A 55,876-nucleotide genomic window follows, 5' to 3' on the forward strand; every position below is an offset into this window, starting at 1 on the left:
ACGCTTGATAAACCAACGCTGTCAGCTATGGTTTTTGAGCAATCCATTGTCTCTGAGCCTGCTATTCCACAGAGTCTCGATGGGTGTTCGCAGTTCCCTATCTGACGCAATCTGCAGGTAAAAGACTGTTATCTAACGTCCGACGCCACCAGGGGTTGACCGTCGGCACACGGCAGCAGTGCATGCACAATGATTTGCATGACTGCATATCCCTCTTCCCTCAGCCACGAGGCGCTGACCGCCGCTGCCCAGGACACCAGCCTGCCCGATCAAGTGCTGACCCAGTGGTTCGGCAGCGCCAGGCCCGGCAATGCCGATGCCCTCAAGCACAAGGCGCAGTGGTTCACCAAATCGGCGGCCTTCGACGAGGAATTGCGCCAGCGCTTTGGCACTGCGGTGCAAGCCGCTCTGGGCGGTGCGCTGCAGCACTGGAGCACACAGGGTCCGTGGCAGCAGTTGGCATTGGTGATCCTGCTGGACCAGTTCACACGCAATATCCACCGCAACACCCCCAAGAGCTTCGCAGGTGACGCGCAGGCGCTGGCCCTGGCTCTGCAGGCAATGGACTCCGGCAGCGACCGGCTGCTGCCCGAGGTGGCCCGCGTCTTTATGTATCTGCCGCTGGAGCATGCCGAAGACCCGGCCATGCAGCAACGCAGCGTAGCCGCCTTCGAGGCTTTGCTGCAGAGCGCCACGGACGCCGAGCTGCGCGAATATCTGGCCGGAACGCTGGACTACGCCCATCGCCATCAGGTGGTGATAGAGCGCTTTTGCCGCTTCCCACACCGCAACCACATTCTGGGCCGCACCAGCACCGCCGAAGAGGCCGAGTATCTGGCCCAGCCAGGGTCAGGCTTTTAGGGCAATCACGAGCCGCGCGTAGCCTCGCGCAGCGCGGGCTCCTGGCGCGCCTGATGCTGGCGCGCGGGCTTTTTGCCCGCCCCCAGGTCGCGGTGGCGCATGGCCCAGCGCTCCACCGTGTAGAACGACAGGGCCGACAGCGCGGTAGAGATCAGCAGGCCTGCGACCACGGTCACGGGCCAGGAGTAATCGGCGCGCAGATAGCGCACCACCGGGTAGTGCCAGAGGTAGATGCCATAGGACAGCTGGCCCAGCTTGATGAGCAGCGGTGCCGTCAGCATTTCATAGACCAGTCCCTCGGGCTTTTGCACGGACAGCAGCACGACCAGTGCCGCGCATTCCACCACCGTAATGCCCCAGACCATGGCGTGCTGGTTGTCCCACTCCAGCTCCATGATCAGCGGCACGGCCAGTACAAACCACATGGTGTAGGCGCGCAACGACTGCAGACGCTCTATCCATTGGGGACGCTCCATCATCAGCGCCGCCAGCAAGGCACCGGCCAGCAGACCCGAGGCCCGCGTATCGAAGCGGAAAAAGATTTCGTAGAACTGCTGGCCCTGCACCACCCAGAAGATGCGCCACAGCGTGCCCAGCAGCCACAGCGCCGCAAGCGGCGCCCAGACCCGGCCCGGAGTGGCCTTGCGCAGCAGCAGCACCAGCAGCGGCGGCCAGATCAGATAGAAATGCTCCTCCACCGACAGCGACCACATATGCAGCAGCGTGTCCGGACTGTCGAAGAAGGCAATGCCGTAATCGGCCAGGTAGAGGATGGAGACCAGGGCGTCCGAATAAATATCCGTAAGGTCTGGCCAGATAAAGGGGGCGAACAAGCAGTACGCGAGCAGGAACAGCGCCAGCGCAGGCATGAGCCGGAAGAAGCGGCGGCGGTAAAAACGCCAGTAATCAAGCTTGCCATGCTGCCGATACTCCATCAGCAGCAAGGAGGTGATCAGAAAGCCGCTGAGCACGAAGAACAGATCGACGCCGAAGAAGGCGCCTTCGAACATCGGGGCATGTGCGTGCGAGAGCAGCACCAGCACAATGGCTATGCCTCTCAATCCATCAAGCGCTGGGTTATAGCGCAGCTTGAACGCCGACTCCACCAAAACCGGACACCTTTCCTTTCGCCCAGGCACAGGCCGGGCTTGCAGACAAACAATCACAGCCATGTACAGGACATGGCTGACGCAGTATTCAGAATTTGAGCAAAGAGGCAGTAACAGCTCTTTGCAGCGACCCGGGGGTCGCAGAGCACATGAAAACGCGCTCGGGGGGGCCGGAACCTGGCAGGCGATTTGTCTGCTTCAGCTCACTGACGGTGAGACGGCAGATTGTTATGAATGCCCGCAGCCAGACGGCTTGGCGTCTGTTGACAGGTGAACAGACCGGGGCAATTTGAACAGATTTTTGCCGCCTGCCCAAGCCAGGCACAGAGCTTGCCGGGCTCTGGCAGGGTCTTGGCAGGCCGCGTTAACAATTGAGAACAAAAACAGCAGGCCGCGCTCCACCCATCGGCACCATCAGCTATCAAATTTGAAGCTTCAGGATGACTTGCGGCGGCCGCAGGCAGGTGCACTTTGGTGAACATCGCGCCACAGCAGCATCTCGGCCACGCGCTCGGACTTGTCGTCATCAAAGCCCAGCTTCTGCGCGCGCTCGACGGGATTGATCCAGGTGCCAAACAGCATGTCCCACAGCGGCAGACCGTAGTTCTGCGCATGGTGGCCATGCTGATGGTGCACGGTATGCATCTCCGGGCGCTGCAGCACATAGCCAAGCCAGCGCGGCGTGCGTATGTCGGCATGGGTGAACAGATCGAAGGCCGCCGTCAGCCCCAGGGCTACGGCCGCCGCCGCCGGGCTGGCGCCCAGCACCCAGTAGCTGGAGATCACGCTCAGCAGCATGGCAGCGCAGGAGTCCAGCGGGTGGGCGTAGAACGAGGTCAGCACCTCGATGCGGCGCGCGCTGTGATGCAGCTGGTGGAACACGCGCCACAGCAGGTCGGACGCATGGGTGGCACGGTGCCACCAGTAAAAGACAAAGCTGGTGATGAAAAAGCTCAGCAGCCCCACCAGCAGCGGACTCCAGCGTGCCCCCACATCGAAAAGCGCATTCTGGCGAATGCGCTCCTCCAGCAACCAACCCAGCGCCAGCGTGCAGGCCAGTGTCAGCGCGCCCAGGGCGCTGCTGTAGATCAGCCAGCGCCGGTCGCAGAGATTGCGCGAGGCGGGCGCAATCACCTCACGCGTGAAGACCACCACGAACAGCAGCGCAATCAGCGGATAGACCAGGTACTCCAGCACGGCAAACACTCCCCTTGCGGTTTGCCCTGCAGTCTATCGGCTGATGTGGCTTTGCCGCTTTATTGGGGCAATACGAACTGCTCCAGCGGCGTGTCGTTGGGCGCGGCCAGCTGCTTCTTGAGCACCTCGCCCATGGGCAGGTTCAGGTTCACGTTCTTGGGTGCAATGGGCTGCATGAACCATTTTTTGTAGAGCTTGTGCAGCTCGCCCGAACGGATCATCTGCAAAATGGCGCCGTCCACTGCCTTCTTGATCTGCGGGTCGTTCTTGCTGAACTGGATGGCAATCGGCTCGGCACCAATCACCTCGCCCACGATCTTGTAGCCCTTGGGATTCTTGCTCTGGCCGATCACGCCGGCCAGCATGTTGTCGTCCAGCACAAAGGCATCGACGCGACCCGACTCCAGCATCAGAAAGCTCTCGAACTGGTCCTTGCTCATCAGCGTCTTGAAGTTCAGCTCGTTGTCGCTGGCGTATTTGCGCAGAATCTGCACCGCCGTCGTCCCCGCGATCGCGCCCACATTGCGCCCCTGCAGCTGCTTGAAGGAGGTGATGCCCGAGTCGGCACGCACGGCCATGCGCACCTCGCTGACATAGGTGGTCAAACCAAACGCCACCTGCTTCTGGCGCGTGAGGTTGTTGGTCATGCTGGCGCAGTTGAAATCGGCCGTGCCGTTGTTGATCAGCGGCATGGTGTTCTGCGGCGTCAGCACCATGTACTTGATCTGCGCCCTGGGCGCAATCGCCTGCACCACGCGCTCGCAGAGGTCCATGTGATAGCCCACAAATTTTTCGTTCGCGCCGATCACATAGGACATGGGGACAGCGGCTTCGCGCACGCCCAGCACCACGGTGCCACCGGCCTGCCAGCGCTGCAGCGTGGGCGATGCCGACAGATCCACGGCCGTGTCGATATTGGCACCGATCGTGGAGCTCGCCGCTTCCGTCTTGCCCGCAGCCATGGCCGAACCCGCGCATACCAGCGCTGCTGCCAGCCCAACCCATTTCGACGACTTGTCCATCACCCACTCCAGAAAAATAAAAGCGCCGAGACCTCTGGTCATCGGCGCTCATCACCCACCCGATCCGGCACACACCTCATGCACTCATGAGGCCCTGGCCCGATTGTCCGTGTTCGTTTATTGCTTTGAGTGGAATGCTTATGCCTGCACGGCGCTTCATGCGTCGCGTTTGGCGGGGGGCGTCCCCATCAGTTCACACAGGCGCAGGTGGGCACTGCTGGCCTCATCGACCGGCTGCTGGTGCTTGGCCTGCAGATAGCGTTCGGTGAACACGCCCAGATAGCTCTCCAGCACGCGGCCGGCCTGCATATCGCCGGCATCGCCCACCAGTTCCAGACACAGGGCCGCCACCTCGCTGGTGCAGAAATGGTCGTCGCGCTTGGACCTGCGCAACTGATAGCGAGAGATCAGATCCGGATGCAGGCTGAGCACGGGAAAGCCATCGAGATACGGGCTTTTGCGAAACATCTTGCGCGCCTCGGACCAGGTCGCATCCAGCAGTATGAACAGCGGGCGCCTGCCGGGCTGCAGCGCACGGCTGTCGCCGCCGTCCAGCGTCTCCACCACACGCTCGGCGGGCTCGGCATATTCGCCGGGAAACACCACATAGGGCTGCCATTGCGGATCGGCCAGCAAGGCCCCGAGCTGCGGGTCCACCTCGGTACGCGCCCAGCCGAAAGCATGGGTGTCCTTCACCACATCGGCAATCAGCCAGCCCGTGTTGCTGGGCTTGAGCGGCTCGGCATCATGCATCAGCAGGCAGAAGGCCGCGCGCGTGGCCAGCTCGGGGCGCAACGCGCACATGCAGTGCGAGGGGCGCAAACGGCAGCCCTCGCAGCGCTCGCCCTTGGGGCCGCCGCGCGCCATAAACGGCCGCGTGCTGCGCGCCAGCCGCGCCAGGCGCAAGCGTGAGACGGCGTGCGGGGGCAGCGTGGAGGCAACGGTTTTCTGCGGGGTCAGAGCGGTGAGAGACAAAGGCGTGGAAGCGGGCAAGACGGACACCAGCGGGTTCGGACAGATGCCCGGATTGTCCCGCCTTTGCCAATTCCAGTGCTGACGCTCCCGGAGCGCCGCTCAGTCGCAGTCACCTTGCTCAAAGGTCGGACCACGGCCAAAACTGAACACCGTGGGCCTGGCATGCCTGAGTCCGGCGGCAATCACGTTCCTGAAGCGCTCCGGCTCGCAGTTGAATCGCGTGTCCAGCACATAGTCCTCGGACTCTGCCTTGGTCATGGCATCGCGCCAGGCGGCCGTCGCATCCAGCACCTTGCCGTCCACCATGGGGGCCTGCACCGAGTAATTGATGAAGTTGGTCAGACGCGAGCCCTTGGCCTCCAGATAGACCACGGGGTCGGCGGCATTGCCGCACAGCGTCAGGCAGTCGGCGTAATAGCGGCTGTCCAGCAAAGGCTCGAAGCTGCCAAAGGTCAGATCGCCGAGCTTGATGTCGGGCTGGCCCTCGGATACGTTCAGCACGCTCTTGAGCGAGAGATTGCAGCTGGGCGCGATATCGATCTCGACAGACTCGATCACCTTGTCGGCTTCGTCGCTGACCAGGGTGATATCGCAGCCGTCGGTGCGGAACTGGTGGCGGTGGAATTCCGAGCGCATGGCCGGGCCGGCAATCTTTTGCGCATAGGCCAGATTCATGCCTATGGTCTCGGTGCTGAACAACTGGTCGATCACACGCCTGGCCTGGGCGGCAGGCGCAGGGGCCGGTGCTGCGGCCGGAGCCGGTGCCGGGGGCGCTGTGGCTTCGGTCTTGGAATCCGAGCAGGCCAGCAGCAGGGCGGCGCCAGCCATGGCAACGCTCCAGACTCCGCAGCGTTTGATCCAGCAATGAAGCATCTGCATATCCTTGTGAGTTCGCAAGCCCCGCAATATAGGTGCAGGCCCCGAAATCACCAAGAACGAAAGGTTTCAGCCCCCAAGGCACTCCAGTTCGAACAGCGGCATATCCGCCTGACGGCTCAGCCATACGCCGCCGCCCAGCTCCTTGAAGTGAGGCTGCAGGCCGCGGCGGTACAGCTCGCCACGGTGCCGATACAGGCGCGGGTCGGTCAGATCTTCATCAATGATGTCGCGCTCGTAATCCTCACGTGCCACCGCCTCGATGTAGAGCCCGCCGCGCGACAGCCGGCCCAGATTGGCCAGTGCCTTTTTCAGATCGGCCGGGCTCAGATAGGGCAGCACGCCCTGGCAGATCACCAGATCGAAAGGCTGGCCATCTTTGGGCTGCCAATCCACCACCGAGCCCCGCTCCCAGCCATAGCGCTCGCACAGATAGGGGCTGAACTCCACGCCCTGATACTGCACGCCCGGGAAATGCCTCTGCACCGCCTCGCGCCACAGGCCTATGCCGCAGCCCACATCAAGCACCCGCTGCACTGGCACGCGCAGATACGCAAGATACGAGCAGACGAACGCACCCAGCCGACGCGCGTGCTCGGGGTCGATCACGCTGGTCTTTTTGTCAAAGTAAAAGCGCTGGTAATACGCCTCGTCAAACCACTCGTTGCTTGCTGATTGCACGCAGCCTCCTTCAAAAAACAAACGGCGCCCGAAGACGCCGAAACTTCAAAAACCGACGCTGACTCAGGAAAGAGGCAGCCAGCAAGGGCCCAGGCGGCCCCGCCGCCTCGCAGCGAGGCTGTCGCCTCCGCCAGGAGAAGGCGCGCAGCGCCCCAGGGGGTTAAATTCTGCCGACCACGGACCAGCCCTTGCGCTGGTCCTGCTTGTTGTTCTCGTAGTCCCACACCGTGCCGCAGCGCTCGCAGACATAACGGGTCACCGTCGCCGTGCTCGAGCCGCGCTCCTCCTTGCGGTTGCCGCGCTGCATCAGTTCGGCATGGCCGGGGGCTTTGCGCCAGTTGCGCTGAATGCCGGCACAGGCATCGCACAGATGGTCTTCGGCAGGGGTGGTGGTGTTGGTCATGAAAAAACTACTGAATGTGGTGCAGGTGCCGGACATACGCCCGCGCTGCAAAGCAGCCATTGTGCCGCCTGCCCCGGTTTTGCACCGGCAGCCGTCGCAGCATCACCGCTTGCAGGTAGGGCATGACCGACCGTGAAGCCGGCCCGGGACCGTCTTTTTCCAAGCTTCTTCGCCCATATTTGTTACCAAATGATTCGGAATCGCTATTCTTCGGACTTAAGCAAACGAACAACAAGGGAGCGGTTTGTGTACAAGAAAACGTAGCTGGCGGCCTTGGTGGGCACGGGGCTGAGCATGAATGCGCTGCAGATCGCGCAGACCCAGGGCACGACCCGAAATCGTGGCCCTGCTCAGGCTCAGGGCCAAGCCCGCAGCCGTGGAGGCACCTGCTTCGGTCGGCACAGCACCGGCGCTGCTGCAGCCCGCTTCGGCCGATGCCGCTCCTGTGGACTTCAGTAAGCTCCCGCCTGAGCTGCTGACCGAAATGGATGCCGAAGTGGCCAAGCTGCCTGTATCGGCGGAGCAAAAACAGCTGGCGCGCAACAATCTGGCGCGTCAGTACCTCAAGATCCGGGCCCTGGCCAACGCCCTCAAGTCCCAATAACGCGGGCTGACTCCTGCCATGTAAAAGGGCCGCTTGCGCAGCCCTGATTCATGCGGCGTGGATCACGCCTTGGCGGGGCGATAGGCCAGACAGATCTTGTTGCCGTCGGGGTCGCGCAGATAGGCCAGATACATGGAGTCGCCGCGCCAGCCCGGCGCGTCCTCGACCGACACACCACCCGCTGCCAGGCCAGCCGCATGGGCCGCGTTCACCTGATCGGTGGACTGGGCCAGAAAGCCCGTGGTCGCGCCATTGCCCGAGCTGGCCGACTCGCCGTTGATGGGCGTGGAGATGGCAAACACGCCAGTGGGGCTACGGTAGAAGAAGCGGTTCTTGTTGGCAACGCCGGGCGCAATGCCGAGCTGACCCAGCAGCGCGTCATAAAAGCGCTTGCTGGACTCCAGATCATTTACACCCAGCATGATGTGGCTAAACATGGTTGTCTCCTGGAAAAGCCCTGTTTCGGGCGAAGATGGGAAATCGGCAAGCCATCGTAACGGGAGCTTGCCGTCCTCTTCTGTCACCCATTTTCAGCCCACCATGCTGCCAGACCATTTCACCCCGGTTCCCCTGGACAAATCCTACCGCCTGCTCAATCACGGCCCCACGGTCATCGTCTCGGCCCTGCATGCGGGCGAGCGCAATGCCATGAGCGCGGCCTGGGCCTGCGCGCTCGATTTCGCACCGCCCAAGATCAGCGTGGTGCTCGACAAGGCCACGCGCACGCGTGCGCTGGTCGAGGGCAGCGGCTTCTTCGCCCTGCAGTTGCCCACCGTGCCCCAGGCCGCCCTGACGGTGGGCATAGGCACGGACAGTGCCGTGACCGAAACCCACAAACTCGCCAAGCATGGCGTGCAGCTGTTCGATGCACCGGGCTTCGATGTCCCGCTGGTGGCAGGCTGCGCCGCCTGGCTGGTCTGCAAGCTGATCCCCGAGCCCCATAACCAGCAAAGCTATGACCTGTTCATCGCCGAAGTCGTGGCGGCCTGGGCCGATGAGCGCGTGTTCCGCAATGGACACTGGGAGTTCGGCTCCGCGCCTGCCGAGCTGCGCACCCTGCACTATGTGGCGGGCGGGCAGTTCTTCGCGATTGGCGAATCGGTGCTCGTGAAATAGAAGCTCTCATGGCTGCATCGCTTATGTATCAAGCGCTGGCAGCTATCAAAATAATTCGCACTATGCCGTAACGGCCACTGACACCCTCAGGCGCCCTGGCCCGCAGCGCCTGCACACCCGGGTATTTGTAACCGCCTTCATTTAGACTGCATCACTGACCGAGATATCAAACAACCCATGACTGCAGGTGCCGTACCGCCGCACAAGGCAGCGATCTCTGCTATCAATCACCGTGAAGTGACAGGCAATGGCGCAAGAGTTTTTCGATCCCGTGCTGTTCATCAAAGAAGATGCGCCGGCGTCGGTCGATCTGTCCCAGACACCGTTTTTCTGCAATATCCACGGGTTCCCGCACTATTGCGCAGAGCCGCCCACAGGCTTGAAGCTGCTGGAGCCCGCCACCAGTGACCCCGAGGCCGTCATCGGCAACGCATACCGCGTCCTTTCTGCGACCACCACCCACCCCGACCCCAAGTACGGCAATCAGACCAGACTGGAGTTCCAGGCCGATCAGGTCGAGTACGAAGCCATTGCAGTCACGTATCAAACTGCAGCGGCGTTCGGCATGACGCTGATTGAGCCGGGCCAGGGAGTTCGCATCACCAGCCCCCAACCACATCTTTCGCTGGTCGACTATGAGTACGGCATGTTTGCCGGGCACCGCTCGCCCTATGAGGGAACCGGCTACCGCCTGCTGGGCAAGGTCTGTACCGACCTCGAACATCACGATTTCCCGCATGTCTTCACCTCTATCGACCCGCACCTGCCGCTGGTGATTTCGGTGGGAAAGTACTGGCCACAACAGCAGAAAATCTGTCTGGCCGACCTCTGGCTGCCTCGTGGCATGGCCTTGTATGTGCCTCCCCGGCCCAATCTGCCCGGGCAGACTTGCCTGGATCTGCACGGCAACCGCAATTCGGCCCTGGCCTGCTGGCGCGGGATAGAACGCTCCAGCGTCAAAACCCAGACCCTGCTACAGACCGAAGGCGGCTATTTCTACTGGTTCTGGAACGAGCTGCCCACCACCCACCCTCTTCTCGATCTGACAGGAGCGTCCCATGCTTGAAGCCCGCCCCCGACTGCGCACCCTCGAACCTGACACGGACAACGGCCTCTACCAGACGCTGCTGGAATCCACCCTGGCGATTCCGTTCAAGATTGACTGGACCACGAAGAAATACAGCTATATCGGCCCGCAGATCGCTGATCTGCTGGGCTGGAGCCCCGAGAGCTGGGAGACCGTGAACGACTGGGCCGAACGCATCCACCCCGACGAGCGCGAGCAAACCGTCTCGCGCTGCGTGGAGCTGTGCCTGGCGGGCGTGGATCACGAGGCCGAGTACCGTGCGCTGACCAGCGACAACCGCTTTGTCTGGGTCAAGGAAGTCGTGCATGTGCTGTGCGACGAACAGGGCCAGCCCACAGCGCTGATCGGCTTCACCTTCGACATCACCGAGCAGAAAAAATCCGAGCATTTGCGGGCCGAGCTGGAGGCCCAGAAGCTCTCCAACGCGCGCCTGCAGGAGCGCCTGCGCCTGACACACGACCTGCACGACGGCCTGGGCGGCGAGCTGGTCCACATGATTGCTTCCGTCGAGCAGGGCAGCGAAGCCCTGACCCGGACTCAGGTGCTGTCCATGCTCAAGCTCATCCGCAACGATCTGCGCCAGAGCATAGACAGCAACGCCTCGGCCCAGGTGCGCGTACCAGCCACTCCACAGGAATGGCTGGCACCCTTGCGCCGCCGCTTCAACGACCTGTTCGAGGCCCTGGGTGTGCGCTGCGACTGGCAGTTTCCGCAAAGCTGGAGCCAGCCGCCCAACGCGCTGCAATACCTGGCGCTGACCCGGCTGATCGAAGAGGCGCTGACCAACGTCATCAAGCACAGCCAGGCCCGCCATGTGCGCCTGTCCCTGGTGCAGCCTCAGGCGCAGGAGCTGCTGCTGGAGATCGAGGACAACGGCGTGGGCTTCGATGTGCAGGCCGTGGAGGCATCGGGCCTGGGCGTTGGCATGCGCTCCATGGCGGTGCGCATTGCGCGGGTCGGTGGCCTGCTGGGGATTGAGTCGTCGCCGGGGCGGACGGCGCTGACGGCGAGGGTGGTGCTGGGTTCTGAGGATTGAGGCTTCTGGGCTGTAGTGCTTATGCGGTAAGCGCTTGCGACTATCCATTTCCAACTGCGCTGAATTCACCACTTGCTGCGTTGCTGGCGACGGAGGCCGGGATTTCGCCCCGGCGGGCGACTCACTTTCTGTCGCCAGAAAGTAAGCAAAGAGCGCAACCCGACTGTCCGCGTCCCTGCGCTTCGCTACGGGCAAACCTGCATCACGCCATTCAGGCTGCGGTGCGGCAAAACTCGCTTTGCGCTACGCGCGCCGCTCAAACAGGTTGCCGCAAATTTGATGTCAAAGCATTGGCACTCTGCGGTGCCAATGCCCGCAGCCCGAACCACGTGCCGCAGGCGCAGACACACGGGTGAATGCGCCTGCGAGAGCTATGAGCAAATCGGGCTGTAACGCTTATTCAGCAAACGCAAGCAGCTATCAAAAGCACAAAGAAGCTATCCCGCACCCGGTATTGCCCCTTTTGCCCACGCCTGCGATGGCGGCCTCTTGGTGCTGGCGGCTGCACCGCAGAGTGCAGACGCTTCAACTTCAAATCTGCGGCAACCTGTTTGAACGAAGCGCTGAAAGCGCGCAGTGAGTTTTGCCGCACAGCCCCAAGAGGTTGACGGCGCAGGTTGCCCCGTAGCGCAGCGAAGGGGTCGTGGGCAGCAGGAGCCGGCTCTTTGCCTACTTTCTGGTGGTCCGGCATACCGGCAGAAGAAAGTAGGTCGGCTGGCGGGCCGAGACACGCCTTCTGTCCGCCGGCAAGGGATGTCCCCGTAACAAAAAACTCAAGCCAAATCGGCCTTAGCGCAAGGCAGACCAAGCGCTGACAGCTATCAAAACAAGAAGGGCATGTGACCCAGCAAGAACCACATGCCCAATCAGCCTCAAACCCAGGCGCACAAAGCGCCATCAGCTATCAATACTCCAGGCAGATCTTGCCGAAATGCTTGCCCGCCGCCTGGTGCTCAAACGCCGCCACCATCTGCTCCAGCGGATAGCGGCTGTCGATCACGGGCTTCCAGCCGAAGTTCTCCAGCGCGCGCACCATGTCCTGCTGCTGCTCGCGGCTGCCGACGATCAGGCCCTTGAGGGTTTGCTGCTTGCGCATCATCTCCACCGTGGGCACGGCACCCGCAAAACCGGTCAGCACGCCGATCAGCGCGATATGGCCGCCGACGGCGCAGGCGCGAATCGACTGGGGCAAGGTGCCAGGGCCGCCGACCTCGACCACGATGTCGGCACCGCGACCGCCGGTGGCGGCCAGCACGGCATCACCCCATTCGGGCTCGTCCTTGTAGTTGATCACCAGATCGGCCCCCAATGCCTTGAGCTGCTCGGCCTTGGCTGCGCTGGAGGTGGTGGCGATGACGGTGGCGCCCATGCTCTTGGCCATCTGCAGCGCAAAGATGGAGACGCCGCCCGTGCCCAGCACCAGCACGGTGTCGCCGGCCTTGAGATGCCCGTCCACCACCAGCGCGCGCCAGGCCGTGAGACCGGCCGTGGTCAACGTGGCGGCCTCGGCATGGCTCCAGCCCTTGGGGGCATGGGTAAAGCTGGTGGCGGGCAGGTTCACGAACTCGCGTGCAAAGCCGTCCACGCCGTCGCCGGGCACAAGCTGGAAGTCGGAGGGCACATGGCGGCCTGACAGCCATTGCGGAAAGAAGGTGGAGACCACGGCATCGCCCACGGCAAATTCCGTCACGCCTGCGCCCACGGCCGTGACCAGGCCGGCGCCGTCGGCCATCGGAATGCGGCCGTCAGCCGCCGCACCGGGACGGCGCACCACGCCCAGGTCGTGGTAGTTGAGCGAGCTGGCGTGAATGCGTACCTGGATCTCGCCGGCGGCGGGTGCCGCAGGTGCAGGCAAGTCGACAAGCTTCAGATGTTCGAAACCGCCGGGGGCGGCCAGTTGCATGACTTTCATGGAGTGCTCCTCAAGGGGGGGTGAAACAGATGCTTTGCATGGTGCCGTCAATGCACGCCAACCACCAGCACCAACATATTTGTTGGGTAGTATTAAAAATGTAAGTAATGCATGGGCGCTGGCTGGCGCTACGATGCTTGCAGTCCAGAACTGCTCCGAGGTCCCCATGAAACGTTTGAACAGCAAGAGCGGCTGCGCCGTGGAGGTGACGCTGTCCGTCATGGGTGGCACCTGGAAGCCCATCATCCTGTTCCACCTGCTGCACGGCAAAAAGCGCTTTGGCGAGCTGGGCCGCAGTATTGGCGGCATCACCCAGCGCATGCTGACGCTGCAGCTGCGCGAGCTGGAAGAAGCCGGCATTGTGGAGCGCACGGTGTATGCCGAAGTGCCGCCGCGCGCGGACTATGAGCTGACCGCGCTTGGCCGCAGCCTGCAGCCGGTGCTGATTGCCATGCGCAACTGGGGCACCGAATACAGCAAGAGCTTTGCTGCGGCCGATCCCTTGCATGACGCAGATCAGAACAGCGCAAGCTGCCTGCCAGAATTGAAGCAAAAACAGGCTTGAACGCCTGCCCATCAAGCATTTATAGCTATCAATTTAAATAGATCGACAGCAAAAAGCCCGCAGGCTGCAAAAGCCTGCGGGCTTGGGTCTGAAGCCGCCGCGCTTACTTGCCGGCGGTCAGCGTGGTGTAGCTGTTGATCAGGTTGCGATAGTCGGGGATGTGGTTGGAGAACAGAGTCCCCAGACCTTCAATGTCGTTGCGCCAGTCGCGGTGCAGCTCGCAGGCCGCGCCGAACCAGGTCATGAGCTGGGCACCGGCCTGCTCCATGCGACTCCAGGCCGCCTGCTGGGTCATGCTGTTGAAGGTGCCCGAGGCATCGGCAATCACGAACACCTCGAAGCCTTCAGCCAGGGCCGACAGCACGGGGAAGGCCACGCAGACCTCGGTCACCACGCCGGCCACGATGAGCTGCTTCTTGCCCGTGGCCTTGACGGCCTTGACGAAATCCTCGTTGTCCCAGGCATTGATCTGGCCCGGACGGGCGATATAGGGAGCTGTAGGGAATTTTGCCTTGAGTTCGGGCACCAGCGGGCCGTTGGGGCCGGTCTCGAAGCTGGTGGTCAGAATCGTGGGCAGTTTGAAGTACTCGGCCATGTCGGCCAGGGCCAGCACATTGTTCTTGAACTTGTCGGGGTCGATATCGCGCACCAGGGACAGCAGACCGGTCTGGTGATCCACCAGCAGCACGGCGGCATTGTCTTTGTCGAGGCGAACGTAAGGCTTTTGGCTCATGGGAATCTCCTTCAAGAGTGGAGGGGGTGAAAGCCGGCGGGCTTGCCCGCCGGTGAGAAAACTCGATACCTTGCAACCTGCTCAGGCTGCTGCGCCATGGCGCTCGGCTGCCGCAATGCGGCCGAACTGGCCGCTGCGGAAGTCCTCCAGCGCCTGCTGGATTTCCTCGTCGCTGTTCATGACGAACGGGCCGTAGCCGACCACGGGCTCGTCAATCGGCTCGCCCGACAGCCACAGCAGCGTGACGTCGCTGTTGGCTTCCAGATGCACGCTGTCGGCCGCGCGGTCCATATGCACCAGTTGTCCGGCGCGGGCAATCTCCTGTCCGTTGACCAGCAGCGTGCCGTGCAGCACCACCAGCGCCAGCGTGTGGCCGGCCCGCGCCTGCAGCTCGGTGGAGGCTCCGGCGTTCAGCCGCACATCCCAGACCTCGATGGGCGTGAAGGTCTTGGCCGGGCCGCGATAGGCGGGGCCCGTGCTGCCAAGGTAGTCCCCGGCAATGACACGCAAATGACCCGCACCGTCCGGCAGCGCGACCTGCGGGATGTCGGCGTTCAGCAGGGTCTGGTAGCCGGGGGCGGACATCTTGTCCCTGGCTGGCAGGTTGACCCACAGTTGCACCATCTCCAGCGGTCCGCCGCTCTTGGCAAAGGCTTCGGAGTGGTACTCCTCGTGCAGGATGCCCGAGGCAGCCGTCATCCACTGCACATCTCCGGGGCCGATGGTGCCGCCGGCACCTGTGGAGTCGCGGTGTGCCACCTCACCCTCATAGACGATGGTCACGGTCTCGAAGCCCCGGTGCGGGTGCGTGCCCACGCCGCGCCGCGCCGTGGTGGGCGTGAAGCTCTGGGGACCGGCGTGATCGAGCAGCAAGAAAGGACTCAGGGCCTTGCCGTGGTCGCCATAGCTGAACAGCGAACGCACGGGAAAGCCATTGCCCACCCAGTGTGGACGGGGCGCTTCATAGACCCCCAGGATTTTCTTGAGCATGACATTTCTCCTTGCGGCAGGCCTGCAGTCCCGTTGGTCGCTGCAGGTGTTGAACATGGACAAAGTATGAATTTGGAACGATGACTTGAGTAGTCCACAATATTCAGCCTCAGAGTTCTATTTTTAAAACGATGAAGCTGCCAGACCTCAATGAGCTGTACTACTTCGCCCAAGTGGTGGAGCACGGTGGATTCGCGCCCGCAGGCCGCGCCCTGGGGCTGCCCAAGTCCAAGCTCAGCCGCCGCGTGGCACTGCTGGAGGAGCGCCTGGGCGCGCAATTGCTGCTGCGTTCCACACGCAGCTTTGCCGTGACCGAGGTAGGCAAGCGCTATTACCAGCACTGCCGCGCCATGCTGACCGAGGCAGAGGCCGCCGAAGAGTCGGTGGCACTGGTGCATTCCGAGCCCTGCGGCAAGGTGCGCATGAGCTGCCCCGTGGCCTTGCTGGCCTCACGCGTGGGCCGCATGCTGGGCGAATTCATGCGCCAGTACCCGCGCGTGGAGCTGCAGGTGGACGAGACCAACCGGCGCGTGGACGTGGTCGGCGAAGGACTGGATCTGGCCCTGCGCGTGCGCCCGCCGCCGCTGCAGGACAGTGATCTGGTGTTGCGCACGCTGGCCGAGCGCCGCCAATGCCTGGTGGCCGCCCCCGAGTTGCTGCTGCGTCTGGGTCAGCCCGGCGGGCCCATGGATCTGTCGGACTGGCCCAGTCTGGACATGGGCGGCGTGCAGGAAACCCACCGCTGGGTGCTGTACGGCCCAGACGCCGTGCGCGCCGAGGTCAGGCACCAGCCAAGGCTGGTGACGCAGTCCATGCTGGCGCTGCGCGACGCGGCCCTGCTGGGTGCCGGCGTGGTGCAGCTGCCCAATATGTTTGTGCGCGAGGAGCTGCGCAGCGGCACATTGGTGCAGGTGCTGCCGGGCTGGCAGCCGCGGCACGAGATCATCCACGCCGTCTACGCCTCGCGCCGTGGTCAGTTGCCCGCCGTGCGCGCGCTGCTCGACCATCTGGCCCAGTCCTTCAGGACCTTGTCGGAAGACTGAGCATCAAAACGGCCTCCAGCAGTTGCTGGGCATGCGCTGTCAGCTATCGAAACGATAACTGCAGCATCAGCCCAGAGCCGCCTGGATATCGTCCGCCAGCTTCTCGGGCTTGTCCTGGGGCGCGTAGCGGCGTATCACCTGTCCGTCGCGACCCACGAGGAATTTGGTGAAATTCCATTTGATGGACTTGGTGCCCAGCACGCCCGGCGCTTCGGCCGTCAGCCAGCGGTACAGCGGATGCGCGCCATCGCCGTTGACCTCGATCTTGTGCATGAGCGGAAAACTCACGCCGAAGTTCAGCTCGCAAAAGCTCGCGATCTCGTCATCCGAGCCTTTTTCCTGGGCACCGAACTGGTTGCAGGGAAAGCCCAGCACCACCAGGCCCCGGTCCGCATACTGCTCGTGCAGTGCCTGCAGCCCCTTGTACTGGGGCGTGAAGCCACAGGCACTGGCGGTATTCACGATCAGCAATACCTTGCCCTGGTACTGCGACAGAGGAACGCTGCGTCCCTGGATGTCGGTGGCTTCAAAGTCATAAACGCTGTCTGCCATGCTGCTCTCCCGCCAAAGTGAAGCCCCAAGCTTAAGGCAGTCGGCAAAACATCTCACCACTGGAAACAAGCCTGCACCGCCACGCCACGGAGACAATACCGGGGCTGCGACCATAGAAAAACCGATCCCCGCAAGCAGAGCGCCTGTTTTTTGGGCATTCTTCGCAGTCTTGCCTTCTTGCGGCCCTTGGCGGGCTGCCTTGCAACGTGCGTTTGTCCTTGAACGAATTGAAAGAAAAATGGGTGGCTCAGGCCACGGCTGCGTGGACGCGCGCTCGTGCCAGCACTGCCGGCCAGCGCATTGCGGCCCTGCCCTGGTGGCGTCGCTGGCCGACGCGGCGTGAATGGCTGTGGTTTGCCGCGGCCTTGCCGGCACTGTTTGTCGTCTATGTGCTGCTGCTGATTCCATTCACGCCCAGCATCAGCGACATCCGCAAGGCCAAGCTCGAGCAGCCTGCGCAGATCCTGAGTGCTGACGGCAAGCTGATCGGCGAGTTCAAGCGCAGCAACCGCCAGTGGGTGCCGCTGGAGCAGATTGCGCCTGCCGTGGTCAAGGCCCTCGTGGCCACCGAAGACCACCGCTTCTACGAGCACCATGGCATGGACTTGACGCGCACCGTGGGTTCGGCCATCCATACGCTGGGCGGCAATCCCCAGGGCGGCTCCACCATCACCCAGCAGCTGGCGCGCAATCTCTATCCCACGGAAATCGGCCGCGCCCGCAATGTGAACCGCAAGCTCAAGGAGGCGATCACGGCCTTCAAGATCGAGGCGCTCTACACCAAGGACGAGATTCTCGAAACCTATCTGAACACCGTGCCCTTTCTCTACAACGCCTATGGCATAGAGATGGCGGCGCGCACCTATTTCGACAAGCCGGCGGCCAAGCTCACGGTGCTGGAAAGCGCCACGCTGGTGGGCATGCTCAAGGGCAATGCCTATTACAACCCGGTGATCAACCCCGACCGCGCCATTGCCCGGCGCAACACCGTGCTGAGCCAGATGGTCAAGCGCGGCGAGCTCAAGGACGAAGAGTTCGAGCGCCTCAAGAAACGCCCCATGCGTCTGGACTTCGAGCGCCAGGAGGAGCCCACGGGCATGGCGCCGCATTTTTCCCAGCAACTGCGCAAATGGCTGATCGCCTGGGCTGACAAGAACGACTACAACATCTATACGGACGGCCTGATCGTGCGCACCACGCTGGACTCGCGCCTGCAGAACTGGGCGCAGCAGGCCGTGAACCGCCAGATGCAAACGCTGCAGGGCATTGCCAACAGCAACTGGAGCCACCGCGACGGCTGGAGCGCCGACAACGCCCTGGTGCTGCAGCTGGTGCGCGAGACGGAGGCCTTTCGCAAGCTCGCCAGAAGTGGCAAGCCTTCCGATATCAGCGAAGAAGAAGCGCTCAAGAAGCTGCTGGCCGACAAGGCCTTCATGAGGCAGCTGCGCGAGGACAAGACCCGCGTGCAGGCCGGCTTTCTGGCCATAGACCCGCGCACCTCGGCCGTACTGGCCTGGGTGGGCAGCCGCGACTATGCCCAGGATGCGTTTGACCATGTGGCGCAGGCGCGTCGCCAGCCCGGATCGACCTTCAAGCCCTTTGTGTATGGCGCGGCCCTGCAACAAGGTGCCAAGCCAAGCGACACGCGCAAGGATGAGGAAGTGGAGATCAAGCTGCCCGGCGGCGAGGTCTGGCGTCCCAGCGATGCCGTGGCCCCCACGGGCATGCCCATCACGCTGACCGATGCGCTGGCCTATTCCAAGAACACCATCACCGCCGAGCTGGGCCAGGAAGTGGGCATGGACCGCGTCATCAAGCTGGCCCGCGGTCTGGGCGTGCGCCAGAGCCCGCTGGAGCCCGTGCCTTCGCTGGCGCTGGGCTCCAGCCCCGTCACGCTGCTGGAGATGGTCAACGCCTACGGCAGCATTGCCAACTCGGGCCGCTATATTCCGCCCCAGCTGGTCACCCGTATCGAGAATGCCGACGGCGAGCTGCTGGCCGAATTCATCCCGCCCAAGCCCGATCAGGTCTGGGACGAGGAAGAGAACTACGGTCTGCTGGAGATGATGCGCGCCGTGATCGACAAGGGCACGGGCCGCGCCATTCGCAAGCAATACGGCATTCGAGCCGATGTGGCCGGCAAGACCGGCACCACCCAGGGCAATGCCGACGGCTGGTTCCTCCTCATGCACCCGCAGATCGTGGCCGGTGCCTGGGCCGGCTTCAACGATGCGCGCATCACGCTCAGGAGCGACCAGTGGGGCCAGGGTTCACGCAGCGCCCTGCCCATGGTGGGCGACTTCATGTCGCGCGCCCTGCGCAGCCCGCTGCTCAATGCAAAGGCCCGGTTCACCGAGCCCAACACCAGCCACTGGTGGAGCGATATGGTGGGCCGCCTGCGCGACAAGCTTCAGGAATGGAGCGGGCCCGCAGCTGGGGGCAGCGATCCCGATCGCACAACGCCGGCAGCTCCCGCTCATACAGCACCCAACAGGAGCAATGGCAGCGAGGTCGACATCATGGAGAGCACGCCCGCAGCGCCGCCTTCGGCCATGGGCCAACCCGCGCCAGCCGGCAGCAGCGTCCAGCCACCCGATCTGGATAGCAGCCCTGGACTGGCTCCCGGCGAGATGGTGCCAGGGCCTGCACCGAGCAAAGCCCCCGCGCCCTCAAGCTGGAGCGATATAGGCACACCGCTGCCGCCAGCGGCACCACTGAATGCGCCGCAGGACAGCCAGTAGCGCAGTTTTCAGCCACATGCCCCACTGGGCTGTCGAATAACTGGTCCAATTGCGCACCGACACCCGCCAGCAGGTCTCCCACCAGGAGGCCGCTGGCGGATTTGTTTTCGCCGGGCATGAAACCCACATGCCGATAGCGCTGCGCCGACCCGGAGCCGACATGACCGCCAATACGCCAACCATCGTCACCTTTGCCATCTACCTGCTGGGCATGCTGCTCATAGGCTGGGCGGGGTACAAAGCCACGTCCAACCTGTCCGACTACATTCTGGGCGGGCGCAGTCTGGGCTCGGTGGTCACGGCCCTGTCGGCCGGGGCATCGGACATGAGCGGCTGGCTGCTCATGGGCCTGCCCGGGGCGGTGTTTGCCACGGGCCTGTCGGCCTCGTGGATTGCCATCGGCCTGTGCGTGGGTGCCTGGCTCAACTGGCGCTTTGTCGCGGCACGCCTGCGCGTCTATACCGAGAAGGTGGGCAATGCGCTGACATTGCCCGATTACTTCACCAACCGCTTCGAGGATGGCAGCAGCCTGCTGCGCATCGTCACGGCACTGGTGATCCTGGTGTTCTTCACCGTCTACTGCGCCTCCGGCGTGGTCGCTGGTGCCCGTCTGTTCGAGTCCATGTTCGGCATGGACTACCAGACCGCGCTATGGGTGGGAGCCGTGGCCACCATGGCCTATGTGTTCATAGGCGGCTTTCTGGCCGTGAGCTGGACCGACACGATTCAGGCCTCGCTGATGATCACCGCGCTGGTCATGGCGCCCCTGATGGTGATCTATGCCGACGGCGGCGTGGGTGCCAGCGCGGCCATCATCGAAACCGCCCGCAGCGGCGCCTTCGACATGTTCAAGGGCCAGGGCTCGATTGCCATCATCTCTTTGCTGGCCTGGGGTCTGGGCTACTTCGGCCAGCCTCACATTCTGGTGCGCTTCATGGCCGCCGAGTCGATCAAGACCATTCCCAACGCGCGCCGCATCGGCATGACCTGGATGGTGCTGTGCCTGGGCGGCGCCGTGGCCGTGGGCTTCTTCGGCATTGCCTTCTTTGCCAGCCGCCCCGATCTTGCGACAAACGTCAACGGCAACCATGAACTCGTGTTCCTGGAAGTCGCCAAGCTGCTGTTCAACCCCTGGATCAGCGGCGTGCTGCTGGCTGCCGTGCTGGCTGCCGTGATGAGTACTCTGTCCTGCCAGTTGCTGGTCTGCTCCAGCGCCCTCACGCAAGATATCTACAAGACCTTTCTGCACAGGAGCGCCAGCCAGAAGCAGCTGGTCTGGTTCGGCCGCGCCATGGTGTTTGCTATTGCCGTGATCGCCATCCTGATTGCCCAGGACCCCAAGGCCAAGGTGCTGGGCATGGTCAGCAATGCCTGGGCCGGTTTTGGTGCCGCCTTCGGCCCGCTGGTGCTGATCTCGCTGCTGTGGGGCCGCATGACGCGCAACGGCGCGCTGGCCGGCATGGTCGTGGGCGCGGTCACGGTTCTGGTCTGGCAGCACTACCAGTGGTTCAAGCTCTATGAAATCGTTCCCGGGTTTACGTTCTCCGCTATCGCAATCATAGTGGTCAGCCTACTGGACAAAGCGCCTTCGGCCACGATCACGGCCAAGCACCGCGAGGTGGAGGCGGAAATCGCTGCCCACGGCGAATAAGCAGCTTGGGCGGCTGCGCCAAGGCCCTGCCCGGCCATGCCGGCAGGGCTTTTTTTGTGGCCGAGACAGCCAGCACGAGGATGCCCAAGGAGCCCAGGCAGCCGCCCCGGCAACTGCACAAAAAATAGGCGCAACTTGCATTTTCGAGGCCTATCCGTCACACTTACGGGTCGAAATTTCAGGCATTACCTGAGATTCTGAAAGGTTTAGTGAATGCTCAAGGCCGCTGCAGCCAAGGTATATCAGACGGGTTTAGCGTTGATGCTGGGTGCCGCTTTTGCGCTGGCATCCCCTGCGGCTTTGGCGCGAAAAGCGCCCGAAGTCGGTGCCACCGTTCCCGGCTTTGAGACCGTGAACCTGGCCGAACTGCCCCGCGAAGGCCGCACCACCTATGGTCGTATCCTCCAAGGCGGTCCGTTCTCCAGCGACAAGGATGGCGCGGTATTCGGCAACCGTGAGCGCATACTTCCGCGCCAGGCCAGAGGCTACTACCGTGAATACACGGTGCGCACGCCGGGCGCGAAAAACCGGGGTGCGCGGCGCATCGTCTGCGGCGGCTTGCAGCCCCAGGTGCCCGATGCCTGCTTCTACACAGGCGACCACTACAACAGCTTTCAGCAGATCGTTCAATGACATTCAAAGACGCTCTGCAGGCCCGCCATACAGCGGCTCTTGTCCTCTTAATTTCCGCAGCGGCGGTTTGCGCAGATAGCCTACAGCGCTGTCAGTACCGCCTCTGCCACCAGTTTTGATGTTTTTAGAAAGAATCACGGAGATGGACACGCCACTTCGTAAGCCCTCGGAAACACCGTTGCGCAATGTTCGCCCGAACATCGTGCAATCCATTCGTGCCTTCCGCATACCTGATCTTCAGGCAGCAGCAGAGGCGCTGGGCTCCCATTTCCTCTATGCCAATCTGGCCCATGCCCAGACCAAGGCCGATGTTTTCGAGCTGCTGTCCACCCAGTTCTACCTGCCGGCACACTTTGGCAAGAACTGGGATGCGCTGTATGACTGCATGACCGACCCGATCAACAAATCCGGCCCGCAACCCGGTTTTGTGGTGGTGCTCGACCAGATTCCGACCACTCCCAAGTTCGACAAGGAAGTGCGCGAGCAGTTGCTGGACGTGTTCCGCGATACTGCGGACTTCTGGGCAGAGCGCAAGATTGCCTTCCGCTGCTTCTACTCATTCCTATAGGTCGGCTGCTGCGGCGCACGCCACACAAAATGCCCGCCTTGAATGCGGGCATTTTTGCTTTCAGAACAAAGGCTCAGGCAGTGCGGCCCTGAGCGACAGCCTTGAGTTGCATCCACTTGCCCATTGCAATCACCAGCACGGCGCCGCAGGCAGCCGCTGCGTAATGCGCCCAGGGATTGAGCTGCACAAAATCTTCGAGCACATGGTCGCTGGTGATGGTTTCGCCGGCCACCCAGCCAATCAGTGCCGCGCCCAGAGTGACGATGACCGGAAAACGCTCCATCAGCTTGATCATCAGCGTGGAGCCAAAGATGACCAGCGGAATGCTGATGGCCAGCCCCAGAATCAGCAGCAGCATATCGCCACCCGCTGCCGCAGCCACGGCAATCACATTATCCAGACTCATGACCAGATCGGCGAGCAAAATGGTGCGAACGGCAGCCATCATGCCCTGTCTGGCCACACTGCCGGAGCTCTCTTCTTCATCCTCTGCCTTGAGCAGGCCCACGCCAATCCACAGCAGCAGCAGGCCACCGATCACCTCGACGAATGGCAGCTGCATCAGCTTGGCAGCCACCACCGTCAGCGCAATACGCAACACCACGGCGGCACCGGAGCCGAGCAGCACCGCTTTTTTCTGCTGCTCCGGCGGCAGGCCACGTGCGGCCAGAGCAATGACCACCGCGTTGTCACCCGAGAGAATGATGTTGATCCAGACGATCTTGAACAAGCCGATCCAGAAATCGGCACCGAACATGGCATCCATGGAAAATATTCCTGAGTTCTCTGTCCGTTGCACCTTGAACGGACAGACGCCCGGCATTGCAAAGTCAGGCGTGATCAATGCAGGGAAGTTTAGCCAACTGCCTCTTGGAGCCGCTGTCGGCGTATTGCTTCTGACGTCATGGGAATTGCAGGCCACGGAGTTCGCTTCCGCTTTGGGACAGACACCGCAGACCCCTCAAATTACCAGTTTTCAGTGATAGCCAAGCGACTTGATCTCGGTAACAGTGGGACACGAAAACCAGCGGCACCTCACACAATATGGCAGAGACTTTTTCCCTCCCTACAGAGTCCATTCTCCCCAGCCCGTTGATCGTGGTGGAGGATGAGCCGTTGATCCGCAATCGGCTGGAAAGCATTTTGCATGGCCTCGGATATGCGGATGATGCTCTCATCTTTGCTGCAACCCTGGGGCAGGCACGTGCCCGGCTGGCGGAGCATCCGGTCGCCATGGCACTGGTGGATCTGGGCTTGCCCGACGGCAGCGGCATAGAGCTGATCAGCCAATTGCGCGCCGCCGACCCCGGCATGGGCATTCTGGTCATCTCCGCCTGGAGCACCGAGGACGCCATTCTGTCGGCGCTGCGTGCCGGGGCCAACGGCTATGTGCTCAAGGAGCGCGACGACCTGGAAGTCACCCTGTCCATACGCAGCGTGCTGCGTGGTGGCGCCCCCATCGACCCTTTCATTGCACGGCGCATCATTGCCGAGTTGCAGCCTTCCCAGCCCACGGAAGCGCACAAGGAGATGCCGCCTGAAGCCATACTCAGCGCCCGCGAAATCCAGATCCTCAAGCTGGTCGCAGACGGCATGACCAACCGGGAGATCGCAGAGTCGCTCTTTCTGTCGCGCTACACCGTGGAATGCCATGTGAAAAACATTTACCGCAAGCTGGCCGTGCCTTCGCGCACCAAGGCGGTCAGCGAGGCCCGGGCACGCGGTTTGCTGAGCTGAATGTTCAAGCGGTCGGCTCTCCTGCTCCGCCTGATATTTGCGCTCGTCATGGGCTTGAGTTGCGGCGTGGCCTGGGCGCAGGAGCTCAGGCCTCAGGACCTGCTCTGTGAACCGCGCATTGTGGCCCGCCAATCGGCCAAGGCACTGCCGGAGGGGCCTCCACCCGATGCGGCCTTGCTGCAATGGGTGGATGTGCCGGGGCTGGATGACTGGAGTCAGCGCTGGCCCGGCTATGACGGTGCCGCCTGGTACCGCATCGATTGGGAGAGCCCCTGCGGGCGCGATCAGCCCGTGGCGCTGGCCGTCGTCAATATCGTGATGGCGGGCGAGGTGTTCGTGAATTCAGAACTGATCTGGCGCGATCAATCGCTGGTGGAGCCGCTGAGTCGCAGCTGGAATATGCCGCGCTACTGGCTGCTGCCCAAGGCGCTGCTCAAGGAACAGGGCAACAGCATCTGGGTGCGCGTCCACGGACTCAGCAGCCAGACGCCAGGCCTGGGGAGGCTGCGCATAGGCCATCCGTCCGAGCTCAGGCAATGGACGGCACAGGCCACCTGGAGCCTACGCACCATTTATATGGTCTGCATCACGGTCAGCCTGGTGCTATGTCTGCTGTTTTCGTTTGCCTGGCTCCATAACCGCAATCAAAAACTCTATGGCTGGTACGCACTCAATCTGATGTGCTGGGCACTGATGCTCTGCTTTATGGTCATGACCGATCCCTGGCCCTTCAGCAGCACGCCGGCCTTTGCCAAGGGAAATCTGCTGGTTTTCATTGCCTTTACCTACACTTTCTGCATTTTTACGCTGCGCTTTGCGGAACTACGCCTCATGCGCCTGGAGCTTACGCTCGCCTGCATATGCAGCCTCAGCGCTGTATTTGCACTGTCTGTGCCCGATGCACAGATAGCGCTGAGCCGGGCCGTCTGGCTGCTGATGTTCTGTCTTTGCGCTTTAGTCTGCCTGCTGTTTCCACTGCGAGCGCTGCAGACACGCACGCCAGCCCACATCGTTTTCAGCCTCTGCTTCGTGCTCTACCTGGCCATCGGCGTGCACGATCTGCTGCTGCTGACCAAGACCCTGGATCACAATCTGACGCTGACTCCCTACACCACCTTGCTGAGCATGCTGGTGATCGCGTGGTTGCTGGGGCGACAGATCGTGTGGAATATGCGCCGCATCGAGCACTTCAACCACGAACTCAGCCTCACCGTCACACAGGCCTGCGACGACCTGAGCCAGACCCTGGAGAGGGAACACCATCTGGCTCTGAGCCACTCCCGCCTGCAGGAACGTCTGCGCATTTCCCAGGATCTGCACGACGGTCTGGGCGGCTCCCTGGTGCGCTCCATTGCCCTGGTCGAGCAAAGCAGCGCCCCTTTGCCCAATGCCCAGGTGTTGTCCATGCTCAAGCTCATGCGTGATGACCTGCGTCAGATGATTGATACCGGCACCAGCACCGCCATTCAGGTTCCCGAGACACCCATGCAGTGGCTTGCTCCGCTGCGCCACCGCTTTGCACGGCTGTTCGAGGAGCTGGACATTCAGGTGAAGTGGTGTCTGCCCGAATACTGGACTCACGCGCCCAGCCCCATTCAGTGCCTGACGCTGACCCGCGTGCTGGAAGAGGCATTGACCAATGTCATCAAGCACAGCCGTGCCAGCCAAGTCCAGGTTCGGCTGGAGATGCCCGATTCCAGGGAGTTGCAGCTGCAGATCGAGGACAACGGCACAGGCTTTGATTTGGATAGCACACAGATCAACAGCATGGGCGTGGGCATGCGCAGCATGCTGGCGCGACTGGAGCGCCTGCAAGGCACTCTGGTCATACAGTCCCGCCCCGGCTGCACCGAGCTGCGGGCCAGCCTGCCACTGTTCGGCAAGGTGCAACGCCACACCGAAGTACAGAGCTCCGTGCCGTCTCCCCAGAGCATCTGGTAACTGCGCTAAGCTTTCTGCATGCCCCTGCTTATCGACGGAACACCGCATGAAGACGGCGTCTTCACCCTTGAGCTGACGCCTGACGCGCCGCACAGACTCAAAACCAGCCCTGGTCAGGGCAGCCTGACCCTTGGCCCCAGAAAGCTGTTGAAAACAGCGGACCTGTGGCTGCCTGTCGACGCCTGCGTGCTCTGGTCCTGCTTTGACCCCTTTGCCACGCCCGCTGGCTCGCCCTGGCCGCGCAGCTTCTACTACACGGGCAATGACAGCGGCTTCTTCACATGGGCGCAGCTGCGCCCTATCGAAAACTTCAGCTGGCACCCGCAGTTGCAGCAGGATGTGCATATCGACGCCAGCCAGTCACAGATTCGCGATCTGAGCATTCATCTGCAAGCGGGCAATCAGGGCCACATCCACCTGAAACTTCCGCAGCAGGGCATGCGCCTTCATCTGCAGGGCAATCTGGAGCAAATCACCGTCACCTCAGGCCTGCCTGAAAGCCTGAGTTTGAGCCCGGCCACCAGCAAGAACCCGGCCGACGATGCCTTCCAGCTGCCCGACATGGGCAGCCTGAAACAGGTCGGCACGCTGGAGCTGCGCAACGGTGCGGGCAAACAAGCTGTTTCGCTGCAAAATCTGTTGCAGTTCTCGAAGCTGGGCTCGCTGTCCCTGTGGGGGAATCACAGCGATCTGGACCAGCTTTCATCATGTACGCAGCTCAAGGCGCTATCACTGCGTTTTATGCGCCATCTGTCAGGACTGCCTGCGCTGCAAACCTGGCCGGAGCTGGACTTCTTCATCGCCTACAACGTGGAAGAGGCCGCTGGCAAACGCCTGCGCCAGCAACTCAAGGACCGTGCCAAGGCACGGCCCTGGGCTGACTACACATCCGTCAGCCAGTTGCGCAAGCCTGAATGGTGGGCCAAAGAATATGGGCGGCCATTTGCGGGATGGCCCGCGGCCCGTGCCAGGATTGCGCATGCGGCTTACGACCTGGCCGAGCAAGAAATCGGCACAGCCAGCAGCCTTGGTCATGTGCAAGCTGCACTGACGGCCTTTGCCGCCCGCTTCAACACGGTCAAGGGCATCGAAACCAGCGAACGTGAAGACCTGGGGCTGGCCGTGCAGCAACTGGCACAACTGCCTGCGGCGCTGTCACTGAAGCTGACGGATGAGCAGGCCCAGCAGTGGTTTGATGAAAACCGCGATTACTAGGATTACGCAGGGTCGACCTGCGCAATGATGCCACCGCCCAGGCAGACATCGCCGTCATAGAGCACGGCGGACTGCCCCGGCGTGACCGCCCATTGCGCTTCGGGAAAGTCCAGACGGAAGCCGGCATCCGTGGCCTGGGAAATCAGCGCGGGCGAATCGGGCTGACGGTAGCGGGTCTTGGAGCCGTAGGCCTTGCCCTCGGCCGGGGCATGGCCGGCCACCCAGCTGATCTGGTCGGCCACCAAGGCATGCGACAGCAGCAGCGGATGGTCATGGCCCTGCACCACGCGCAGAATGTTCTTGTCCATTTCCTTGCGCGCTACAAACCAGGGCGCATGGTCGCCAGCACCACGGGCGGCACCCTTTTCCTTGACGCCGCCAATGCCCAGACCCGAGCGCTGTCCCAGCGTGTAGAAGGACAGGCCCACATGCTTGCCCAGCTTGCGGTTGCGGTCGTCCAGGATGAGACCCGGCTCCTTGCTGATGTAGCGGTTCAGAAAGTCGCGGAACGGGCGCTCGCCGATGAAGCAGATGCCCGTCGAGTCCTTCTTCCTGGCGTTGGGCAGGCCGATCTCTTCGGCAATGCGGCGCACCTCGGTCTTGTGCAGCTCACCCACGGGGAACATGGCCTTGGACAGCTGGGCCTGGTTCAGGCGGTGCAGGAAATAGCTCTGGTCCTTGCTGTTATCCAGGCCCTTGAGCAGCTCGAACAGCTCGGTGGAGGGGTTCTGGCGCACACGTGCATAGTGGCCGGTGGCTATCTTTTCTGCTCCCAGGCGCATGGCGTGGTCCAGAAAGGCCTTGAACTTGATCTCCGCATTGCACAGCACGTCCGGGTTGGGCGTGCGACCAGCCTGGTACTCGCGCAGGAACTCGGCAAACACGCGGTCCTTGTAGTCTGCGGCAAAGTTCACATGCTCGATCTCGATGCCGATCACGTCGGCCACGGCCGCCGCATCGACAAAGTCGATATTCGACGAGCAGTACTCGCTGTCGTCGTCATCTTCCCAGTTCTTCATGAAGATGCCGACGACCTCGTGGCCCTGCTTTTTGAGAAGATAGGCGGTGACAGCGGAATCCACACCGCCAGACAAACCCACCACGACACGCTGCTTGTTGCTCATAGGTATGCGATTATCCCAGCGCCCGTCAACTGCTGCGAGCGTGAGGATTTGCCATGGAACTGCGCCAGCTGCGCTACTTTGTACGAATTGTTGAGCTGGGCTCCATGAGCCGGGCAGCGCTGGATCTGGACATGGTGCAGTCGGCGCTGAGCCAGCAGATCAGCCGCCTGGAGTCCGAACTCTCGACACGGCTGCTGCAGCGCACACCGCGCGGCGTGATTCCTACCGAGGCCGGCCAGGCCTTTTTCCACCAGGCCCAGCTGACCCTGCGCCATGCCCAGCAGGCCATTCACGCGGCCCAGCAAGCGCGGCTGTCGGGTGCCGTCAGCATGGGTCTGTCGCCCACGATTGCCAATGTGCTGGGCCTGCCGCTGATGCGCGCCATGCGCGAGCGCTACCCCGATGTGAGGCTGCACATGGTGTCCGCCCTCTCGGGGCATCTGACAAGTCTTCTCAACGCCAGACAGCTGGATCTGGCTATCCTTTTCGATACGCAGAGCGCCCGGCGCTGGAGCGTGATGCCGCTGCTGGAAGAGCAGCTGTTTCTGATCCAGTCACGCCAGCAACCGGTGGCACCGCAGATTCAGCATGAAGTGCCCATCAGCCTGGAGCAGCTGCAGCAAGTGCCTCTGATCCTGCCCTCGGGCAGCCACGGCCTGCGCAGCTCCATCATGGCCTCGTTCACCAGCGCCGGTTTCCAGTCGCAGATGGCCATGGAGATCGACTCGCTGACCCTGCTGATGGAAGCAGTCGATGCCGGCATGGGCGCCACAGTACAGCCCTGGTCGGCCGTGGGCATGTACCGGGATGCGGCCGAGCGTTTTCAGTGGTCACAGATCGCCGATGACTCGGTGCGGCGCAAGGCCGCGCTGTGCAGCCTGTCGGACGACGAGCTCTCGCCCGCCGCCCTGGCGGCACGCGTTGTCTTGACGGACTGCGCCAGGCAGCTGGTGCGCTCAGGAGTGTGGCGGGGAGCATCGCTGACGGATTGAGCCCCCGTCTTCCGGGCAGAGGATGAATGCAGCGCCGGCCTTCCATGGGCGACGCCGGAAAATCAAGGATCAGGCCTTACGTAATTTCCACAGCAACTTTGTTGCCATGTGAAGCTCATACCTAGTGGCAAACCTAGATCTTCATTACAACATTGCTGTTGCGCCCCCTGGGCCGCATCTCGACATCCAACTTGCATCACGCCGGCGGCGCCAGCCTACAGCGGGTGCGAGTGCGTTTTTTTAATATGAGCCTTGGCTCGTGCTGGATGTGAAGTGCGCTTCAGGACAGCCAGCCAAAACCAAGGTTCATTTATGACATCTCTCGATATTCAGTTGCTGCTGACCGCCCTGGCCAGCGTGCTGGTGCTGGTCGCCTTGATCGTGTCACGCATCAAGCTGCACCCGCTGCTGGCCCTGCTCATCGTCTCGGTCGGCGTCGGCTTTGCCACCGGCATGGATCCGGAAACCATCGTCAAGCAACTGACCAACGGTGCGGGCAAAACACTGGGAGCCGTAGGGGTCGTGATCGCGCTGGGAGCCATGCTAGGCAAGATCCTGGCCGATGCCGGCATCACCGAGCAGATCGCCGAAGCCATTCTCAGGCACTCCTCCGATCGCATGATCCCCTGGGCCATGACCCTGGTGGCCTTCATCGTCGGCATCCCGATGTTCTTCGAAGTCGGCCTGGTGGTCATGCTGCCGCTGATCTTCAGCGTGGCGCGCAAGCTGGAAGGTCAGGCCCGCTTCAAGGGCTCGGCCTATGTCTACGTCGGCGTGCCCGTAATCTCGGCACTGGCGGCCATGCACGGCATGGTTCCGCCCCACCCCGGCCCCCTGACTGCCATCGCAACCCTCAAGACCACGGTCGGCCCGACCATGCTGTACGGCTTTCTGGCGGCCATTCCGGCCATGGTGCTCGGCGGCCCGCTCTATGGCGCGTTCATCGCCCCGCGCATGAGCACCAAGCCCGACCAGGCCTTGCTGGACCAGTTCACCATCACCGAGAAAGCCACTGCCGGCTCGCAGCCCAGCATCGCCCTGGGCGTGCTGGCAGCCCTGCTGCCCGCCATTCTGATGCTGATCCATGCCGTCGCCGAAATGCTGCTGCCCAAGGACGCGGCAGCCATGCATGTGGCCAGCTTTCTGGGCAATCCCCTGATCGCCATGCTGCTGGGCGTGCTGTTCGCCATCGTGGCCCTGGTCATGGCGCGCGGCGGCGACACCGAAAAGCTGCGCGACGCGCTGGGCAAGAGTCTCAAGCCGATTGCCTCCATCATCATGATCATTGCCGGCGGCGGCGCCTTCCAGCAGATGCTGACCAGTGCCAAGGTCGGTGATGCCATCGTCCATCTGACCCAGCAATTCGCCTTCCCGCCGCTGATCCTGGGCTGGCTGATCGCCATGCTGCTGTCCGTCTCCACCGGCTCGGCCACCGTGGGCATCGTGGGCGCGGCCGGTCTGCTGGCGCCGCTGGCAGGGGCCGACCCCAGCCTGAACTTGCCCCTGCTGGCCCTGTCCATCGGCTGCGGCTCGCTGTTCTTCAACTATGCCAACCACGCTGGCTTCTGGATGGTCAAGGAGTCCTTCGGCATGACCATGGGCGAAGCCACCAAGACCATCTCGGTCGTGCAGTCCATCGTGGCCGTGGTGGGCCTGGTCATGGTGCTGCTCTTCAACGCGCTCATCACCGTGCATTGAGACCAGCCGTCCAGGCCACCAGGGCTGCAGCGCAGCGGCCCTGGTGCCTGCCGCCGGACCGCAGTCCGTGGCGCATGACCGCATCTTGCTGCCTTCCGCCTGCGGCATAACCAATCCATCACGATTGGTGATACCCCCATCCCCTCGACCCGCTGCACGGGTGAGGCGGTGCTCACTACAGTGGCGTTCAACCCCAATCTGACCCTGTCAACCGCGCTCCGGCGCGGGGATGGCAGAGGACATCCACCCACGTTGAACCGCTGCAGGCATCGCCCCGTGGCAGCCCATCATGAAAACTGAAGCCTTTGACACCGATGTACTCGTCATCGGTGGTGGCAATGCCGCCCTGTGCGCCGCACTGATGGCGCGCGAAGCCGGCAGCCGCGTGCTGCTGCTTGAATCCGCTCCGCGCGCCTGGCGTGGAGGCAACTCCGGCCACACCCGCAATCTGCGCTGCATGCACGACGCCCCCCAGGACGTGCTGGTCGAGGCCTATCCCGAAGAAGAATACTGGCAGGACCTGCTCAAGGTCACGGGCGGCATCACCAACGAGCATCTGGCGCGCATGGTGATCCGCGCCTCCTCGACCTGCCGCAACTGGATGCGCAGGCATGGCGTGCACTTCCAGCCACCGCTGTCGGGCGCGCTGCATGTGGCGCGCACCAATGCCTTTTTCATGGGCGGCGGCAAGGCGCTGGTGAATGCCTATTTCCGCAGCGCCGAAAAGCTGGGCGTGGAAATCCGCTACGAGTCGCCCGTGGACAAGCTCGAAATCGAGAACGGCCGCTTCCAGGCTGCCTGGGTCAAAACCAAGGACGGAAGCCAGCGCATCACGGCCAAAAGCTGCGTGCTGGCGGCCGGCGGCTTCGAGTCCAACCGCGAATGGCTGCGCGAGGCCTGGGGCCAGAACGAGCGCGGCGAATGGCCGGCCGACAACTTCATCATCCGCGGCACGGCCTTCAACCAGGGCGTGCTGCTCAAGCACATGCTGCAAGAGCAGCAGGCCGACGGCCTGGGCGATCCCACGCAGGCGCATATGGTGGCCATCGATGCCCGCGCCCCGCTGTACGACGGCGGCATCTGCACGCGCATCGACTGCGTCTCGCTGGGCGTGGTGGTGAACCGCGATGCCCAGCGCTTTTATGACGAGGGCGAGGACTTCTGGCCCAAGCGCTATGCGATCTGGGGCCGCCTGGTAGCCCAGCAACCCGGCCAGACGGCCTACTCCATCATCGACAGCAAGGCCATAGGCCGCTTCATGCCGCCGGTGTTCCCCGGCGTGAAGGCCGACTCCCTGCCCGAGCTGGCGCAGAAGCTGCATCTGGACGTGGACACCTTCATGGCCACGCTCGATGCCTACAACCGCAGCTGCAAGGTCGGGCACTTCGACCATACCGCGCTGGACGACTGCCACACCGAAGGCCTGGCTCCGGCCAAGACGCACTGGGCGCGCCCGCTCGATACCGGCCCTTACTACGGCTATGCACTGCGCCCCGGCGTGACCTTCACCTACCTGGGCCTGAAGGTGGACGACACGGCCGCCGTGCGCTTCAACGACCAACCCAGCCAGAACCTGTTTGTGGCCGGAGAAATGATGGCCGGCAATGTGCTGGGCAAGGGCTACACCGCCGGTGTGGGCATGTCGATCGGCACGGCCTTTGGCCGTATCGCCGGACGCAACGCCGCGCTGGCTGCCGCTGGCAAAGCCGCTATCCGTGGCGCAGTTCAAGACGAGGTCTAAATGAGCATCCAATCCCTGCAAGAACTGGGCAAGGAAGCCCAGACCCTGGCCACCGGCAAGGTCATCCCCATCATTCCTGCACCGACGGAAACCACTGCCGAAGACGAAGTCGCGCGCGTGATGCAGATCTGCAATGCCTGCCGCTATTGCGAAGGTTTTTGCGCCGTGTTCCCGGCCATGACGCGCCGTCTGGAGTTCGGCAAGGCCGATGTGCATTACCTGGCCAATCTCTGCCACAACTGCGGCGCCTGCCTGCATGCCTGCCAGTACGCTCCGCCGCACGAATTCGGCATCAACATCCCCAAGGCCATGGCCGAGGTGCGCGGCCAGACCTATGCCGACTATGCCTGGCCGCCCGCCATGGGCAAGCTCTACCAGAAGAACGGCCTGACCCTGTCCCTGGCACTGGTCGCCGGCCTCTTCCTGTTTTTGGCGCTGGCCGTCGCGGCGCAAGGGGGCATTGGCCAGCTGTGGAGCAGCAATCTGGGCAACAACTTCTACAACCTGTTCCCGCACAATCTGCTGGTCGGCATCTTCGCACCCGTGTTTCTGTTCGTGGTGTTTGCGCTGTTCATGGGCGTGCGCCGCTTCTGGAGGGATGTGAAGCCCGCCACCAGCCATGTGGATGTCAGCGGCCCGGCCGCTGCCGAAGCCACGCACGACGTGCTGCGCCTGAAATACCTGGACGGCGGCCATGGCGACGGCTGCCACAACGAGGACGACGCGTACACGCTCAAGCGCCGCCGCTTCCACCACCTGACCTTCTACGGCTTCATGCTGTGCTTTGCGGCCACGGGCCTGGCCACGGTCTATCACTATGTCTTCGATCTGCCCGCGCCTTACGAGCTGCCCAGCCTGCCAAAGATTCTGGGCGCCCTGGGCGGCGTGAGCCTGATGATCGGCACGGCCGGCCTCTGGTTGCTGAACCGCGCCCGCCATCCGCTGCATGGCGACGCCAAGCAAAAGCCCATGGACCTCGGCTTCATCGCCCTGCTGTTCCTGGTGGCGGCCAGCGGTCTTGCGCTATGGCTGGGCCGCGCCACGCCGGCGCTGGCTCTGCTGCTGTGCCTGCACCTGGGCGCCGTGATCGCTCTGTTTGCCACCCTGCCCTACGGCAAGTTTGCCCACGGCGTGTTCCGTACGGCTGCGCTGCTGCGCCACAACACCGAAAAGCGCGAGCCCAGTCCCATCGGCCTGGGTGCTGATTGAGCGAAGCCCCATGACAGGCACGCCCGCCGTGCCTGCTTTCAAAAAAATCAGCCGGGATACCGGCATTCCTTTCCGACCAAGGAGACATCCCATGATGAACAAACGCCATTTCCTGCGCGCCACGGCCGTGGCCGCCTGCCTGCTGAGCCTGGGCTCGGCGGCGCAGGCCGCCCCCGACTGGCTGCCCAACAAGCCCGTGACGCTGGTCGTGGGCTTTGCCGCTGGTGGAGCCGCCGACGCGGCGGCGCGCATGATTGCCAAGAAGCTGGGCGAGAACATCGGCCAGACCGTGGTGGTGGACAACAAGGGCGGCGCGGGCGGCAATATCGCCCACCAGTTCGTGGCCAAGGCCCCTGCCGACGGCTCGGTGCTGCTGTTCGGCTCCATCGGACCGCTGACGATTGCGCCCCACATCATGAAGGTGGGCTACAACCCCTTCAGCGATCTGGCACCCATCTCGGGCGGCGTGAACTTTCCCAATGTGCTGGTGGTGCACAAGGGCGCGGGCGTGAAGACCCTGGCCGAGTTCGTGGCCAAGGCCAAGAAGAGCCCCGGCAGCGTGGACTATGCCTCCACCGGCGCGGGCTCGGCCTCGCACCTGGCGGGCGAGTTGTTCAACCAGCGCGCCGGCGTGGAGATGGTGCATGTGCCCTACAAGGGCGGCGCACCGGCCCTGCAGGACCTGCTGGGCGAGCGCGTCACTTCCTACTTCGCCGCGCCCCCGACGGCCCTGCCGCATATCGAGACCGGCAAGCTGATTCCGCTGGCCACCACGGGCCTGACGCGCCCCGCCTACATGCCCAATATCCCCACCGTGGCCGAAGCGGGCTTCCCCGGCTTCGAGGCGCTGAACTGGTATGCCTTCGTCGCTCCCGGCAAGACCCCCACGCCTGTGCTGGACCGCTGGAACCTGGAGATCGTCAAGGTGCTCAAGGACCCCGGCGTGGCCGAGGCGCTCAAGGTCCACGGCCTGACACCCCAGCCCACAACCCGCACCGAGTTCGCAGCCTTCATGAAGAAGGAATACGAGCAATGGGGCAAGGTGGTCAAGGAACGCAAGATCACCCAGAACTGAGAGCACGACCCGGCTCGCGCCGATGCATAAGGCATGAGTTGGACGCAATCCAGGTCAGGGACGGCGAGCAAGGGCCTCGCCGGCCGCCCAGCGGCTCAGGCGGTGATAGGTTTTTTCTCCACCGGCGCCGCAAAGCCCACGCACAGACGGTTCCAGACATTGATGCAGCCGATGGCGTAGCTGAGCTCCACGATTTCGCGCTCGCTGAAGTAGGGGCGCAGGGCCTCGAAGTCCTGCTGTCCGGGATGGGCCTGGCTCAGCTGGGTGCAGCGCTCGGCCCAGTTCAGCGCGGCGCGCTCGCGCATCTCGAACAAGTCCACCTCGCGCCAGACCACCACGCTGTTGATGCGCTGCAGATCCTCGCCGCGCGACAACAGCTCTCGCACATGCATGTCCACGCAGAAGGCGCAGCCGTTGATCTGCGAGACGCGCAGATAGACCAGCTCCAGCAGTTGCACACCGAGGCTGGAGCGCGCGATCTGGGCGTTGAGGCCGGCCTGCGCCTTGTAGAGCTCAGGGGCCAGCACACGGAAGTCCAGGCGCGGCGTGGGGATGGCGATAGGGTTGGCGATGTCGGCCATGTGAATACTCCTTGAGGGACATTGCAGGCCCGCCCCTGTGGCCGGCCCATACCTCTTAGACGCGGCAGCAGCGCGGTTTGTGACAGGCCCGGTCATCCATCGCCGGTCTATCAATAAACATAGCTGCTAGCGCTTATTGACAAACAAACTCAGCAATAAAACTATCTAAGTCTGTTGATTGACTTGCGCCAGCAGCTATTGTTTTATTCGCCTTCTTCACATTCACCGACAGACGTCGCCCATCAGGCCGCCGGCACCAGCACGCGGGTCAGCTTGTCCGGATTGCGCAGCGTGTAGATGCGCCGGATCAGTCCGTCCTCGACCAGCAGCGTCTGCACCGACTCCACCTGGCCGTCCACGCAGCGCACCAGACCCGGCAGGCCGTTGACCCGCGCCAGATGCAGGGTCTGCTCCTGCCCGTCGCGGCGCAGACGCCGAGCCGTGGCGAAATACAGCAGCGCCAGGCGGCGCCCGGTCTCCAGCACGCGGCCAAAGGATGCCACCTTGCCCCCGCCGTCGCTGATCAGCGCGGCGTCGGGCGCGAAGAGCGCCTGGATCTGCGCCAGATCGCCGCCCCGCGCAGCCTGGGCAAAGCGGCGCAGCAGCTCGGCATGGGCCTGTGCCGGCGCCTCGAAGCGCGGCCGCCCGGCCTTCACATGGGCTCGCGCGCGGTGCACCAGCTGGCGACAGGCGGCCTCGCTGCGGCCCAGCGCCTGGGCCACTTCGGCATAGTCGGCATCGAAGACCTCACGCAGCAAAAAGGCTGCGCGCTCCTCGGGCGTCAGCTGCTCCAGCACGAACAGCAGCGCCGTGGACACATCGTGTGCCTGCTCCAGCAGCTCCTCGGCCGAGGGAGCGGCCTCGGTCCAGGGCTGGACCAGCGGCTCGGGCAGCCAGAAACCCGCATAGTGCTCGCGCTCCACACGCAGGCGCCGCAGCCGGTCTATGGCCAGCCGTGTGGCCGTGGTCACCAGCCAGGCCTCGGGCTGGACAATGGCCAAGCGCTCGCTGTCCTGCCAGCGCAGCCAGACATCCTGCACCAGATCCTCGGCCTCGGCCCGCTGGCCCAGCATGCGATAGGCCAGCCCGAACAGGCGCGGGCGATGGCGCTCGAAATCCTGCAGTCCCGCATCGGCGGACGGCGCAGCGTGGGAAGTGGGGCTCACGTGATGTCTCCTGCAAATAGGCTTGGGGCCAGCCACCCAGTGTGACAGGCACCAAGCCTTAGACGCAGAACGCACCGCTTTTGTGACAACGCAGCCAAAAACTGGCGCACTCCGAGTCAGGGACGCCGAGCAAGAGCCGCCTCGCAGCAAGGCCGTCGTCCCCCTCCGGGGGAAGCGGCGCAGCCGCTCAGGGGGGCCCTCAATACCCCACCGCGCACCCATCCTTGCGCGGATCGGAACCCGCAATGTAGTGCTCGCCGTCGCGCAGCACCAGCTGGGCGCCGCCAAAGGCGAACACGCCGTGGCCGGCCTCGACACTGACCTCATGGCCGCGTGCGCGCAGTTGTTCGACGACGGCGGCATCGAAGGAAGGCTCCACGGCCACGCCCTTGCCGCCGGTCACGCGCCAGCGCGGTGCATCGGCCGCAGCCTGCGGGTTCTGGCCGTAGCGCAGCACGCGCAGGGCCATCTGCAGATGGCCCTGGCTCTGCATGGGTCCGCCCATGACGCCGAACGCCATTTGCGGCGTGCCATCGGCATGCATGGCAAAGGCCGGAATGATGGTGTGCGAGGGACGCTTGCGCGGGCCGACCTGGTTGGCATGACCGGCCTCGGTGGTAAAGCCGTGGCCGCGGTTCTGCAGGCTGATGCCCGTGCCCGGCACAACCACGCCCGAGCCAAAGCCCATGTAGTTGGACTGTATGAAGGAGACCATCATGCCGCTGGCATCGGCCGCCGCCAGGTAGACCGTGCCGCCGGGCCGGGGCGCGCCGCAGCCCGGGGCACCGGCCCGCTTCGGGTCTATGAGACGGGCGCGTTCACGCAGGTAGTCGCGCTCCAGCAGCTGTGCGGGGGTGACGCGCATATGGTCCAGGTCGGCGTTGTACTGGTGCAGGTCGGCAAAGGCCAGCTTCATGGCCTCGATCTGCAGGTGCACGCTGTCCACGCCGTCCAGCGGCTGCGATCCGATCGCATCGCCCCCCGCACCCAGTTCATCGAGCATGCCCAGCGCCATCAGCGCGGCAATGCCCTGACCGTTGGGCGGAATCTCGTGGATCACCGAATCGCCGAACTTCTGCGACACCGTGCCCACCCAGTCGGCCTGGTGCGCGGCCAGGTCTTGCTCGCTCATCACGCCGCCGCAGGCCCGCGCATGCTCGACCATCTTCCTGGCCAGCGCGCCACGGTAAAAGGACTCGCCCAGGGTCTCGGCGATCTCCTCCAGCGTGCGCGCATGGGCTTCGCTCCTGAACACTTCTCCGGCCCGGGGAGCGCGGCCACCCGGCAGAAAGCACTCGGCAAAGCCGGGCTGGTCGCCCAGCTTTTGGCCGCCCAGCTCCCACAGCGTGGCAATGGTGGGCGAGACCGCGAAACCGTGGCGCGCATAGTCGATGGCGGGCTGGGCCACCTGCGCGAAGGGCAGCTTGCCGAAGCGCTTGGACAGCGCCACCCAGGCCGACACGGCACCGGGCACGGTCACGGCATTCCAGCCCTTCTCGGGTATGCCGCCGAGGCGGGCAAAGTAGTCGGGCGTCCAGCCCGCAGGCGAGCGGCCCGAGGCGTTGAGGCCATGCAGCTCCTTGCCGTCCCAGACGATGGCAAAGCCGTCGCTGCCAATGCCGCAGCCCGTGGGCTCGACCACCGTGAGCGTCATCGCCGCGGCCAGCGCCGCATCCACGGCGTTGCCGCCGGCCAGCAGCATGGAGAGGCCGGCCTGCGCGGCCAGCGGCTGCGAAGTGCTGACCACATTGCGCCCCAGCACCGGCGAGCGGTGCGAGGCATAGGGAAGCGTCCAGTCCTTGACGAGGTTGGTCATATATCTAAGTCCGATCAGTGATTCATGGGCGCCGCGCATAAGGCTGGCACCTCCAACGGCGCACGCCGAGCAAGGGCCGCCCTGCAGCGAGGGCGTGGACCCCCTCTGAGGGGGAGGGCGCGGGGCCACCCAGGCGAAGCAACTCAGGGGGTGTTTTATTCCAAAGTAATGTGGTTGTCCCGGATGACCTTGGCCCAGCGCGCGCTGTCGGCCTGCACCATGGCGGCAAACTGCGCGGGGGTCTGCGGCTTGGCGGGCTCCACACCCTGCTTGGCCAGGCTGGCGATCACCTCGGGATTCTGGATGGCGCGGTTGAAGGCCTGGTTGATCCGTCCGACCAGCTCGGGCTTCATGCCGGCCGGGCCGTAGAGGCCGAACCAGGTGACCGAGGAATAGCCCGGCAGGCCCGATTCGGCCACCGTGGGCAGATTCGGAGCCAGCGTGCTGCGCCTGTCGCCGGTCACGGCCAGGGCGCGCAAGCGGCCGCTGGCCACATGGGGCATGCCCGTGGGGATGGAGTCGAACAGCAGGTGAACCTGGCCTGCCGCCAGATCGGTGATCGACTGGGCCGTGCCCTTGTAGGGCACATGGGCGAGCTGTAGGCCGGCCTGCGCAGCAAAGGCGGCGGTGTTCAGGTGCACGATGGTGCCGTTGCCGCTGGTGGCGTAGTTGAGCTTGCCGGGGTTGGCCTTGGCATAGGCGATCAGCTCCTGCACGCTCTTGACCGGCAGCGAGGGCGTGACCAGCAGCACGCTGGCCGCGTCCGCCGTATGCGCGATGGGACTGAAGTCCTTGTCCGCCTTGTAGGCCAGCCTGGGCATCAGATGCGGCGAGATGGCATGCGTGCTGCTAGTGGTGAACAGCAGCGTGTAGCCGTCGGCCGCCGCCTTGGCAGCCTCGGCCGTGCCTATGGTGCCGCCAGCGCCGGGCCGGTTGTCGATGACCAGTTGCTGGCCCAGCTCCTGCGATACGCGCTGCGCGATCACGCGTGCCACCAGATCGGTAGCACCGCTGGCCGGAAACGGCACGATCACGCGCACCGGTCGGCTGGGCCAGGCGGCCTCGCTCTGGGCCAGGGCCGGCAAGGCCAGCAAGCCGCCGGCCACGGCCGCAGCGGCCTGGAGCCACTGGCGACGCGTCGTTGAAACAGTAAACCGTGCCCGCATGGCAACTCCCGCAAAAATGGAGGGCTGGCCGCTGCCTGGCGACCATCGAACGGGAGATCTTAGAAAACCGGGGCATTTGCCGCTATCGGCAAATTTGCAAGCCATCGTTGCCAAAACAGCAAACCGGGCACAATGACCCTCTACCGCCACCGCCTGCCATGCCCGAGTCCCGCCATTTGCTGCTCCAAGACACCGCGCTGCGCTACTTCCACGAAGTCGCGCAATGCGGCTCGCTGAGCGAGGCCTCGGCAAGGCTGCATGTGGCGGCCTCGGCCATCAGCCGCCAGATCGCGGCGCTGGAGGCGCGCCTGGGAACGCCGCTGTTCGAGCGCCACCCGCGCGGCATGGTGCTCAACGCCGCCGGCGAGATCCTGGCCGATCATGCGCGCCGCGCGGGGCTGGACGCGGAGCGCGCTCTGGACGAGATCAAGGCCTTGCAGGGCCTGCGCAGCGGCAAGGTGCGCATTGCCAGCTCCGATGCCTTCGCCAGCGAATTCCTGCCGCGCCTGTGCGCGGCCTTCCAGCGCGAGCACAGCGGCATCGTCTTCGAGGTAACGGTGCTTCCCACGCACGAGGTTTCCGGGGCCGTGCGCACCGGCATCGCCGACATAGGCCTGTGTTTCAGCCGGGCCCCCGAGCCCGGCATCGCCGTCGCCTGCCGCGTGGCCGCGCCCGTGCTGGCGCTGGTGGCATCCAGCCATGAGCTGGCGCAAGAGCGCAGCGTGGCACTGGCCAGGCTGGTGCGCTATCCGCTGGCACTGACGCCGCCCAGCACGGCCGTGCGCCAGTTGCTGGACGCAGCCTGCAGCCGCCAGGGGCTGATGCTGGCTCCGGCCCTGGAGAGCAATCACGGCAAGACGCTGCTGAACTTTGCGGCCCAGGGCACGGCGGTTGCCGTGGCCAGCGAAATCGCCGCCCGCGACATGGTGGCCACAGGCGCGCTCGTGGCCGTGGCGCTCAGCGACCGCGGCATGGATCTGCGCGATATCGAGGTGCAGACCCTGGCCGGCCGCACGCTGCCGCATGCGGCGCAGTCCTTTCTGGAGCTTTTGCAGCTGCGCCTGCCCGCCGCCTGGTGAAAAGAAGGCCGCTCACGCCGGCTCAATCCGCCTTGGGGCGCAGCACCAGCCAGAGCGACAGCGCAATCAGCCCGCCTCCCATGGCATGTGCAACGGTCAAGGACTCGTCGAGCAGGACCCAGCCCCAGAACACGGCAAACACGGGCACGATGAAGGTCACGGTCAGCGCCTTCTGCGGGCCCTCGTCGGCAATCAGCCTGAAGTAAAGCACATAGGCCAGCGCCGTGCTCAACAGGCCCAGCAGCGCCACATTGCCCCATGCCAGCAGCGGCGCGGCCTGCAGCCTGGCCAGCATGTCGGGCTCCAGCGCGATGTCGATGAGCAGCGCCGGCGCCAGCACCATCAATGCACCGAGCTGGCTGATGAAAACGGCAGCGCGCGTGTCCACGCTCGCATCGGCACCCACAAGCCTGAGCGTCAGATAGCTGGAAAACGCATAGCAGACCGTGGCAACAAAACAGGCCGCCATGCCGCCCAGCACGGCGGTGCTGAGATCCAGCGGCCCGGCCTGGGCCAGCACGGCCACGCCGCCAATCCCCAGTACCACGGCAGCCACGCGCGCGGGCGTGATCGCCTCGGCAAACACCAGCGCCCCCACCACGGTAGCCACCAGCGGCGTGGCGGCATTGAAGATGGCGCTATAGCCCGATGGCAGCACCTGTGCCGCCAGCGCGTACATGAGAAAGGGGATGCCGGAATTGATGGCACCCAGCCCCAGCAAGGGCCAAAGATAGCGTCCCAGCCTGGGCCGGAAACCCATGGCAAACAACGCAGCGCCAAGGCCCAGCGCCGAAAACAGGCCGCGTCCCAAAGCCGTGGGCACAGCCCCCAGATGGGGTACGGCCACGCGCATGAATAAAAAACTGCCGCCCCAGAGGGCGGACAGTGTCATGAGTCGGATCAGGCTGGCTACAGACATACAGGGCATTGTGCACAGCCTCGGCCTGCATGCCAGTCACAACAACTGCATGCCGCAATCAGTGAAGCTGCACCAGTACATCGTCCAGCGTGGCACCGGCCTCTTCAGGTACCGGGCGCGTCAGCTGCGGCACCTTGTAGATGCTGGCATCGGCATGGATGAGGCCTATGTCATAGCGCTGGCCGGCCAGATAATCGCCCACAGACTCCAGCACGATGGGGCTGCGGTGCAGATGCTCGGTGGCCTTGAGCTCGTCGAGCGAAAGCCAGACGCTGCGCACGATGCCGTCGTCCAGATGGCGCTGGGCATGGTGCATGCCCAGATCGCCCGTGAAGGCAAAGCGCAGATAGGTGATGTCCGAGCCCGTGCGCGTGCGCACAAAGCGGTTCATGTAGATGCCGACCAGGGCCGTGGGCGTGAAGTTGTAGGCCGTCTCTTCCATGACTTCGCGCACACAGGCATCGACAGGGCTTTCGGAAGGGTCGAGATGACCGGCCGGCGTGTTCAGACGCAGTCCATCCGCCGTTTGTTCTTCCACCAGCAAAAAACGGCCATCGCGTTCGATGATGGCCGAGACAGTCACATTGGGTTTCCAGCGATTGGGCATGGCCGGCATTATCCTTGCCCCAACCCGACGATGTGTCAGATAAATCCCACCATATAGAGCGCACCATCGCCATAACTGTCCAAATGTTGTTGTTGCACAGCATTTGTCACGGACTGGACCGCATAGCCTTGACGCTCCCAGTAAAGCCGTGAGCCCTGTACCGAAACCAGTGCCGTGCGCTGCACGCCGCGCGCTCTGGCCTGGGCCTTCAGGGCCTGGACCATGCGCCCCGCCAAGCCCTGGCCGGCGGCAGCCTCGGACACGGCCATATCGTGCAGATAGAGCACGCTGGCGTCGTCATAGTCGGCAAAGTCGCCGTTGAGCGGCGTGATGGCCCCGGGGCGCGACCAGTAGGCGGCCAGATAGGCCACCAGCTCGCCCCCTTGCTCGGCCGCCCAGGAACAATGCCCGGCGGTGCGCAAACGGCGCACAAACACCTCGCGCGGCTCGGCAAAGTCCGCGCCATAGCAATGCTCCTGTATGCGCAGCAGGGCATCCACATCATCCACGCCCAGCGCGCGCAGCTGGATTGGCATCGACTCCGGCATCAAAAACTCTCAAATCAATAGCTGTCAGCGCTTATCAGGCAATGGCTGACGGCCAATTTCAATCAAACCCCAGCACACAGCTTAGCAAGCCGCTCATCTCGCAGCAGCCTGTAGGCACTATCGCAATAGTAATGATTCTCAATTGGAAATTCATCGCCACCCTCCCTACCATTCATTCATCACTCAGGGAGAAACAAATGACACGCTTGATCAAGACATTGCGCCAGAACCAGCTCACGCTGACCAAGACTGCCAGTTACTACGTGATCCACATCACCGTGGCCGCCTGCGTCGCCTATGCCGTGACCGGCAATCTGATTGCCTCGCTGACGCTGAGCCTGCTGGAGCCCACGGTTCAGGCCTTTGCCTTCTTCTTCCATGAAAAAGTCTGGGAGCGCCGCCTGAAGAAACGTGAGCAGCAAGCGCTTGCGGGACAAGCGCTGAACGCCTGAGAGCCACCTATGAACGCCGACCACCCCACCACTTTTGCGCAATGGCTGCTGCGCTCCCTGGCCACGCTGGGCGACTGCAACGGTCACCTCAATGGCCTGTAGAAATCATGTGCACAAGCCTTTGGACAAATCCTTGATAAATCTTGAACATCCCAGGCCTCATCCGATTTTCTGATTGAGTTCAACTGAAAACCATCCGGACCCCGCCCTCCAACACCAGAAAATCCTGTGGATAAGTCATGCAGAGCATGCAAATGCGGCCTCTCGCCCATGGGTTTGCGGCTATTTGCCAAACCGGGCTCCAGGCCAACAATGACCGGGAATCCAAGGAGTTCCCATGCAGCTTGCAGACCGCCAGACATCCGCAGACCTCAACCGCCACGACGAGCAATGGCTGAGCGCCCACTGGATGCCGTTTACCGGCAATCGCAACTTCAAGGCCAGGCCCCGCATCATCACCGGCGCACAGGGGGCCTACTACAACGACGCCGATGGCCGGCGCATTTTCGACGGCCTCTCGGGCCTGTGGTGCTCGGGGCTGGGCCATGGCCGCCGCGAGATTGCCGAGGCCATTGGCCAAGCCGCGCTGCAGCTCGACTACTCTCCCGCCTTTCAGTTCGGCCACCCGGCCTCGTTCGAGCTTGCCAACCGCATCGTGGCGCTGATGCCCCAGGGGCTTGAACATGTGTTCTTCACCGGCTCGGGATCGGAAGCGGCCGACACCTCGCTGAAGATGGCGCGCGCCTACTGGCGCGCCAGGGGCCAGGGCACCAAGACCCGGCTGATCGGGCGCGAAAAGGGCTATCACGGCGTGAACTTCGGCGGCATCTCGGTAGGCGGCATGGGGGGCAACCGCAAGATGTTCGGCCAGGGGATTGAAGCCGACCATCTGCCGCACACCCAGCCGCCACCAGGTTCGTTCTTCAAGGGCCAGCCCCAAACCGACGGACGCGCCCTGGCAGACCGGCTGCTCGATCTGATCGCCCTGCATGACGCCAGCAATATCGCGGCCGTGATCGTGGAGCCCATGTCGGGCTCGGGCGGGGTGGTGATTCCGCCCGCCGGCTATCTGCAGCGTTTGCGCGAGATCTGCACCCAGCACGACATCCTGCTGATCTTCGACGAGGTCATCACGGGCTTTGGCCGCCTCGGAGCGATGACGGCGGCCGAGGCCTTTGGCGTGACGCCGGACATCATGAATATCGCCAAGCAGGTCAGCAATGGCGCCCAGCCGCTGGGGGCCTGCGTGGTCTCGCCCGCCATCTATGACCAGTTCATGGCGGCTGGCGGGCCTCAGTACATGCTGGAATTTGCCCACGGCTATACCTATTCGGCCCATCCCGTGGCCTGCGCGGCAGGCATTGCAGCGCTGGATCTGCTGGAGCGCGAAGACGGCCCGGGCCGCGTGCGCACGCTGGCCCCCTTCTTCGAGCAGGCCGTGCACAGCCTCAAGGGCGCCAGGCATGTGCTGGACATCCGCAATATCGGCCTGGCGGCGGGCGTCACGATTGCGCCCCTGCCCGGCGAACCCGCCAAGCGCCCTTACGAGATCGCCATGAAATGCTGGGAGGCCGGCTTTTATGTGCGCTACGGCGGCGACACGATTCAGCTGGCACCGCCCTTCATCAGCGAGCAGGCCGAGATCGAGCGACTGATCAACGCACTGGGCGATGCGCTGCAGGCCACTGACTGAACTATCAAATCAGTAGCTTCAATCGCCTACCCCGCAAGCGATTGAAGCATTTTTATCTCAATTCAGGAAAGCTGTGCTGCCAGGGCTTCGAATTCGGCGACCGGCACTTCTTCCGCACGGCGCTGCAGATCGAACTCGCCCGCAAAGCCCTTGGCTTCCAGCCACTTGCCCAGGGTGTTGCGCAAGATCTTGCGGCGCTGGCTGAAAGCGACCTGCACCAGCTCTTCCAGCAGCTTGGGATCGAGATCCGCAGGCTGCTCGCGCGGAATCATGCGCACCACGGCGCTGTCAACCTTGGGAGGCGGATTGAAGCTGCCCGGCGGCACGAACAGCACATCTTCCATGGCGTAGCGCCACTGCAGCATCACCGACAGGCGGCCGTAGGCCGAGGTGCCGGCATCGGCCACCATGCGGTCGATGACTTCCTTTTGCAGCATGAAGTGCTGATCCTGCACCACATCCACCTGCTCCAGCAGATGGAAAAGAATGGGGCTGGAGATGTTGTAGGGCAGGTTGCCGACCACGCGCAGCTTGGCCACGCCCAGACGTGCGGCCAGCGCACGGAAGTTCACCTTGAGCACATCGGACTCGACCACATCGAGATCGTCGCGCAGACGCAGACGGGCCGCTAGGTCGCGGTCCAGCTCGATCACGGTGAGCTTGCCCAGGCGCTCGACCAGGGGCTGCGACAGCGCCATCAGACCAGGGCCGATCTCGACCATGGGTTCGCCCGCCTTGGGATCGATGGCCTGGACGATGTTGTCGATGATGGCGCCGTCGGTCAGAAAGTTCTGACCAAAGCGCTTGCGGGGAATATGTTTCATGAATGCGAAAGCGGTGCCAGGGCACCGCTTGGAATGGGGGGGAGCTCCGATGCCCGGTGCGCAATGATGACATTACCGGGCACTTCAAGCGGATTGAATGGGCTTATTGGGGTGGCTCGCGGTATTCCACAAAGGCCTTGCCGCGCAGTTCCTTGAGCCAGGTTTCGTAGTCCTGCTCGGCCTTGCGCTCGCGCACCACGTTGCGCACCATTTCGCGCTGCTCGCGCTCGGTGAGCTTTTCCTGGCGGCGCTCGATCAGCTGGATCAGGTGCACGCCGAAACGCGACACCACGGGGTTGCTGATCTGGCCCGGCTGCAGGTTGTCGAGCACGCGTTCGAACTCAGGCACGAACTGGCCGGGCGAAGACCAGCCCAGATCACCGCCATTGCGCGCGCTGCCGTCCTTGGAGAACTCCTGCGCCAGTTGCTCGAAGGTGGCCTGACCGGATTCAACACGACGCTTGTAGTCCTCCAGACGCTTGGCAGCCTGGGCTTCGGTCATGCCATTGCCTACGGTCAGCAGAATATGGCGTGCGTGGTTCTGCGTGATGTATACAGGTGCTCCTGCCTGAGATTTCTCCAGCACCTTGAGCACGTGGAAACCAGCGCCCGAACGAAACGGACCGACGATGGCACCTACTGCCGCATTGCCCACCTGCTGAGAAAACAGCTCGGGGTAATCGCTCATGGGGCGCATGCCCATGGCACCGCCACCCTGGCCATTGGGCACATCCGAGAACTCACGCACGGCAGCGATGAAGTCGGGGTTCTTGCGCGCCGCTTCTGCCGCCTGCTTGGCCTTGGCTTCGCGCTCTGCCACCACGGCAGGGCTGGCGTTTTCCGGCACGGTGATCAGGATATGGCCCAGATTGGCTGCCGCACCTGCGGCCGCATCGCCGGGGCGCTTTTGCTCCTTGAGATAGCGGTCGATGTCGGCTTCCGCGACCTTGACGCGGCCATCCACATCACGCTCGCGCACGCGCTGCATCAGCATCTGATTGCGGATCTCCGAACGGAACTGCGCTTCGGAAAGCCCTTCGGCCTTCAGGCGCGACAGCAGACCGGCCTTGTCGGTATTGTTCTGGCGCGCCACATTGGCCACGGCCTGATCGACCGTCATGTTGTCAACGTTGATGCCCGTGTCCTTGGCTTCCTGCAGCTGCACGCGCTCGAGAATCAGGCGCTCCAGAACCTGGCGGGCCAGCTCGCTCTGGGAGGGCAGCTGACCGCCCTGCTCAGTCACGTTCTGCGCCACGCGCTCCATGCGCGCACGCACTTCGTTATTGGTGATGGGCTCCGAATTGACCACGGCCACGATGTAGTCAGCCGAGCGAACACCCTGTGTAACTGCCGGAGCCTGGCGCCCCGAGGGCTGAGCCGTGGCCTCCAATGCGCGCGAGATGGAGGGGTCATTGACAGCCTTGGCCTTGCTGCCGGGACTCTTCAGGCCCTGGGCCTGCACACCGGCAGCCATTACAGCCAGTGCCACGGCAACAGCACATGCATTGGATGTCTTGGAGAAAAAACGCATGAAAAAGCCTTGATTAATCGTAATTGGTAAAGCGGCTGGGCGGAGTCACCGCCTCACGCAAATATTGGTAGCGCGGCACATTCTGCTTGAGACTGGAGGTGGGGTCGGCACCAAAGCTCAGTCGCGAGAAGCCCACGAACTCCATCTGGAACAGCAGACGCAGATTGGACTGGACGACCGAGCTTTGCAGACGCTCCAGCACCACACGGCCAATCCAGCAGCAACCGTCGTACTCCAGGCCGACCACGGTATCCACCAGCTTGTTGTCCTTGATGGAGTAGTTGAGGCGGCCCACGGCGTACCAGCGGCCGCCGCCCTGACCGCGACCGGCGCCCAGATCCTTGCCCTTGTCACCCCAGAGGTCATTGATGGGCCATTGCCAGCCCACATCCACCAGCTCGCTGGAGGGCTTCTTGGTGACCGTATCCAGCTGCGTGCGGTAGCCGATGTTGAAGGTGCGATAGTTGCCTGGGCTGTAACGCGCCGTGGCCGTAGTACGGACCGTGCGGTTCAAGTCCTTGTTGTACTGGGTCGTGCCTTCCAGCGACCACTTGTCGGTCCAGTTGAAGGCCGCGCCCAGCAGAATATCGGAAAGCTTGCTGGTGGCGGCCACCTCTCCGGGCAGCAGCACGCGCTGATCGGACAGGCGCACGCGCTGGGCCACGGCGAACTTGAGCTTCTCGGCACCGCTTTCGGGGTCGATGAAGCGCGAAGTCGCGCCCAGGGTCATCAAGTGGTTGTCGGCAATGCGGTCCTGGCCGACATAGTCGTTCTCGGAAAAAATACTCGCGAAGTTGAAGTCGCTGCGTCCTGTGTCATAGAGCGGCAGCATGCTCTGGTCGCGATAAGGCGTATAGGTGTAGAAGGCCCGGGGCTCGAAGGTCTGCAGCAGATTCTTGCCGAACCAGGAGGTATCGCGCTCGAAGATCAGGCCGCTGTCCAGGCTGAAGGTGGGCAAGGTCCGGTTGGCGCTCTTGCTGCCGTTGCTCATCAGCTGATCGGTCTGATACATGGAGGTATGCAGCATCAGCTTGGGCGTGATGAAGGCGCCGGGAGACAGGAATGGCCGGCTCATCTGTGCCTGGACATAGCTGCGCTGACCGTTGTTGCCCACCTGGCCCGCGATGGGACGAATCAGCTCGAAACGTGTGGTGTCGGCGACCACGGTGAAATCCAGCCCATGCGGCAGATCCAGCGGCGTGTAACGGTACTGCAGTTGCGGCACCATGCTGTAGGGCGGCGCAATCGGCGAAGTCACATCCTGCTGCACTTGATAGCGCAGCACATTGAGGCTCAGCACCCCGTCACCCTTGGCCCAGCTCAGATTGGCCGTACTGGGCAGCAGGCGCTGGCGCAGGACCACGGGAGCCAGACGGAAGTCGCGCCAGTAATCGCCGTCGCTGACGCGGTTCAGATTGAGGTTCAGCCCCAGACCGCCGACAGGTGTATCAATGGTCGTGCGATGCTGCCAGGAATAGCCCCAGCGATCCCGGTTGCGCAGATTGTCGCCCGGCATGTAACTGGCATAGGTTTCGCCAGAGTAGCTGGGCTCCAGATAGCGGAACTGCCCTGTCAGGTTCACGCCGCGCTTGGTCATCAGCGTGGGCGTGATGGTCATATCGCGATTGGGAGCGATATTCCAGTAATAGGGCTGCGAGTACTCGATGCCGCCGAGCTTGTCCATGCCTATCATGGGCGGCAGCAGGCCCGATTTGCGCTTGTCCGAGAGCGGAAAGCTCATGCGCGGCACGGGCAGGACCGTCACGCCCTTGAACTTCAAGGACGCCCCCTCGGCCACCCCCACCTCTTCGGCCATGTCCAGATGAATGGTCTTGGCCTCGAGCACCCAGCTCGGCTCCCAGCTGGCCTCGTCATCACGCTGGCAGGTGGTGTAGGTGGCGTCATGGACGACCGAACGATCCTTGTCGATAAAGTCCACGCGCGAGGACTCGCCATGGCCGCCCGTGGCCAGAAAGCGATAGTTGGCATTGTCGAACTGGCCCTTGAAGGCATCCATCTGCAGGTCCAGCGTCGCCCCCTCGTAGACATTGCCGGCCTGGTTGATGTGGACCGAGCCCACGGCGTTGATCCTGTCGTCCGGAACCGCATAGTCGAGCTTGTCCGCTCGGATCATGGTGTCGCCGCGGCGCAACTCGGCCTCGCCATGGACCGAGGCCTTGAGATCGGGCTGGCCGGAGAGGCTGTCACCCTTGATATAGGTGGGCTGCTGGTCGCGCACTTCCTGAGGATAGCTCTCCTGCAACAGACTGCTGGACTTGAGTTGCAGCGCAGGCAACTCGCCCGCAACGCTGGAGGAGGACGATGCTGTCGTCTCGGCCGACTGGGCATAGGCCTGCATGCCAGCACCCGCCCATGCCAGTGCCACAGCCCATGCCAGAGGACGAATCACCGGCCGCGCAGCTCCCGAACGCGTCGAACGGGCAGAGCAGGCAGGTAGGAAATCTCGCGGATGGGATGGGGATTGCACGATGATCTTGAACGTCAAAAGCGCGCGTGCCCAGGCACACGTCAACAGAAAACCGAGAGCCTAGCACCACTGTCCACAGATGAGGCGGCATCGGTTTGTAAAATCCGATTATCCATGACCGCTCCTATCACCCCCACAGTTGGCGTTGCCTGGGCAGATTCTGCCCGCCACGCCGCATTCGACGCCTGGCTGGCACCGCTGGCTCAAAAGCACCTGCTGCTTCCTGCAACCCTGCGCCCCGCTTCGGCCGATGCGAGCTTTCGCCGCTATCTGCGCCTGGATCGCAGCGATGGCAACAGCCTGATCGTCATGGACGCGCCGCCGGACAAGGAAGATTGCGCGCCTTTTGCCAAGGTTCAGGGCCTGATGAACCAGGCCGGCCTGTGCGTGCCGCAGATTCTGGACTGGGACGCCGGCCACGGCTTCATGCTGCTCAGCGACCTGGGCGGCCAGACCGTCATCGAGGCTCTGCACCCCGAAAAACCCCAGGATGCCGAAGCCTGGTACCGCTCGGCCATCGAGGTGCTGCTGGACTGGCAGTTGGCCTCCAAGGCCGGCAATACCGGCAGCTTGCCTCTCTATGATGAAGCCCTGCTGCGCCGCGAGCTGCAGCTGTTCCCCGACTGGTACATAGCCAAGCACCGCCAGTTCACGCTGGACGACAAGCAGCAGGCACTGCTCGGCAAGGCCTTCGATCAGATCGTCGCCCACAATCTACAAGCCCCCAGTGTCTATGTGCACCGTGACTTCATGATGCGCAACCTGATGCAACCGGTGTCCAGCGGCGCGCCGCTGGGCGTGCTGGACTTCCAGGATGCCGTCTACGGCCCCATCACCTATGACATCGCCAGCCTGCTGCGAGATGCCTTCATCAGTTGGGAAGAGGACTTCATCATCGACATCACCATCCGTTACTGGGAAAAGGCCCGCAAGGCCGGCCTGGTGGGTGCCAACAGCGCCAGCGGCTGGGGTGATGACTTCGGCGAGTTCTACCGTGGGGTTGAATGGATGGGTCTGCAGCGCCACCTCAAGGTTGCGGGTATCTTTGCGCGCCTGACGCTGCGCGACGGCAAGCCCAAGTATCTGGCCGATGCGCCTCGTTTCATCCACTACATCCGCTCCACCTGCAACCGCTACCGCGCGCTGGGTCCGTTCCTCAAATTGATCGACGAGATCGAGGGTATCCAGACGCAGGTCGGTTACGCCTACGGAAGAATGTAGATATACCCCCTGAGCCGCTTTGCGGCTTCCCCCTCTCTGCTTCGCGGAGGGGGACGACACCAGCGCTGCGGGGCGGCCCTTGCGCGGTGTCCCCAGGTTAGAGGGGCCAGATTTACAAGCTGCGAAGCAGCTCTAACCGCAAGTAACAAATATCCATTTCCCCTATGCCGCGCTATCACTGCCCCATTCCACTGCACATCGGCCACGAACTGGACCTGCCTGCAGGTGCCGCCCGCCATGTGCAGGTGCTGCGCCACCAGCCCGGCGATGTCATCACCCTGTTTGAGGGCCAGACCGGCAACGGTTTTACCGGCGGCGAGTTCCAGGCAACCATCACCCGCATGGGCCGCAGCGATGTAGGCGTGCGCGTGGACAGCCACAGCCCCGCCGAGCGCGAAGCCGCACGTGCCGTGCATCTGGTGGTGGGCATGCCCGCCAACGAGCGCATGGACTGGCTGGTGGAAAAAGCCACCGAGCTGGGTGCGGCCAGCATCCAGCCCGTGATGGCGGCTCGCAGCGTGCTCAAGCTCAAGGGCGACCGCGCCGACAAGAAGATCGAGCGCTGGCAGTCGATTGCCGTCTCGGCCTGCGAGCAATGCGGGCGCAATCAGGTACCCGTGATTCATGCCCCACTGTCGCTGGCCGACTGGCTGCGCAGCAAGCAGGCACCTGCGGCCGATGCAGCGCGTCTGGTGCTGTCGCTGCGCGAGGGCAATCAGCCGCTGCGCGCCGCCGCCGGCGATGCCCAGGCAGTCTGGGTGTTGCATGGCCCCGAAGGGGGCCTGACCGCCCAGGAAGAAGACTGGGCCCTGGAGCAAGGCTGGAAACCTGCCAGCCTCGGCTCCCGCGTGCTGCGCGCCGAAACAGCATCTGTTGCCACCCTGTCCCTGCTGGCCCTGGAGTAAATCAATGAGCAGCTGTCACCTCTCTCTGGCCAAGCCCGAGTTTTATCTGCAGAACTTTCGCGTGGAGGCTCCCGAGTCTCTGCCCGAGGCTGTACTGACCCCGCGTCGCATGGGTCTCATCATCGTCAATGCAGCTGCAGAATCCTCTGCAGCGCTTTTGGGTCAAACGTTTGCAGCTCCCGAAGAAGGAGCACCTGCGCTGCCAGTGGAGCGAGTACTGGTGCCCGCCAGCTTCGGCCTGGTGCCGCACTGGGTCAAGTCCGCGTCTGACGGCCGCCTGCGCGCGCTCAAGCTGGTGACCGCAAAAATAGACAATCTGACCACGGGAACGGCGTTTCGCGATGCCTGGCTGGCAGGCCAGCGCTGCATCGTGCCCATGCAGGCCTTTCAGGTCGACGACCTGCGCCCCGGCAAGCCCCTGCCCACCCGCATCACCCGCGTGGACAACCAGCCCATGGGCGCCGCCGGCGTCTGGGCGCGCTGGGTCGGTGAGGACGGCGAGGTCATCGTCAGCTACGCCCTCATCACCATCAATGCCAATGCCCATGCGCTGATGAACCGCTACGGCCAGCCCGGCAACGACAAGGCCATGCCCGCCATCCTCAACGAAGGTGCATATGACGCCTGGCTCAATGCCAAGGTGAACAAGGCCAAGGAGTTTCTGCGCCCCTACCCTGCGGAAAAGCTGCGTGCCAACCCGGTGGAAAAAGGCCGCAAGCAGCCGCCGCCCCTGCTGTGATCTTCAAGCCGCAGGAAAGCGCTGGTCCAGCCACTGCTCGAGCCGTGCAAATACCGGCGCGGCAAGTTCAGGGCTCTCGTTGAAGATCTCGTGATAGGCCGTCTCAAAGCACTGGGACTGCACCAGATCGCGTGGCGCCTGGGCGGCAAAGGCGGCGCTGCCGGCCGGGTTGACCAGCTTGTCATCGCCCGCCCATAGCAGCAGCGTGGGCACGCACCAGGCCGGCGCCTTGGACAGCACATGGCGGCCGCCCTCGGCCATGTAGCGCGCCAGCCGGGCGCTGATGCGCCGGTGCTGCAGCGCATCGGCGTCATAGGCCAGCGCCACTTCGGGATCATGCGAGAGATGGGCGGACTGCAGGCCATTGGTCACGCGCAGATTGGGCAGCAGTCTGGGCAAGCTCGCCACCAGCGCCTTTTGCACACCCGACAGATGCAGGGCCAGCGCCGCAGAGGACAACACCAGCCCGTCCACATGGCGCAGGCCCGAAGCGACAAAATCTGCAGCCACCAGCCCACCCAGGCTATGGCCCAGCAGCACCAGAGGCTGATGCTTGGGCATGGCTGCACGCGTGGCATCCAGCACCACCGCCAGATCGTCGAGCAGGCGCATATCGCTGGTCAGACCGCCCTGGGGCCCGCCCGACAGGCCGTGACCGTACTGGTCATAGGCCTGCACCGCAAAGCCCCAGTCATTGAGCCGCCGGGCCAGCGCGGCATAGCGGCCGCTGTGCTCGCCCAGACCATGGACCAGCAGCACCTGGGCACGGGGCTTGACGCCCGGCGCCAGAGGCCAATCGCGCAGCGCAAGCTGGGTGGCGTCAGATGCGGCCATATGCAGCAGCCGGGACGGATAGGTACTGGAATCGGTGGGCGTCATGCACGATCTCTTCAGTCTGACAAGAGTTTGCAGGATGCAGCCGGCACCAGCGCACGTCAACCGTGGCAGTCCCCGGTCCAACCACGGAAACCAGCCATGGAGCCATCAAAGATAGATAGCACCAGACGCTTTGGGTACAAGCGCCAGCGGCTGTCTTCTCGATGCTTACGTCAGGCCTGCGCCGGCTCCGTCTGATGGCGGGCCATGGCGGCGATCACCTCGGCCACCGAAGCCGTGAGCTTCTTGGCATAGGGCACATGGAGGAACTCGTTGGGACCGTGGGCATTGCTCTTGGGGCCCAGCACGCCGCAGACCATCATCTGCGCCTTGGGAAAGCCCTTGCTCAGCATGTTCATCAGCGGAATCGTGCCGCCTTGGCCGATATAGCCGCAACCGGCGCCGAAGTGGGCCTGGCTGGCGGCATTGAGTGCATTCTCGAACCAGCCGTCCATGCCCGGCGCATTCCAGCCACTGGAGCTGGACAGGCCTTCCCAGGTCACCTTGGCCTCATAGGGCGCGTTGTCCTCCAGCAAAGCCTTCATCTCCTGCACGCAGGCTGCGGCATCGACCAGCGGCGGCAGGCGCAGGCTGAGCTTGAAGGCCGTGTAGGGGCGCAGCACATTGCCGGCATTTTGCAGATTGGGCATCCCCTCCACACCGGTCACGCTCAGCGTGGGCTCCCAGGTGCGGCGCACCAGAGCCTGGACGGGATCGGTAGTCGTGGGCAGGGACACACGGGCCGAGCCGCCGCAGTCGTAATGCGCCCAGGGAAAGCGCGCATAGGCATCCTCGCCCAGGATGTCTGCCGTGGCGCGGATCTGCGCCATGCGCTCGAGCGGCACCTCGCAGTGAAAGCTCTGCGGCAGCACGCGGCCGTTCTTGCTGTCCTCAAGACGATCCAGCACCTGTCGCATGATGCGAAAGGACGAGGGCACCACGCCCGAGGCATCGCCCGAGTGCACGCCCTCGGTGAGGATCTGCACCTTGAGCGTGCCGCTGGCCATGCCGCGCAGGCTGGTGGTCAGCCACAGCTGGTCGTAGTTGCCGGCGCCGCTGTCCAGACAGATCACCAGGCCCACATCGCCCAGACGCGGGCGCAAGGCATCCACATAGGGCAGCAGATCGGCCGAGCCGCTTTCCTCGCAGGTCTCGATGATGGCCACGATGCGGGGGTGAGGCACGTTCTGGCGCTTGAGCTCCTGAATCGCCGCCACGCTGGCATAGACCGCATAGCCGTCGTCGGCTCCGCCACGGCCGTAGAGCTTGCCGTCCTCGTATTTGGGCGTCCAGGGGCCCAGATCGCTGCGCCAGCCTTCAAACTCGGGCTGCTTGTCAAGGTGGCCGTACATCAGCACCGTGGGGCTGGTCGAGGCTTTCTCGGCCGTGCCTTCCACCTCGAAGAAGATGACCGGCGTGCGACCCGGCTGCTGAATCACTTCCAGCTTCAGCCCGGCCACTTTTTGCGCCTCCACCCAGGCCGCAGCGTTGCGCAGTACGGTGGCGATATGGCCTTGCTGCTCCCAGTCGGGGGCAAACATGGGCGACTTGGCAGGGATGGTGATGTAGTTCGTCAGCTCGGGGACGATGCTCTGATCCCACTGCTCGGTGATGTGCTGCAGCGCATCCTGTGGCTGCAGCAGATTGGTGGGAGTACGTGCGTTCATGGTCGGCTCCTTCAGTGACGGTGCTGCGAGCCATGACGGGCTCGCGCCATGCCCGTGATTGTGCGCCAATGCTGGTGGCGGTGCCTGCCCCCCAGGCATTGACATGGCGGATCAGGGTTTAGTGCAATGCCAGCGCACCGCGCTCCAATTGGAAGCGGGAAACCTCTGTCAGCAGGCTTTCGGCCTGTTGCCGCAGCCCCTCGGCAGCGGCTGCGCTTTCCTCCACCAGGGCAGCGTTTTGCTGCGTGGCCTGGTCCATCTGCATGACCGCCTCGCCGACCTGGGCCACACCTGCGCTCTGCTCGTTACTCGCTGCGCTGATCTCGCCCATGATGTCCGTCACGCGGTGAATGGCGGCGACGATCTCGTCCATGGTGTGACCTGCCTGGTCGGCCAGCGCACTGCCGTCTGCCACGCGTTCCACGCTGGCAGTGATCAACGTCTTGATTTCCTTGGCCGCATCGGCGCTGCGCCCCGCCAGGGCGCGCACCTCGCTGGCCACCACCGCAAA

At 63.6% G+C, this 55,876-nt stretch carries 53 protein-coding genes (1 of these 53 running past the window's edge); 26 read left to right on the forward strand and 27 right to left on the reverse strand.

The features are described from left to right. The first annotated feature begins 198 nt into the window (after positions 1 to 198). Complete coding sequence (locus AC1RTQ_RS16430) at positions 199 to 861, forward strand: DUF924 family protein (RefSeq protein ID WP_492877277.1); 663 nt, start codon at positions 199 to 201, stop codon at positions 859 to 861. Positions 862 to 866: 5 nt separating this feature from the next. Here AC1RTQ_RS16430 and AC1RTQ_RS16435 read toward each other — a convergent pair whose 3' ends face one another. From AC1RTQ_RS16435 to AC1RTQ_RS16465, 7 genes are all read right to left on the reverse strand, one after another. After that, positions 867 to 1,970, reverse strand: a complete 1,104-nt coding sequence (locus AC1RTQ_RS16435; protein WP_492877279.1) for an acyltransferase family protein — start codon at positions 1,968 to 1,970, stop codon at positions 867 to 869. A 435-nt stretch (positions 1,971 to 2,405) separates the two neighbouring features. Continuing rightward, complete coding sequence (locus AC1RTQ_RS16440) at positions 2,406 to 3,167, reverse strand: sterol desaturase family protein (RefSeq protein WP_492877281.1); 762 nt, start codon at positions 3,165 to 3,167, stop codon at positions 2,406 to 2,408. Between the two features lie 59 nt (positions 3,168 to 3,226). After that, the gene (locus AC1RTQ_RS16445; RefSeq protein WP_492877528.1) at positions 3,227 to 4,189 is read right to left on the reverse strand and encodes a transporter substrate-binding domain-containing protein; all 963 of its coding nucleotides are present in this window, start codon (positions 4,187 to 4,189) and stop codon (positions 3,227 to 3,229) included. A 156-nt stretch (positions 4,190 to 4,345) separates the two neighbouring features. Beyond that, positions 4,346 to 5,182: a tRNA-uridine aminocarboxypropyltransferase gene (locus AC1RTQ_RS16450; protein ID WP_492877283.1), complete on the reverse strand. Its 837-nt coding sequence runs from the start codon at positions 5,180 to 5,182 to the stop codon at positions 4,346 to 4,348. A gap of 81 nt (positions 5,183 to 5,263) precedes the next feature. Next, complete coding sequence (locus AC1RTQ_RS16455) at positions 5,264 to 5,992, reverse strand: hypothetical protein (protein WP_492877285.1); 729 nt, start codon at positions 5,990 to 5,992, stop codon at positions 5,264 to 5,266. A gap of 117 nt (positions 5,993 to 6,109) precedes the next feature. Further along, positions 6,110 to 6,721, reverse strand: a complete 612-nt coding sequence (locus AC1RTQ_RS16460; protein WP_302092540.1) for a class I SAM-dependent methyltransferase — start codon at positions 6,719 to 6,721, stop codon at positions 6,110 to 6,112. A 160-nt stretch (positions 6,722 to 6,881) separates the two neighbouring features. Next, positions 6,882 to 7,124, reverse strand: coding sequence for a hypothetical protein (locus AC1RTQ_RS16465; protein WP_003066979.1), 243 nt, complete (start codon positions 7,122 to 7,124; stop codon positions 6,882 to 6,884). A gap of 298 nt (positions 7,125 to 7,422) precedes the next feature. Here AC1RTQ_RS16465 and AC1RTQ_RS16470 point away from each other — a divergent pair, with 298 nt between their 5' ends. Beyond that, complete coding sequence (locus AC1RTQ_RS16470) at positions 7,423 to 7,728, forward strand: hypothetical protein (protein WP_492877288.1); 306 nt, start codon at positions 7,423 to 7,425, stop codon at positions 7,726 to 7,728. 62 nt (positions 7,729 to 7,790) lie between these two features. Here the strand turns inward: AC1RTQ_RS16470 and AC1RTQ_RS16475 are convergent, their stop codons facing one another. Continuing rightward, positions 7,791 to 8,165 carry a VOC family protein gene (locus AC1RTQ_RS16475; protein ID WP_302092542.1) on the reverse strand — a complete coding sequence of 125 codons (375 nt, stop codon included), beginning with the start codon at positions 8,163 to 8,165 and terminating at the stop codon, positions 7,791 to 7,793. 103 nt (positions 8,166 to 8,268) lie between these two features. On the opposite strand from AC1RTQ_RS16475, the gene AC1RTQ_RS16480 reads away from it, so the two are divergent. The 3 genes from AC1RTQ_RS16480 (at position 8,269) to AC1RTQ_RS16490 (ending at position 10,967) form a co-directional block, all read left to right on the forward strand. Next, positions 8,269 to 8,844: a flavin reductase family protein gene (locus AC1RTQ_RS16480; protein WP_492877290.1), complete on the forward strand. Its 576-nt coding sequence runs from the start codon at positions 8,269 to 8,271 to the stop codon at positions 8,842 to 8,844. A gap of 247 nt (positions 8,845 to 9,091) precedes the next feature. Next, the gene (locus AC1RTQ_RS16485; protein WP_492877292.1) at positions 9,092 to 9,910 is read left to right on the forward strand and encodes a hypothetical protein; all 819 of its coding nucleotides are present in this window, start codon (positions 9,092 to 9,094) and stop codon (positions 9,908 to 9,910) included. Further along, on the forward strand, positions 9,903 to 10,967 hold the full coding sequence (locus AC1RTQ_RS16490) for a sensor histidine kinase (RefSeq protein ID WP_492877294.1): 1,065 nt from the start codon (positions 9,903 to 9,905) through the stop codon (positions 10,965 to 10,967). The genes AC1RTQ_RS16485 and AC1RTQ_RS16490 overlap by 8 nt, the downstream gene beginning before the upstream one ends. Positions 10,968 to 11,871: 904 nt before the next feature. Here AC1RTQ_RS16490 and AC1RTQ_RS16495 read toward each other — a convergent pair. Further along, a complete protein-coding gene (locus AC1RTQ_RS16495; RefSeq protein ID WP_409812111.1) occupies positions 11,872 to 12,879 on the reverse strand; it encodes a zinc-dependent alcohol dehydrogenase family protein in 1,008 nt (335 codons plus the stop codon). Between the two features lie 166 nt (positions 12,880 to 13,045). On the opposite strand from AC1RTQ_RS16495, the gene AC1RTQ_RS16500 reads away from it, so the two are divergent. Next, positions 13,046 to 13,444, forward strand: a complete 399-nt coding sequence (locus AC1RTQ_RS16500; RefSeq protein WP_492877296.1) for a winged helix-turn-helix transcriptional regulator — start codon at positions 13,046 to 13,048, stop codon at positions 13,442 to 13,444. Positions 13,445 to 13,547: 103 nt separating this feature from the next. Here the strand turns inward: AC1RTQ_RS16500 and ycaC are convergent, their stop codons facing one another. After that, entirely contained in the window at positions 13,548 to 14,177 is a 630-nt protein-coding gene (ycaC, locus tag AC1RTQ_RS16505) for an isochorismate family cysteine hydrolase YcaC (protein WP_302092548.1), read from the reverse strand. 81 nt (positions 14,178 to 14,258) lie between these two features. Then, a complete protein-coding gene (locus tag AC1RTQ_RS16510) occupies positions 14,259 to 15,167 on the reverse strand; it encodes a pirin family protein (protein ID WP_492877298.1) in 909 nt (302 codons plus the stop codon). 131 nt (positions 15,168 to 15,298) lie between these two features. Between AC1RTQ_RS16510 and AC1RTQ_RS16515 the strand changes: the two genes are divergently transcribed. Next, entirely contained in the window at positions 15,299 to 16,210 is a 912-nt protein-coding gene (locus AC1RTQ_RS16515) for a LysR family transcriptional regulator (protein WP_492877300.1), read from the forward strand. A 66-nt stretch (positions 16,211 to 16,276) separates the two neighbouring features. On the opposite strand, the gene AC1RTQ_RS16520 is transcribed toward AC1RTQ_RS16515, so the two are convergent. Continuing rightward, positions 16,277 to 16,762, reverse strand: coding sequence for a glutathione peroxidase (locus AC1RTQ_RS16520; protein WP_302092551.1), 486 nt, complete (start codon positions 16,760 to 16,762; stop codon positions 16,277 to 16,279). Positions 16,763 to 16,974: 212 nt separating this feature from the next. Here AC1RTQ_RS16520 and AC1RTQ_RS16525 point away from each other — a divergent pair, with 212 nt between their 5' ends. The 4 genes from AC1RTQ_RS16525 to AC1RTQ_RS16540 all read left to right on the forward strand — a co-directional run bounded on the left by AC1RTQ_RS16525 (position 16,975) and on the right by AC1RTQ_RS16540 (position 22,355). Next, the gene (locus AC1RTQ_RS16525; protein WP_492877302.1) at positions 16,975 to 19,503 is read left to right on the forward strand and encodes a penicillin-binding protein 1A; all 2,529 of its coding nucleotides are present in this window, start codon (positions 16,975 to 16,977) and stop codon (positions 19,501 to 19,503) included. A gap of 160 nt (positions 19,504 to 19,663) precedes the next feature. Further along, a complete protein-coding gene (gene putP, locus AC1RTQ_RS16530) occupies positions 19,664 to 21,154 on the forward strand; it encodes a sodium/proline symporter PutP (protein ID WP_492877530.1) in 1,491 nt (496 codons plus the stop codon). A gap of 213 nt (positions 21,155 to 21,367) precedes the next feature. Further along, the gene (locus AC1RTQ_RS16535) at positions 21,368 to 21,787 is read left to right on the forward strand and encodes a guanyl-specific ribonuclease (protein ID WP_492877304.1); all 420 of its coding nucleotides are present in this window, start codon (positions 21,368 to 21,370) and stop codon (positions 21,785 to 21,787) included. A gap of 142 nt (positions 21,788 to 21,929) precedes the next feature. After that, complete coding sequence (locus tag AC1RTQ_RS16540; protein WP_302092554.1) at positions 21,930 to 22,355, forward strand: barstar family protein; 426 nt, start codon at positions 21,930 to 21,932, stop codon at positions 22,353 to 22,355. Positions 22,356 to 22,428: 73 nt separating this feature from the next. Here the strand turns inward: AC1RTQ_RS16540 and AC1RTQ_RS16545 are convergent, their stop codons facing one another. After that, positions 22,429 to 23,121, reverse strand: coding sequence for a TerC family protein (locus AC1RTQ_RS16545; protein ID WP_492877307.1), 693 nt, complete (start codon positions 23,119 to 23,121; stop codon positions 22,429 to 22,431). Between AC1RTQ_RS16545 and AC1RTQ_RS16550 the strand changes: the two genes are divergently transcribed. The 4 genes from AC1RTQ_RS16550 (at position 23,120) to AC1RTQ_RS16565 (ending at position 27,248) form a co-directional block, all read left to right on the forward strand. Further along, positions 23,120 to 23,338: a hypothetical protein gene (locus AC1RTQ_RS16550; RefSeq protein ID WP_492877308.1), complete on the forward strand. Its 219-nt coding sequence runs from the start codon at positions 23,120 to 23,122 to the stop codon at positions 23,336 to 23,338. The genes AC1RTQ_RS16545 and AC1RTQ_RS16550 overlap by 2 nt on opposite strands. Before the next feature lie 61 nt (positions 23,339 to 23,399). Beyond that, positions 23,400 to 24,092 carry a LuxR C-terminal-related transcriptional regulator gene (locus AC1RTQ_RS16555; protein ID WP_034347946.1) on the forward strand — a complete coding sequence of 231 codons (693 nt, stop codon included), beginning with the start codon at positions 23,400 to 23,402 and terminating at the stop codon, positions 24,090 to 24,092. Between the two features lie 48 nt (positions 24,093 to 24,140). Beyond that, positions 24,141 to 26,033, forward strand: a complete 1,893-nt coding sequence (locus AC1RTQ_RS16560; protein ID WP_492877310.1) for a sensor histidine kinase — start codon at positions 24,141 to 24,143, stop codon at positions 26,031 to 26,033. An 18-nt stretch (positions 26,034 to 26,051) separates the two neighbouring features. After that, positions 26,052 to 27,248 (forward strand): transcriptional regulator, encoded by a 1,197-nt coding sequence (locus AC1RTQ_RS16565; RefSeq protein ID WP_492877312.1) that lies wholly within the window; start codon positions 26,052 to 26,054, stop codon positions 27,246 to 27,248. A 2-nt stretch (positions 27,249 to 27,250) separates the two neighbouring features. On the opposite strand, the gene mnmA is transcribed toward AC1RTQ_RS16565, so the two are convergent. Then, positions 27,251 to 28,372, reverse strand: coding sequence for a tRNA 2-thiouridine(34) synthase MnmA (gene mnmA / locus AC1RTQ_RS16570; RefSeq protein ID WP_302092558.1), 1,122 nt, complete (start codon positions 28,370 to 28,372; stop codon positions 27,251 to 27,253). Between the two features lie 53 nt (positions 28,373 to 28,425). Here mnmA and AC1RTQ_RS16575 point away from each other — a divergent pair, with 53 nt between their 5' ends. The 5 genes from AC1RTQ_RS16575 to AC1RTQ_RS16595 all read left to right on the forward strand — a co-directional run bounded on the left by AC1RTQ_RS16575 (position 28,426) and on the right by AC1RTQ_RS16595 (position 35,087). Continuing rightward, positions 28,426 to 29,364 (forward strand): LysR family transcriptional regulator, encoded by a 939-nt coding sequence (locus AC1RTQ_RS16575; RefSeq protein WP_302092559.1) that lies wholly within the window; start codon positions 28,426 to 28,428, stop codon positions 29,362 to 29,364. A 312-nt stretch (positions 29,365 to 29,676) separates the two neighbouring features. After that, entirely contained in the window at positions 29,677 to 31,062 is a 1,386-nt protein-coding gene (locus AC1RTQ_RS16580) for a GntP family permease (protein WP_302092560.1), read from the forward strand. A 289-nt stretch (positions 31,063 to 31,351) separates the two neighbouring features. Beyond that, the gene (tcuA, locus tag AC1RTQ_RS16585; RefSeq protein WP_492877315.1) at positions 31,352 to 32,803 is read left to right on the forward strand and encodes an FAD-dependent tricarballylate dehydrogenase TcuA; all 1,452 of its coding nucleotides are present in this window, start codon (positions 31,352 to 31,354) and stop codon (positions 32,801 to 32,803) included. After that, positions 32,804 to 34,012 (forward strand): tricarballylate utilization 4Fe-4S protein TcuB, encoded by a 1,209-nt coding sequence (gene tcuB / locus AC1RTQ_RS16590; RefSeq protein WP_492877317.1) that lies wholly within the window; start codon positions 32,804 to 32,806, stop codon positions 34,010 to 34,012. 91 nt (positions 34,013 to 34,103) lie between these two features. After that, on the forward strand, positions 34,104 to 35,087 hold the full coding sequence (locus tag AC1RTQ_RS16595; protein WP_302092563.1) for a Bug family tripartite tricarboxylate transporter substrate binding protein: 984 nt from the start codon (positions 34,104 to 34,106) through the stop codon (positions 35,085 to 35,087). A gap of 95 nt (positions 35,088 to 35,182) precedes the next feature. Here the strand turns inward: AC1RTQ_RS16595 and AC1RTQ_RS16600 are convergent, their stop codons facing one another. From AC1RTQ_RS16600 to AC1RTQ_RS16615, 4 genes are all read right to left on the reverse strand, one after another. Then, positions 35,183 to 35,668 (reverse strand): carboxymuconolactone decarboxylase family protein, encoded by a 486-nt coding sequence (locus tag AC1RTQ_RS16600; RefSeq protein WP_492877319.1) that lies wholly within the window; start codon positions 35,666 to 35,668, stop codon positions 35,183 to 35,185. Between the two features lie 242 nt (positions 35,669 to 35,910). Beyond that, a complete protein-coding gene (gene sigJ / locus AC1RTQ_RS16605) occupies positions 35,911 to 36,834 on the reverse strand; it encodes an RNA polymerase sigma factor SigJ (RefSeq protein ID WP_409812088.1) in 924 nt (307 codons plus the stop codon). 199 nt (positions 36,835 to 37,033) lie between these two features. After that, complete coding sequence (locus AC1RTQ_RS16610) at positions 37,034 to 38,650, reverse strand: gamma-glutamyltransferase family protein (protein WP_492877321.1); 1,617 nt, start codon at positions 38,648 to 38,650, stop codon at positions 37,034 to 37,036. A gap of 155 nt (positions 38,651 to 38,805) precedes the next feature. Beyond that, on the reverse strand, positions 38,806 to 39,816 hold the full coding sequence (locus tag AC1RTQ_RS16615) for a Bug family tripartite tricarboxylate transporter substrate binding protein (RefSeq protein ID WP_492877322.1): 1,011 nt from the start codon (positions 39,814 to 39,816) through the stop codon (positions 38,806 to 38,808). Between the two features lie 158 nt (positions 39,817 to 39,974). On the opposite strand from AC1RTQ_RS16615, the gene AC1RTQ_RS16620 reads away from it, so the two are divergent. Further along, positions 39,975 to 40,895 carry a LysR family transcriptional regulator gene (locus AC1RTQ_RS16620; protein WP_409812085.1) on the forward strand — a complete coding sequence of 307 codons (921 nt, stop codon included), beginning with the start codon at positions 39,975 to 39,977 and terminating at the stop codon, positions 40,893 to 40,895. 22 nt (positions 40,896 to 40,917) lie between these two features. Here the strand turns inward: AC1RTQ_RS16620 and AC1RTQ_RS16625 are convergent, their stop codons facing one another. From AC1RTQ_RS16625 to AC1RTQ_RS16635, 3 genes are read right to left on the reverse strand one after another with little or no spacing between them, the layout of a single operon-like run. Continuing rightward, positions 40,918 to 41,814 (reverse strand): DMT family transporter, encoded by an 897-nt coding sequence (locus AC1RTQ_RS16625; protein WP_492877323.1) that lies wholly within the window; start codon positions 41,812 to 41,814, stop codon positions 40,918 to 40,920. 58 nt (positions 41,815 to 41,872) lie between these two features. Continuing rightward, the gene (locus AC1RTQ_RS16630; protein WP_304351675.1) at positions 41,873 to 42,430 is read right to left on the reverse strand and encodes an NUDIX hydrolase; all 558 of its coding nucleotides are present in this window, start codon (positions 42,428 to 42,430) and stop codon (positions 41,873 to 41,875) included. Between the two features lie 26 nt (positions 42,431 to 42,456). Further along, positions 42,457 to 42,969: a GNAT family N-acetyltransferase gene (locus tag AC1RTQ_RS16635; protein WP_492877324.1), complete on the reverse strand. Its 513-nt coding sequence runs from the start codon at positions 42,967 to 42,969 to the stop codon at positions 42,457 to 42,459. Between the two features lie 197 nt (positions 42,970 to 43,166). On the opposite strand from AC1RTQ_RS16635, the gene AC1RTQ_RS16640 reads away from it, so the two are divergent. Together AC1RTQ_RS16640 and aptA are read left to right on the forward strand one after the other, a co-directional pair. Then, complete coding sequence (locus AC1RTQ_RS16640; protein ID WP_304351673.1) at positions 43,167 to 43,421, forward strand: DUF2061 domain-containing protein; 255 nt, start codon at positions 43,167 to 43,169, stop codon at positions 43,419 to 43,421. A 337-nt stretch (positions 43,422 to 43,758) separates the two neighbouring features. Then, positions 43,759 to 45,114: an omega-aminotransferase AptA gene (aptA, locus tag AC1RTQ_RS16645; protein ID WP_492877325.1), complete on the forward strand. Its 1,356-nt coding sequence runs from the start codon at positions 43,759 to 43,761 to the stop codon at positions 45,112 to 45,114. A 62-nt stretch (positions 45,115 to 45,176) separates the two neighbouring features. Here aptA and rsmA read toward each other — a convergent pair whose 3' ends face one another. The 3 genes from rsmA to AC1RTQ_RS16660 form a co-directional block, all read right to left on the reverse strand. After that, a complete protein-coding gene (gene rsmA, locus AC1RTQ_RS16650; RefSeq protein ID WP_492877327.1) occupies positions 45,177 to 45,938 on the reverse strand; it encodes a 16S rRNA (adenine(1518)-N(6)/adenine(1519)-N(6))-dimethyltransferase RsmA in 762 nt (253 codons plus the stop codon). Positions 45,939 to 46,041: 103 nt separating this feature from the next. After that, the gene (locus AC1RTQ_RS16655; RefSeq protein ID WP_492877329.1) at positions 46,042 to 47,469 is read right to left on the reverse strand and encodes a peptidylprolyl isomerase; all 1,428 of its coding nucleotides are present in this window, start codon (positions 47,467 to 47,469) and stop codon (positions 46,042 to 46,044) included. Positions 47,470 to 47,482: 13 nt separating this feature from the next. Next, positions 47,483 to 49,828, reverse strand: a complete 2,346-nt coding sequence (locus AC1RTQ_RS16660; RefSeq protein WP_492877532.1) for an LPS-assembly protein LptD — start codon at positions 49,826 to 49,828, stop codon at positions 47,483 to 47,485. A 243-nt stretch (positions 49,829 to 50,071) separates the two neighbouring features. Between AC1RTQ_RS16660 and AC1RTQ_RS16665 the strand changes: the two genes are divergently transcribed. The 3 genes from AC1RTQ_RS16665 (at position 50,072) to AC1RTQ_RS16675 (ending at position 52,822) form a co-directional block, all read left to right on the forward strand. Further along, positions 50,072 to 51,178, forward strand: coding sequence for an aminoglycoside phosphotransferase family protein (locus AC1RTQ_RS16665; protein WP_302092574.1), 1,107 nt, complete (start codon positions 50,072 to 50,074; stop codon positions 51,176 to 51,178). 164 nt (positions 51,179 to 51,342) lie between these two features. Beyond that, positions 51,343 to 52,083 (forward strand): 16S rRNA (uracil(1498)-N(3))-methyltransferase, encoded by a 741-nt coding sequence (locus tag AC1RTQ_RS16670; RefSeq protein ID WP_492877331.1) that lies wholly within the window; start codon positions 51,343 to 51,345, stop codon positions 52,081 to 52,083. A 4-nt stretch (positions 52,084 to 52,087) separates the two neighbouring features. Further along, the gene (locus tag AC1RTQ_RS16675) at positions 52,088 to 52,822 is read left to right on the forward strand and encodes an SOS response-associated peptidase (protein ID WP_492877333.1); all 735 of its coding nucleotides are present in this window, start codon (positions 52,088 to 52,090) and stop codon (positions 52,820 to 52,822) included. A gap of 3 nt (positions 52,823 to 52,825) precedes the next feature. Here the strand turns inward: AC1RTQ_RS16675 and AC1RTQ_RS16680 are convergent, their stop codons facing one another. The 3 genes from AC1RTQ_RS16680 to AC1RTQ_RS16690 form a co-directional block, all read right to left on the reverse strand. Next, entirely contained in the window at positions 52,826 to 53,701 is an 876-nt protein-coding gene (locus AC1RTQ_RS16680; RefSeq protein ID WP_492877335.1) for an alpha/beta hydrolase, read from the reverse strand. A gap of 170 nt (positions 53,702 to 53,871) precedes the next feature. Then, on the reverse strand, positions 53,872 to 55,365 hold the full coding sequence (locus AC1RTQ_RS16685; RefSeq protein WP_302092578.1) for a M20 family metallopeptidase: 1,494 nt from the start codon (positions 55,363 to 55,365) through the stop codon (positions 53,872 to 53,874). Between the two features lie 118 nt (positions 55,366 to 55,483). Then, positions 55,484 to 55,876, reverse strand: the 3' end of a protein-coding gene (locus AC1RTQ_RS16690; RefSeq protein WP_492877337.1) for a methyl-accepting chemotaxis protein. Its footprint extends 1,092 nt past the window's final position; the window shows 393 of its 1,485 coding nt (coding positions 1,093-1,485); its start codon lies beyond the right edge, outside the window; its stop codon occupies positions 55,484 to 55,486.

The sequence above is a fragment of the Comamonas sp. GW821-FHT11H03 genome (genome assembly GCF_058807955.1).

Bases quoted from the DNA above. Each gene is read 5' to 3' on its own strand.
- tcuB (WP_492877317.1), top strand. From the start codon at position 32,804: ATGAGCATCCAATCCCTGCAAGAACTGGGCAAGGAAGCCCAGACCCTG.
- AC1RTQ_RS16565 (WP_492877312.1), top strand. From the start codon at position 26,052: ATGCCCCTGCTTATCGACGGAACACCGCATGAAGACGGCGTCTTCACC.
- AC1RTQ_RS16485 (WP_492877292.1), top strand. From the start codon at position 9,092: ATGGCGCAAGAGTTTTTCGATCCCGTGCTGTTCATCAAAGAAGATGCG.
- AC1RTQ_RS16480 (WP_492877290.1), top strand. From the start codon at position 8,269: ATGCTGCCAGACCATTTCACCCCGGTTCCCCTGGACAAATCCTACCGC.
- AC1RTQ_RS16610 (WP_492877321.1), bottom strand. From the start codon at position 38,650: ATGACCAACCTCGTCAAGGACTGGACGCTTCCCTATGCCTCGCACCGC.
- AC1RTQ_RS16600 (WP_492877319.1), bottom strand. From the start codon at position 35,668: ATGGCCGACATCGCCAACCCTATCGCCATCCCCACGCCGCGCCTGGAC.
- AC1RTQ_RS16535 (WP_492877304.1), top strand. From the start codon at position 21,368: ATGCTCAAGGCCGCTGCAGCCAAGGTATATCAGACGGGTTTAGCGTTG.
- AC1RTQ_RS16620 (WP_409812085.1), top strand. From the start codon at position 39,975: ATGCCCGAGTCCCGCCATTTGCTGCTCCAAGACACCGCGCTGCGCTAC.
- AC1RTQ_RS16475 (WP_302092542.1), bottom strand. From the start codon at position 8,165: ATGTTTAGCCACATCATGCTGGGTGTAAATGATCTGGAGTCCAGCAAG.
- putP (WP_492877530.1), top strand. From the start codon at position 19,664: ATGACCGCCAATACGCCAACCATCGTCACCTTTGCCATCTACCTGCTG.
- rsmA (WP_492877327.1), bottom strand. From the start codon at position 45,938: ATGAAACATATTCCCCGCAAGCGCTTTGGTCAGAACTTTCTGACCGAC.
- AC1RTQ_RS16455 (WP_492877285.1), bottom strand. From the start codon at position 5,992: ATGGCTGGCGCCGCCCTGCTGCTGGCCTGCTCGGATTCCAAGACCGAA.
- AC1RTQ_RS16465 (WP_003066979.1), bottom strand. From the start codon at position 7,124: ATGACCAACACCACCACCCCTGCCGAAGACCATCTGTGCGATGCCTGT.
- AC1RTQ_RS16490 (WP_492877294.1), top strand. From the start codon at position 9,903: ATGCTTGAAGCCCGCCCCCGACTGCGCACCCTCGAACCTGACACGGAC.
- aptA (WP_492877325.1), top strand. From the start codon at position 43,759: ATGCAGCTTGCAGACCGCCAGACATCCGCAGACCTCAACCGCCACGAC.
- AC1RTQ_RS16615 (WP_492877322.1), bottom strand. From the start codon at position 39,816: ATGCGGGCACGGTTTACTGTTTCAACGACGCGTCGCCAGTGGCTCCAG.
- AC1RTQ_RS16430 (WP_492877277.1), top strand. From the start codon at position 199: ATGACTGCATATCCCTCTTCCCTCAGCCACGAGGCGCTGACCGCCGCT.
- AC1RTQ_RS16445 (WP_492877528.1), bottom strand. From the start codon at position 4,189: ATGGACAAGTCGTCGAAATGGGTTGGGCTGGCAGCAGCGCTGGTATGC.
- AC1RTQ_RS16670 (WP_492877331.1), top strand. From the start codon at position 51,343: ATGCCGCGCTATCACTGCCCCATTCCACTGCACATCGGCCACGAACTG.
- AC1RTQ_RS16595 (WP_302092563.1), top strand. From the start codon at position 34,104: ATGATGAACAAACGCCATTTCCTGCGCGCCACGGCCGTGGCCGCCTGC.
- AC1RTQ_RS16630 (WP_304351675.1), bottom strand. From the start codon at position 42,430: ATGCCGGCCATGCCCAATCGCTGGAAACCCAATGTGACTGTCTCGGCC.
- AC1RTQ_RS16515 (WP_492877300.1), top strand. From the start codon at position 15,299: ATGAAGCTGCCAGACCTCAATGAGCTGTACTACTTCGCCCAAGTGGTG.
- AC1RTQ_RS16665 (WP_302092574.1), top strand. From the start codon at position 50,072: ATGACCGCTCCTATCACCCCCACAGTTGGCGTTGCCTGGGCAGATTCT.
- AC1RTQ_RS16660 (WP_492877532.1), bottom strand. From the start codon at position 49,828: ATGCAGGCCTATGCCCAGTCGGCCGAGACGACAGCATCGTCCTCCTCC.
- AC1RTQ_RS16500 (WP_492877296.1), top strand. From the start codon at position 13,046: ATGAAACGTTTGAACAGCAAGAGCGGCTGCGCCGTGGAGGTGACGCTG.
- mnmA (WP_302092558.1), bottom strand. From the start codon at position 28,372: ATGAGCAACAAGCAGCGTGTCGTGGTGGGTTTGTCTGGCGGTGTGGAT.
- AC1RTQ_RS16575 (WP_302092559.1), top strand. From the start codon at position 28,426: ATGGAACTGCGCCAGCTGCGCTACTTTGTACGAATTGTTGAGCTGGGC.
- ycaC (WP_302092548.1), bottom strand. From the start codon at position 14,177: ATGAGCCAAAAGCCTTACGTTCGCCTCGACAAAGACAATGCCGCCGTG.
- AC1RTQ_RS16635 (WP_492877324.1), bottom strand. From the start codon at position 42,969: ATGCCGGAGTCGATGCCAATCCAGCTGCGCGCGCTGGGCGTGGATGAT.
- AC1RTQ_RS16580 (WP_302092560.1), top strand. From the start codon at position 29,677: ATGACATCTCTCGATATTCAGTTGCTGCTGACCGCCCTGGCCAGCGTG.
- AC1RTQ_RS16625 (WP_492877323.1), bottom strand. From the start codon at position 41,814: ATGTCTGTAGCCAGCCTGATCCGACTCATGACACTGTCCGCCCTCTGG.
- AC1RTQ_RS16560 (WP_492877310.1), top strand. From the start codon at position 24,141: ATGGGCTTGAGTTGCGGCGTGGCCTGGGCGCAGGAGCTCAGGCCTCAG.
- AC1RTQ_RS16510 (WP_492877298.1), bottom strand. From the start codon at position 15,167: ATGCTCAAGAAAATCCTGGGGGTCTATGAAGCGCCCCGTCCACACTGG.
- tcuA (WP_492877315.1), top strand. From the start codon at position 31,352: ATGAAAACTGAAGCCTTTGACACCGATGTACTCGTCATCGGTGGTGGC.
- AC1RTQ_RS16550 (WP_492877308.1), top strand. From the start codon at position 23,120: ATGGAAAATATTCCTGAGTTCTCTGTCCGTTGCACCTTGAACGGACAG.
- AC1RTQ_RS16680 (WP_492877335.1), bottom strand. From the start codon at position 53,701: ATGACGCCCACCGATTCCAGTACCTATCCGTCCCGGCTGCTGCATATG.
- AC1RTQ_RS16495 (WP_409812111.1), bottom strand. From the start codon at position 12,879: ATGAAAGTCATGCAACTGGCCGCCCCCGGCGGTTTCGAACATCTGAAG.
- AC1RTQ_RS16655 (WP_492877329.1), bottom strand. From the start codon at position 47,469: ATGCGTTTTTTCTCCAAGACATCCAATGCATGTGCTGTTGCCGTGGCA.
- AC1RTQ_RS16470 (WP_492877288.1), top strand. From the start codon at position 7,423: ATGCGCTGCAGATCGCGCAGACCCAGGGCACGACCCGAAATCGTGGCC.
- AC1RTQ_RS16685 (WP_302092578.1), bottom strand. From the start codon at position 55,365: ATGAACGCACGTACTCCCACCAATCTGCTGCAGCCACAGGATGCGCTG.
- AC1RTQ_RS16555 (WP_034347946.1), top strand. From the start codon at position 23,400: ATGGCAGAGACTTTTTCCCTCCCTACAGAGTCCATTCTCCCCAGCCCG.
- AC1RTQ_RS16540 (WP_302092554.1), top strand. From the start codon at position 21,930: ATGGACACGCCACTTCGTAAGCCCTCGGAAACACCGTTGCGCAATGTT.
- AC1RTQ_RS16520 (WP_302092551.1), bottom strand. From the start codon at position 16,762: ATGGCAGACAGCGTTTATGACTTTGAAGCCACCGACATCCAGGGACGC.
- AC1RTQ_RS16675 (WP_492877333.1), top strand. From the start codon at position 52,088: ATGAGCAGCTGTCACCTCTCTCTGGCCAAGCCCGAGTTTTATCTGCAG.
- AC1RTQ_RS16545 (WP_492877307.1), bottom strand. From the start codon at position 23,121: ATGGATGCCATGTTCGGTGCCGATTTCTGGATCGGCTTGTTCAAGATC.
- AC1RTQ_RS16640 (WP_304351673.1), top strand. From the start codon at position 43,167: ATGACACGCTTGATCAAGACATTGCGCCAGAACCAGCTCACGCTGACC.